Here is a 56,426-nt window from a genome sequence, read left to right as displayed (position 1 = left end):
AACATGTTCTCCAACTGGCTCAACACCCTGTTGACCCTGTTTGCCTTCTACCTGATCTATCTGGTGGTACCGCCGATCCTGCAGTGGGCGATCCTCGACGCCAACTGGGTCGGCACCACCCGTGCCGACTGCACCAAGGACGGTGCCTGTTGGGTGTTCATCCAGCAGCGTTTCGGCCAGTTCATGTATGGCTACTACCCAGTGGAACTGCGCTGGCGGGTGGACCTGACCGTATGGCTGGCGGTGATCGGCGTGGCTCCCTTGTTCATCTCGCGCTTTGCTCGCAAAGCGATCTACGGCCTGTGTTTCCTGGTGTGGTACCCGGTGCTGGCCTACACCCTGCTGCACGGCGGCTACCTGGGCCTGAGCACAGTCGCCACCAGCCAGTGGGGCGGCCTGATGCTGACTTTGGTGATTGCCACGGTGGGCATTGCCGGGGCGTTGCCCCTGGGTATCCTGCTGGCATTGGGACGACGTTCCAACCTGCCGGCGATCCGCGTGGTCTGCGTGACCTTCATCGAGTTCTGGCGTGGCGTGCCGCTGATCACGGTGCTGTTCATGTCGTCGGTGATGTTGCCGCTGTTCCTGCCCGAGGGCATGAACTTCGACAAGCTGCTGCGGGCGTTGATCGGGGTGATCCTGTTCCAGTCGGCCTATGTGGCCGAGGTGGTGCGTGGCGGTTTGCAGGCCATTCCCAAGGGCCAGTACGAAGCGGCTGCCGCCATGGGCCTGGGTTACTGGCGCGCGATGGGCCTGGTGATTCTGCCGCAAGCCCTGAAGCTGGTGATTCCCGGGATCGTCAACACCTTCATCGCCCTGTTCAAGGACACCAGCCTGGTGATCATCATCGGCCTGTTCGACCTGCTCAACAGCGTCAAGCAAGCCGCCGCCGATCCCAAATGGCTGGGCATGGCCACCGAAGGCTATGTCTTCGCGGCCCTGGTGTTCTGGATTTTCTGTTTCGGTATGTCCCGCTACTCCATGCATCTGGAGCGTAAGTTGGACACAGGCCACAAGCGTTAGGAGTACCTCCATGAGTGAAGCGAACAAAAAGCCTGTGGGCCCTGAAGGCATTATTCAGATGCAGGGTGTGAACAAGTGGTACGGCCAGTTCCACGTGTTGAAGGACATCAACCTCAACGTCAGGCAGGGTGAGCGCATCGTGCTGTGCGGGCCTTCGGGATCGGGCAAATCCACCACCATCCGCTGCCTCAACCGTCTGGAAGAGCACCAGCAGGGACGCATCGTGGTGGATGGGGTGGAGCTGACCAACGACCTCAAGCAGATCGAGGCCATTCGCCGGGAAGTGGGCATGGTGTTCCAGCACTTCAACCTGTTCCCGCACCTGACCATCCTGCAAAACTGCACCCTGGCGCCGATGTGGGTGCGCAAGATGCCCAAGCGCAAGGCCGAGGAAATTGCCATGCATTACTTGGAGCGGGTGCGGATTCCGGAGCAGGCCAACAAGTACCCGGGCCAGCTGTCCGGTGGCCAGCAGCAACGGGTGGCGATTGCCCGGGCGCTGTGCATGAAGCCCAAGATCATGCTGTTCGACGAACCCACCTCGGCCCTGGACCCGGAAATGGTCAAGGAGGTGCTCGATACCATGATCGGCCTCGCCGAAGACGGCATGACCATGCTCTGCGTGACCCATGAAATGGGTTTTGCCCGCACCGTGGCCAACCGGGTGATCTTCATGGACAAGGGCGAGATCGTCGAGCAGGCGGCCCCCAACGACTTCTTCGACAACCCGCAAAATGATCGCACCAAGCTGTTCCTGAGCCAGATCCTGCATTGATCCTGATGCACGGCTGGTGCTGACGATAAACCCGGACTGGCTCCGGGTTTATTTTTGCCCTGCATTCAGCTGCCGGCTGCGCCGAGCTGTGGTTCGGGGTGGTCGCCCAAGGCTGAGGGCGCCAGCCGTGGTTCGCCAAGCTCCAGTACGTCCTTCATCAACTGTGGGTGGCGATCCAGCAGGCGCATCAGCACGTACAGCGGTTGGGGCACGCCGACTTCGCCGCGCTCGTAACGGGAAAAGGCGTTGTGCCCGCCGCCGGACAGCAGTTTGACCGCTTCTTTCTGCGAGAGGTGCAGCTTGCGGCGGATGCGCTTCAGGTCGGCGGCGACGCTCTGCCGGTACTCCTCCAGCAAGTGGTCGCCCGCGGCGGCATAGCGCTCTGCACTCTGGGCATCGAATTCGATTTCACCGCACTCCTGGCATTCCCAGCCCGCCAGGCCATGGAGCTGACGCTGCAGGTGCCGGTAGTCGATGAGCTCGCTGCGCTGCTCGAAGGCCAGCATGCCGGTGGGAGTGCCGCAGCTGTAGCATTGTTGTCGTTTCATGTCTCTGCCTCCTTGAAGGAGATCACCGGAGGCCCTGCACCGGGGCGGTAGGTGACCTTGATGTAGAGCGTCCGGTTATCGATGCGGGTGTAATACACGTCCTGCCACAGCCGGTGATCGCCATAGGTGGTCATCGATTTGTAGAACAGGCTGCCCTGCAGTCCGGCTACTACTCGTTGCATGGCGGCCAGGGACAATCCGAGTTCCTTGCCGCAGCGCAATGCGCTTCGAGTGAAGGCTTGTGCTCCTTGCCGAACGACCTGTGCCTTGATCAGCGACAGGTCGTAATGAGGTGTTTTCTTTTCCATGAGACACCCTTGAGGCTCGACCGAAATTACCCTTATAGGGTTTTTTGTCAAGACCTGTTTGCAATGGCGAAAGTGCCTCCTCCAGCCTAAATCGTTGAACTCTCGGAAAAGCCTGAATACCATGTCGGACAATTCATCCGATGATTGGATGATTGAGCGAGTCCCATGAGCGAAACATCCCCCCTGATCAAAAAATCCCTGGTCGACCAGGCCCTGGAACAACTGCGCAAACGCATCAACAGCGGTGTCTGGCGGGTCGGCCAGCGCTTGCCCACCGAACCGGAACTGGCCCAAGAACTGGGCATCAGCCGCAATACCGTGCGTGAAGCCATGCGAGTGCTGGCGTTCTCCGGACTGATTGAGATCCGCCAGGGCGACGGCAGCTACCTGCGAGCCGTGGCCGATCCACTGGACATGCTCCAGGCCCTGTCCCAGTGCTCCCTGGAACAGGCCCGGGAAACCCGGCAAATCCTCGAAGTGGAGGCGGTCGGCCTGGCGGCCCTGCGCCGCACCGACGAGGACCTGCTGGCCCTGAACCAAGCCTTGCAGGCCAGCGGCGGGCATTTTCATGGCGATCTGGAAAGCTACATCGCCTGCGACCTGGTGTTTCATCAGGGCCTGGTGGATGCCGCGCACAATCCGACCCTGAGCCAGCTGTACCGCTATTTCTCCAGTGTGGTGGGCGCTCAGTTGCGCCAGGCCTTGACGGTTACTCCGCGCCGCCAGGACGTCTTCGATCTCCACCAGCATCTGCTGGACGCCATCGAGCAGGGCGACCCCGAGCGGGCCAAGCAGCTGTCCCGCCAGTTGATCAACGAATCCTGAATCCGAGACCTTTATGTCCAACCAGCAGTCCCCTCCGAACACCCCGTCGCCTCCCGAGTTGTTGATCGATGCCGAGGCCGATGACGAAGAAGTCCAGCAGTCCCCGCCACCTTTGCGGCGGCCCTGGCTGTTGCTGCTGGGGCTGATTCTGGTGGCGTTGAACCTGCGTCCGGCGCTGTCGAGCATGGCGCCGTTGCTCAGTGATGTATCCCAGAGCCTGGGTCTGTCGGCGGCCAAGGCGGGGTTGCTGACCACCTTGCCGGTGTTGTGCCTGGGGCTGTTCGCGCCGTTGGCGCCGCTGCTGGCCCGGCGTTTCGGCGCCGAACGGGTGGTGCTGGGGATTCTCCTGACCCTGGCCCTGGGCATTGTGCTGCGCAGTTCCCTGGGGGAGTTCGGCGTCTTTGCCGGGAGCATCCTGGCCGGCGCCAGCATCGGTGTGATCGGGGTGCTGCTGCCGGGCATCGTCAAGCGCGATTTTGCCCGCCATGCAGGCACCATGACCGGGGTCTACACCATGGCCCTGTGCCTGGGGGCGGCGATGGCGGCAGGCGCGACGGTGCCCCTGAGCCAGCACTTCGGTAGCAGCTGGGCCATGGGCCTGGGGTTCTGGGTCGTGCCGGCGCTGGCGGCGGCGCTGTTCTGGTTGCCGCAAGTGGGGCACAAACACGGCGCCCACCATGTCGCCTTCCGTGTGCGCGGGTTGCTGCGTGATCGCCTGGCCTGGCAGGTGACCTTGTACATGGGCCTGCAGTCCTCCCTGGCCTACATCGTGTTTGGCTGGTTGCCATCGATCCTGATCGGTCGTGGGCTGACTCCGACCCAGGCCGGACTGGTGCTGTCGGGTTCGGTCATCGTGCAACTGGCCAGCTCCCTGGCGGCGCCCTGGCTGGCGACTCGCGGCAAGGACCAGCGTCTGGCCATCGTGATCGTCATGCTGATGACCTTGGGCGGTCTGTTCGGCTGCCTGTATGCACCGCTTGATGGCTTGTGGGGCTGGGCCATTCTGCTGGGCCTGGGGCAAGGAGGCACTTTCAGCCTGGCCCTGACCCTGATCGTCCTGCGCTCACGGGATACCCATGTGGCCGCCAACCTGTCGAGCATGGCCCAGGGCATTGGCTACACCCTGGCGTCCATGGGGCCGTTTGCCGTGGGGCTGGTGCATGACTGGACCGGCGGCTGGAACGCCGTGGGCTGGATCTTCGCGGTGTTGGGCAGCGGGGCGATCATTGCCGGGCTGGGCGCCGGCCGCTCGCTGTATGTGCAGGCGCAAAGCGAGAGGATCTGAGGAGCGTCACTGTCGGTATTTGCACGGCAAATGCCGATAGTCTTCTCTGGGCGTGCGGATTATTGTGCTGGCATCCCTTTGTCCTTCCGGAGTCCGCCCATGAGTGATGCCCACCGCGTCCTGATCACTGAGTTCTACCAGGCCTTCCAGCGGCTCGATGCCGAGGCCATGAGCGCCTGCTATACCGAGGACGTTGTATTCAGTGATCCGGCCTTCGGCGAATTGCGCGGACGTGACGCCGGCGACATGTGGCGCATGCTCACTTCCCGGGCCAAGGACTTTTCCCTGACCTTCGATCAGGTGCATGCCGACGAGCGTTCGGGTGGTGCGCACTGGGTCGCCACCTACCTGTTCAGTCAGACCGGCAACACGGTGGTCAACGATATCCAGGCGCGCTTCGTGTTTCGCGATGGCAAGATCTGTGAGCACCACGACCATTTCGACCTGTGGCGTTGGGCGCGCCAGGCCCTGGGGGCCAAGGGGCTTTTGCTGGGCTGGACGCCGCTGCTGAAAAATGCCGTTCGCGCCCAGGCCCGTAAAGGCCTCAAGGCCTTCCAGAGCGGTCGCTGAAAGCCATCCTCTGCTAAGATCGCGGCTTGTTATCCACAGGCCCCGATGGTTTTTGTGAGCAGCCCCGATCCAAACCCCGTGATTGCCGTCGAACTGCCCGCGCCTGCCAGCAAACCCTGGTTTGTGTATCTGGTGCGTGCGGCCAATGGCGCCCTTTATTGCGGCATCAGCGACGACCCGGTGAAGCGCTTCGCCAAGCACCAGAGTGGCAAGGGCGCGCGTTTCTTTCTCTCCAGCCCGGCGGTGGCCCTGGTCTATACCGAAGCTTGTCGGGACAAGAGCGAGGCTCTGCGTCAGGAGCGGTTGATCAAGAAGCTCAGGAAAAGCGCCAAGGAGTGTCTGGTGGCGTCTGCTGGGGCAGCAGCATCAATCTGACTGATAGGTGCTCATCTAGTCGGATCGGTAGGCCGTCCATGGATTGCGCGCTAAGCTCAGCGCTTTCCCTCTTCCGGCGGACCCCAGCATGTCAGAGTTGATCCTGCACCATTACCCGACCTCTCCCTTCGCGGAAAAAGCCCGTTTGCTCCTGGGCTTCAAGGGCCTGTCCTGGCGCTCCGTGAAGATTTCCCCGGTGATGCCCAAGCCTGATCTGACGGCCCTGACCGGTGGCTATCGCAAGACGCCGGTACTGCAGGTCGGTGCTGATATCTACTGCGACACGGCTTTGATCGCCCGGCGCCTGGAGCGGGAAAAGGCCTCGCCGGCGCTGTTTCCCGAAGGCCAGGAAATGATCAGCGCGACCTTCGCCGCCTGGGTCGACTCGGTGGTGTTCCAGCATGCGGTGACCCTGGTGTTCCAGCCCGAGTCTGCCGCAGCACGTTTCGGCAAGATGCCGCCGGAGGTGGTCAAGGCCTTCATGGCCGACCGCGCCGGGTTGTTCAGTGGTGGCAGCGCCAGTCGTCTGCCCCTGGAAGTGGCCAAGCATCAGTGGCCGACCATCATGGCGCGTCTGGAGCAGCAACTGCAGCGCGAGCCGGGGGACTTCCTGTTTGGTGAGCCCTCGATTGCCGATATCGCCCTGGCGCACCCGCTGTGGTTCCTCAAGGGTACGCCGGTGACGGCGCCGCTGGTGGACGAGTATCCGGCGGTATCAGCCTGGTTGGCGCGAGTGCTGGGCTTTGGTCACGGTTCCTTCACCGAGATGAGCGCTGAAGAGGCCCTTGAGGTGTCGCGCGGTGCGACCCCGGCGCCGCTGCCGGATGAGCGGTTTGTCGATCCCAATGGCTTTGTGGCAGGGCAGCAGGTGGTGATTGCTGCGACCGACTATGGAGTCGATCCGGTGGCGGGCGAGTTGCTGTTTGCCGGTACTGAAGAGTTGATCCTGCGCCGTGAAGATCCACGTGCCGGTTTGGTCCACGTGCACTTCCCGCGGTTGGGTTTCCGTATCCAGGCACATTGATTCACACCTGTAGGAGCTGGCTTGCCAGCGAAGGCGTGCTCAAGATCGATGCTCGATCTACTGGCCCTTTCGCCGGCAAGCGGAGCGCCGCCCGGCCGGCTCCGACTAAGGTTTCAGCGCAGCCATGATCGCCTCGGGATCATAGGTGCGGATCAGGCTGCCATTCACGTCCAGGATCGGAATCCCGGCACCGCCCAGAGCGGTATAGGCCTTACGCGCCTCCGCGTCTTTCTCGATGTCGAACTCCCGATAGGGAATGCCCTTCTGATCGAGAAAGCGCCGGGTAGCCTTGCAGTAGCCGCACCAGTCGGTGGCGTACAGCACCACCCGGGCCTGGTTGCGGATTTCTTCGCTGACCACCGCTGAAGGGTTGAACAGCCGCTCGATCTTGCCCCAGTTCTGATAGACCACCACCACCAGCAGGATCAGCAGGAACTTCTTCAGTACTCCCTGGAGCATCAGTTGCGGCGCTTGAGCTGGTCGGTCAGTTGGGTCGGCAGGCCCTTGATGATCAAGGTCCCGGCTTCTTCGTCGTACTCGATCTTCGAGCCCAGCAGGTGGGCTTCGAAGCTGATGGACAGGCCCTCGGCGCGACCGGTGAAGCGGCGGAACTGGTTGAGGGTGCGTTTATCCGCAGGTATTTCCGGCGATAGCCCGTAATCCTTGTTGCGGATGTGGTCGTAGAACGCCTTGGGGCGGTCTTCGTCGATCAGTTCCGAGAGTTCTTCCAGGCCCATGGGTTCGCCAAGCTTGGCTTGGCTGCTGGCGTAGTCCACCAGGGTCTTGGTCTTTTCCCGGGCCGACTCTTCCGGCAGATCTTCGCTTTCGACGAAGTCGCTGAAGGCCTTGAGCAGGGTGCGGGTCTCGCCCGGACCGTCGACGCCTTCCTGGCAGCCGATGAAGTCGCGGAAGTACTCCGAGACCTTCTTGCCGTTCTTGCCCTTGATAAAGGAGATGTACTGCTTGGACTGCTTGTTGTTCTGCCACTCGGAGATGTTGATCCGAGCGGCGAGGTGCAACTGGCCCAGGTCCAGGTGGCGCGACGGGGTCACGTCCAGTTGGTCGGTCACCGCCACGCCTTCGCTGTGGTGCAGCAGGGCGATCGCCAGATAGTCGGTCATGCCCTGTTGGTAATGAGCAAACAGCACGTGGCCGCCCACCGACAGGTTGGATTCTTCCATCAGCTTCTGCAGATGCTCCACCGCCACCCGGCTGAATGCGGTGAAGTCCTGGCCGCCGTCCAGATACTCCTTCAGCCAGCCGCTGAAGGGGAAAGCGCCGGACTCGGGATGGAACAGGCCCCAGGCTTTGCCCTGTTTGGCGTTATAGCTTTCATTGAGGTCGGCGAGCATGTTCTCGATGGCCGCGGACTCTGCCAGTTCGGAGTCTCGGGCATGCAGAACTGCGGGGCTGCCGTCGGGTTTTTTGTCGATCAGGTGGACGATGCAATGACGGATCGGCATGGGCTTCTCGGCTGATTGAAGGGGGAGGGCGGACTCCCCGAAAAAGTGCCCAGTGTACCGCACCCGCTGGTTTTGGCGCGGTTTGCCAGGCGATGAACGGCCTGTCGGTAACGCTTATGCATTTTTTTACCGATTTAGAGCAATAAAGCTGACCAAATGGCTAGGTAGAGGCGGATATTTCCCCGTCTGTGTGCTAGTTTTGCCCCGTCTTACGCGATGTCTCAGCGTTAAGCGTGCATTCAGCATTTGTCGGGTCGAACCAAACCCTGATTTCGGTATCTATAACCCCGATCTGTCGTGGTTGTAACCGGGGTGCCAGATTCACAAGATCTGGCTCGATGGCTGACACTGCACTCTGCAATCCAAATGAATTTGATAGGGAAGGAACACCACAATGGCTATTACTAAAGACCAACTGATCGCTGATATCGCTGAAGCTATCGACGCGCCGAAAACCACCGCGCGTAACGCTCTGGACCAACTGGCCCAGATCGTTGCTGATCAATTGGAAAATGGCGGCGAAATCACTCTGCCAGGTATCGGCAAGCTGAAAGTGACCGAGCGTCCTGCCCGTACTGGCCGTAACCCATCGACTGGCGCTGCCATCGAAATCGCTGCCAAGAAAGTTATCAAGCTGGTTGTGGCTAAAGGCCTGACCGACGCTGTTAACAAGTAAGACTTGCAGTGAAACCGTGCTCAGAAGTTCTCCGGGCACGGTTTGTGTGACACCGATTCACGCAAAGTGAATCGTCTTTGAATCTCCCGCCTCTCTAGCTCTTCCTAACCCAGCGTTCCTGACTCCAGGCCTGTTGCTGTGCCTTGTCCTTGAAGGTCCAGGCGACGAAGCGGCTCTGTTTCTGTCCCTGGGACATCTCCACCACCTGGCTTTCCAGGGCGCCGGCCTTTTTCAGCGCGCTTTCAATCGCCGGCAGGTTCGAGGCCTTTGACACCAGGGTGCTGAACCACAGCACTTGCTGGCCGACGCCGGCGCTCTCGCTGATCAACTGGCTGACGAAACGGATCTCGCCGCCTTCGCACCACAGCTCCCGGGCCTGGCCGCCGAAATTCAGCACTGGCAGCTTGCGCTTGGGATCGGCCTTGCCCAGGGCTCGCCATTTGCGCTGGCTACCGCGGGTGGCTTCATCCAGGGAGGCGTGGAACGGCGGGTTGCACATGGTCAGGTCGAAACGCTCGGTGCTTTCCAGCAGGCCGTTGAGGATCTGCCTGGGATTGCCCTGCTGGCGCAGGCTGATGGCCTTGTTCAAGCCGTTGGCCTGGACGATGGCCTTGGCGGCGGCCAGGGCGGTGCTGTCGATGTCCGAACCGAGGAATTGCCAGCGGTAGTCGCTGTAGCCGATCAGCGGGTAGATGCAGTTGGCGCCGACTCCGACGTCCAGCACCCGTACCGCCGCGCCACGCGGGATTTCACCCTGGTTGTGGCTGGCCAGCAGGTCGGCGAGGAAATGCACGTAGTCGGCGCGACCGGGCACGGGTGGGCAGAGAAAGTCCGCCGGAATGTCCCAGTGGGCAATGCCGTAGAAGGCCTTGAGCAGGGCGCGGTTGAACACCCGCACGGCCGCCGGGTCGGCGAAGTCGATACTTTCCTTGCCGTAGGGATTGAGGATCACGAACTGCCCCAGTTCCGGGGTGCTCTTGATCAGTTGCGGGAAGTCGTAACGCCCCTGGTGACGATTGCGCGGATGCAGGCTGGCCTTTTCCCGGGGGGCGGCGTTTTTGGCCGGGGAGGCGGGTTTGGGCTTCTTGCGCGCAGGCTTTGGGGTGTTGGGGGCGGTCATGGGGGATCGATTCGGGGCTGGTTCAAAGTGGCGGGCATTGTCACACAGGAGCAACGGTAAGTTTCAAGCGGCGAGCGACAAGTGATGCAAGCGTGCCTTCTGGCTAGCTAGGACTGCGCGCATAAAAAAGGGAGGCCTGTATGGGCCTCCCTCTTTCACATCGCGCGAATCGCCGTTACAGGCTGGAGATCCGTGCGTGCTGCTCTGCCAGCTTGCCCAGAGCCTGTTCGGCTTCGGCCAGTTTGGCGCGTTCCTTCTCGATCACTTCGGCCGGAGCCTTGTCGACGAAGGAGGCGTTGGACAGCTTGCCACCCACTCGCTGCACTTCGCCTTGCAGGCGTTGGATTTCCTTGTCCAGACGGGCCAGTTCCGCACCTTTGTCGATCAGGCCGGCCATGGGCACCAGCACTTCCATCTCGCCCACCAGGGCGGTGGCGGACAGCGGCGCTTCGTCGCCGGCACCCAGCACAGTGATGGATTCGAGTCGGGCCAGCTTCTTCAGCAAGGCTTCGTTCTCGGTCAGGCGACGCTGGTCTTCGGTGCTGACGTTCTTCAGGAACAGGGCCAGGGGCTTGCCCGGACCAATGTTCATTTCCGCGCGAATGTTGCGAGTGCCGAGCATCAGGCCCTTGAGCCATTCGATGTCGTCTTCGGCGGCCTGGTCGATGCGGGCTTCGTTAGCCACCGGCCAAGGTTGCAGCATGATGGTCTTGCCGGTGCTACCGGCCAGCGGCGCCAGGCGCTGCCAGATTTCTTCGGTGATGAACGGCATGAACGGATGGGCCAGGCGCAGGGCCACTTCCAGTACCCGCACCAGGGTGCGACGGGTGCCGCGCTGGCGTTCAACCGGCGCGTTCTCGTCCCACAGCACCGGCTTGGACAGCTCCAGGTACCAGTCGCAGTACTGGTTCCAGATGAACTCGTACAAGGCCTGGGCGGCCAGGTCGAAACGGAACTGGTCGAGCTGACGGGTGACTTCGGCTTCGGTGCGCTGCAGTTGCGAGATGATCCAGCGGTCCGCCAGGGACAGCTCATAGGCCTCGCCGTTCTGACCGCAGTCCTCGCCCTTATCCAGCACGTAGCGCGCGGCGTTCCAGATCTTGTTGCAGAAGTTGCGGTAACCCTCGACGCGACCCATGTCGAACTTGATGTCGCGGCCGGTGGTGGCCAGGGAGCAGAAGGTGAAGCGCAGGGCATCGGTGCCGTAGCTGGCGATGCCGTCGGCGAATTCGGCGCGGGTCTGCTTCTCGATGGCTTTCTGCAGTTTCGGCTGCATCAGGCCGGTGGTGCGCTTCTGCACCAGGGTTTCGAGGTCGATACCGTCGATGATGTCCAGCGGGTCGAGGACGTTGCCCTTGGACTTGGACATCTTCTGGCCCTGGCCGTCGCGGACCAGGCCGTGCACGTACACGGTCTTGAACGGAACCTGCGGCGTGCCGTCTTCGTTCTTCACCAGGTGCATGGTGAGCATGATCATCCGGGCGACCCAGAAGAAAATGATGTCGAAGCCGGTGACCAGCACGTCGGTCGGGTGGAAGGTCTTGAGGAAGTCGGTCTGTTCCGGCCAGCCCAGGGTGGAGAAGGTCCACAGGCCCGAGCTGAACCAGGTGTCGAGCACGTCGTTGTCCTGCTGCAGGGCAACGTCCGGACCGAGGTTGTGCTTGGCTCGCACTTCGGCTTCATCGCGGCCGACATAGACCTTGCCCGATTCGTCGTACCAGGCCGGAATCCGGTGGCCCCACCACAGCTGGCGGCTGATGCACCAGTCCTGGATGTCGCGCATCCAGGAGAAGTACATGTTCTCGTACTGCTTGGGCACGAAGGCGATGCGGCCGTCTTCCACAGCAGCGATGGCAGGTTCCGCCAGCGGCTTGGTGGAGACGTACCACTGGTCGGTGAGCCACGGCTCGATGACGGTGCCGGAGCGGTCGCCCTTCGGTACTTTCAGGGCGTGGTCGTCGACGCTGACCAGCAGGCCGGCGGCGTCGAAGGCGGCCACGATCTGTTTGCGCGCTTCGAAACGATCCAGGCCCACGTACTCGGCCGGGATCTTGCCGTCGACGGTTTCGTTGAGGCTGCCGTCCAGGTTGAACACCTGGCAGGCCGGCAGCACGGCGGCGTTCTTGTCGAAGATGTTGAGCAGCGGCAGGTTGTGGCGCTTGCCGACTTCGTAATCGTTGAAATCGTGGGCCGGGGTGATTTTCACGCAGCCGGTGCCGAATTCAGGGTCGCAGTAGTCATCGGCAATGATCGGGATGCGCCGGCCGACCAGGGGCAGTTCGACGAACTTGCCGATCAGCGCCTTGTAACGCTCGTCTTCAGGGTTCACCGCAACGGCGGAGTCGCCGAGCATGGTTTCCGGACGAGTGGTGGCGACGATCAGGTAGTCGTTGCCTTCAGCGGTCTTGGCGCCGTCGGCCAGTGGATATTTCAGGTTCCACAGGAAGCCTTTCTCGTCGTGATTTTCCACTTCCAGATCGGAAATCGCCGTGTGCAGCTTGGTGTCCCAGTTCACCAGGCGCTTGCCGCGGTAGATCAGACCATCTTCGTGCAGGCGCACGAAGGCTTCCTTCACCGCTTCCGACAGGCCGTCGTCCATGGTGAAGCGCTCGCGGCTCCAGTCCACGGAGGAGCCCAGGCGGCGGATCTGGCGGCTGATGTTGCCCCCGGACTGATCCTTCCACTCCCAGACTTTCTCGAGGAATTTTTCCCGGCCCAGATCGTGGCGATTCTGGCCCTGGGCTTCGATCTGACGCTCCACCAGCATCTGCGTGGCGATACCGGCGTGGTCGGTACCCGGCTGCCACAGGGTGTTGCGACCCTGCATGCGGCGGAAGCGGATCAGGGCGTCCATGATCGCGTTGTTGAAGCCGTGGCCCATGTGCAGGCTGCCGGTGACGTTCGGCGGCGGGATCATGATGGTGTAGGAGTCGCCCGCGCCTTGCGGGGCGAAGTAGTTCTCGGACTCCCAGGTCTGGTACCAGGAAGTTTCAATGGCGTGCGGCTGGTAGGTCTTATCCATGCGCGGCGGGACCCTATTGGCATTTATTCAGGAAAAGCCGGGAAGTATAGCGGAGGGCGGCAGCAGCAAGCCACAAGCGGCAAGCGACAAGATGGCCATGCCCGGCTTTTGCGTGTGGCTTATGGTTTGCCGCTGGTGGCTGCTGCGAGCAGGCGTTCCAGGCGGGCGTCGAGGCGACGCTTGATCTCGGTTTCGATGTGCGGGGCGAAATCGTCGATCACGTCTTGCATGATCAGCTGGGCAGCGGCACGCAGTTCGGTATCCAGGTGCAGCAGGGCATCGGCGCTGTTGCTGGCAGGGGCAGGTTTGGCTGCGGGAGCGGTCGCTGGAGCTGGAGCTGGAGCTGGAGCTGGAGCTGGAGCAGGGGCTGGAGCAGGGGCTGGTGCCGTCACTTGAATTGGTGCCGGTGCCGGTGCAGCTTGCGGTTTGGCTTGCGCTGCGGGTGCAGCTTCGGTTTCGTCAGGTTGCTGGCTGCCGACCATGTCGAACAGCAGGGGGATTTGCACTTCGCCGCTCACGGTTTCGGTCAGCAGTGGCGGTTGCAGATTGTCATCGCCGAGCAGTTGACGGATCGACTCGAGGTCGTCCAGCAGATGCGCGGGTTTTTGCAGCGGGTTGGGAGTGTCCATCGGGTGCTCAGAGTCGCTGTAAACGGTGATCTTGCAGAGGATAGCCCTGTTCGCGATAGAAACGGAAACTCTCGCGGGCCGCCTGACGAATAGTCGGGTCTTCCACCACTACTTCGGCAATTCGGGCAAAGCGCGGTGCAAAGGCCGGTACTTTCAGGTCCAGGTTCACCAGCAGGTCGTTGTGTTCGCCAGGGTCCTGGCCCAAGCCCAGCACGATCAGGCCGTCGGCTTCGCTTTCTGCCGGGCCGTGGGGAACGAAGGCTTCGCCCTTGAAGCGCCACAGGCGGGCATCGAGTTCGTCCCGTTGTTGTGCGTCGCTGCAATGCAGGTAGATGCGATGGCCCATGCGCCAGGCCTTGTCGGTGAGCTTGCAGGCAAAATCCAGGCGCGCCGCAGGGTCCGCGCTGGGAAGAATGTAGAAGTCGACTTTGGTCATTGGGATTCCTGAGCCGGAAAGGGCGCCGCCTTCGAGCGACACCCTCCGCGGTCATGGTTTTCAGGCTTTGGCGCGGTCCAGCAGGTATTGGGTCAGCAGGGGGACGGGGCGGCCGGTGGCGCCCTTGTCCTTGCCGCCGCTGGTCCAGGCGGTGCCGGCGATATCCAGGTGCGCCCAGTTCAGGTTCTTGGTGAAGCGCGAGAGGAAGCACGCGGCAGTGATGGTCCCGGCCTTCGGCCCGCCAATGTTGGCGATATCGGCGAACGGGCTGTCCAGTTGTTCCTGGTACTCATCGAACAGCGGCAGTTGCCAGGCGCGGTCGTCGGCTTGCTGGCCGGCGCTGAGCAGTTGGCCGATCAACTCGTCGTTGTTGCCCAGCAGGCCGGACGTGTGGGCGCCCAGGGCGACCACGCAAGCACCGGTCAGGGTGGCGATGTCGATCACGGCCTGGGGCTTGAAGCGTTCGGCGTAGGTCAGGGCGTCGCACAGCACCAGACGGCCTTCGGCGTCGGTATTGAGGATTTCCACGGTCTGGCCGCTCATGGTGGTGACGATATCGCCAGGCCGTGCAGCGCCGCCGCTGGGCATGTTCTCGGCGCAGGCCAGGATGCATACCAGGTTGATCGGCAGTTGCAGTTCGAGCACGGCGCGCAGGGTGCCGAACACGCTGGCGGCGCCGCCCATGTCGTATTTCATTTCGTCCATGCCGGCGCCCGGCTTGAGGCTGATGCCGCCGGTGTCGAAGGTGATGCCCTTGCCCACCAGGGCAAACGGTTTCTCGGATTTTTTGCCGCCGTTGTATTGCATGACGATCAGGCGCGGCGGCTGGTCGCTGCCCTGGCCTACGGCATAGAACGAGCCCATGCCCAGCTCCTTGATCTTCTTCTCATCAAGGACTTCGACTTTCAGGCCCTTGAACTCCTTGCCCAGGGCCTTGGCCTGTTCACCCAGAAACGTCGGGTGGCAAACGTTCGGCGGCAGGTTGCCCAGGTCGCGGGTAAAAGCCATGCCTTTGGCGATGGCTTGGGCGTGGGTCACGCCGCGCTCGACTTCAGCCTGGGCGGCCTTGATGGTCAGCAGGGTGATTTTCTTCAGGGCGCGGGGTTCGGCTTTCTGGCTCTTGTAGCGATCGAATACGTAACCGCCGTCCACCAGGGTTTCGGCCAGCAGACGGGTCTTGCCATAGCTGTCGCGGCCTTTGACCACGACTTCGTCCAGAGCCAGCACGGCATCGCTGCCGCCCAGGCCCTTGAGGGTGGTAAGTACACCGCTGATGATCTTACGGAACGGGCGGTCGCCCAGTTCCTCATCCTTGCCGACGCCCACCAGCAGCAGGCGTTCCGCCTTCAGCTTGGCCACGCCGTGCAGCAGCAGGCTCTGGCCGACCTTGCCGGCCAGATCGCCGCGCTTGAGTACGGCGCTGATGGCGCCGCCGCTGAGTTCGTCGAGTTGCTTGGCCACGTTGCCGAGTTTGCGGCCTTCGCCGACGGCGACCACCAGGGTGGCGGTCTTCAACGTTTCCGGGCTAGCGCTTTTTACAACCAGTTCCATGTCTGGGTCCCTGAATGAATGGTCAAAGAGCGCAGGAAAGACTCCGGCGCGGGGCTTGTCTATATAGAAGAAGGCGTCGCGTGCTGCCGACGACAAAGCCGCCAGTTTGAACCTCGCCCGTTGCGGCTGACAACCCTCGTCTTGGCCAAGTTCGCTGCTTTAGAGCGTCGGGTGAGCATCCTCCGTGACAGGCGCGCGCAATCACAGGATAATGCGCCATCTTTTTTTCGGCGGCCCTGTCTCTGGGGCCGGCTCGATACGTTTGCTTGTTCGGCCGCCTTAGCCTGACAACCCTGGAGTGTCTGGTTTGATCGTCTTTCGTTATCTATCCCGCGAAGTCCTGTTGACCCTGAGTGCCGTGAGTGCGGTGCTGCTGGTCATCATCATGAGCGGACGCTTCGTCAAGTTCCTCGCACAAGCCGCCTCGGGCGCCCTGGACCCGGGCTCGCTGTTCCTGATCATGGGCTTTCGTCTGCCGGGCTTTTTGCAACTGATCCTGCCATTGGGACTGTTCCTGGGCATTCTCCTGGCTTACGGCCGGCTCTATCTCGAAAGTGAGATGACCGTGTTGTCGGCTACCGGCATGAGTCAGCAGCGTTTGCTGGGCATGACCATGATCCCGGCGGCCCTTGTGGCCCTGCTGGTGGCCTGGTTGAGCCTGAGTCTGGCGCCGCAGGGGGCCAATCAGTTCCAGTTGCTGTTGAACAAACAGGATGCACTGACCGAGTTCGACACCCTGGTGGCCGGGCGCTTCCAGGCGCTCAATGATGGTACTCGGGTGACCTATACCGAGCAGCTATCCGAGGATCGCACCAATCTTTCCGGAGTGTTCATCTCCGAAAAACGCCTGAGCCGGGAGAAAAAGGACCAGGGCATTTCGGTGCTGGTGGCCGAGAAGGGGCACCAGGACATTCGTCCCGATGGCAATCGCTACCTGATCCTGGAAAACGGCTATCGCTATGACGGCAATCCAGGTGAGGCCAACTACCGGGTGATCAAGTACGACACCTACGGCGTGCTGCTGGAGCGGCCGGATGTCAGCGACGAAGTCACCGATCGCGATGCCATGCCCACTGCTGATCTGATCGGCAAGGATGACCTGCGGGCCCGTGCCGAGCTGCAATGGCGCCTGTCTCTGCCATTGCTGGTGTTTATCGTGACCTTGATGGCTGTGCCGTTGTCTCGGGTCAACCCGCGCCAGGGCCGCTTCCTCAAGCTGATCCCGGCCATCCTGCTGTATATGGCGTACCTGACTATCCTGATCGCGGTACGTGGCGCCATGGAGAAAGGCAAGATCTCGCCAGCCCTGGGGCTGTGGTGGGTTCACCTGATGTTCCTGGCGATTGGTCTGGGTTTGATGTACTGGGAACCGTTGCGTTTGAAGATGGCGAGTCGTCGCGGCATGAAGGAGATGGCTCGTGGTTAAGCTCGATCGCTACATCGGTAGCAGTGTGTTCATGGCTATTCTCGCGGTCCTGGGGATCATCCTCGGGCTGGCTTCGCTGTTTGCCTTCATCGATGAGATGGGCAGTGTCAGCGATACCTACACCGTGATGGATGTGATGAGCTACGTGGCGCTCACTGCTCCGCGCCGGGTCTATGAAATGTTGCCGATGGCCGGCCTGATCGGCTGCCTGATCGGTCTTGGCTCCCTGGCCAGCAACAGCGAGCTGACCATCATGCGTGCTGCCGGCGTTTCTGTCGGTCGTATCGTCTGGGCGGTGATGAAGCCGATGCTGGTGCTGATGCTGGTGGGCGTGCTGGTGGGCGAGTACGTCGCGCCGGCCACCGAGACCCAGGCCCAGGCCAGTCGCGCCCTGGCCCAGGGTTCCGGTGATGCCCAGAGCTCCAAGCGCGGTCTGTGGCACCGCCAGGGCGAGGAGTTCATCCATATCAACGCAGTGCAGCCCAATGGCCTGCTGTATGGCGTGACTCGCTATCACTTCGATGACAGTCACCACATGTTGTCGTCGAGTTTTGCCCGTCAGGCACGGTTCCATGAGAACTACTGGCAGTTGACTGATGTCACCACCACCTATTTCCGTGACGGTCACACCGAGGTCATCAGCGTGCCTGATGAACGTTGGGATGTGGCCCTGAGTCCGCAACTGCTGAGCACCGTGGTCATGGCGCCGGAGTCCCTGTCCATCAGCGGTCTGTGGGGCTATATCCATTATCTGGCCGACCAGGGTCTGAACAATGGCCGCTACTGGCTGGCGTTCTGGGTCAAGGTGCTGCAGCCGTTGGTGACGGCAGCCCTGGTGCTGATGGCGATTTCCTTCATTTTCGGACCGCTGCGTTCGGTGACCCTGGGGCAGCGGGTATTCACCGGCGTATTGGTGGGCTTCACCTTCCGTATCGCCCAGGACCTGCTGGGCCCTTCGAGCCTGGTGTTCGGCTTCTCGCCGCTGTTCGCGGTGCTGGTGCCGGCGGGTATCTGTGCCATTGCCGGTTTCTGGCTATTGCGCCGAGCCGGCTGATTCATTGGCTCTACCAGGCGATTAGCGCAACGCCCCGGTCCTTGATCGGGGCGTTTTTGCATTTGACAAACGCTGATAGGCGAGCGTGACGCTCGTGCCGAGTATCAGGTACAATTCCCGGCTATTTTTCGGCGGGCCCTGCCTGCAGCCTTTTTGAGTGTTCATCCGTGAGTGATTTGAGTCATATCCGCAATTTCTCCATCATCGCCCACATTGACCATGGCAAGTCGACTCTGGCCGATCGTTTTATCCAGATGTGCGGCGGCCTGGCCGATCGCGAAATGGAAGCCCAGGTTCTGGACTCCATGGACCTTGAACGTGAGCGCGGGATCACCATCAAGGCCCACAGTGTCACCCTCTATTACAAAGCCAAAGATGGCATCACCTACCAGCTGAACTTCATCGATACCCCGGGCCACGTGGACTTCACTTATGAAGTCAGTCGCTCCCTGGCGGCCTGTGAAGGTGCTCTGCTGGTGGTGGACGCCGGTCAGGGTGTTGAGGCCCAGTCGGTAGCCAACTGCTACACCGCCATTGAGCAAGGCCTGGAAGTCATGCCGGTGCTGAACAAGATCGACCTGCCACAGGCCGATCCGGAGCGGGTCAAGGAAGAGATCGAGAAGATCATCGGTATCGATGCCACCGATGCCGTGACTTGCAGCGCCAAGACCGGCCTGGGCGTGGACGAGGTGCTTGAGCGCCTGGTCGCCACTATCCCGGCTCCTACCGGCAATATCGAAGACCCACTGCAAGCACTGATCATTGACTCCTGGTTCGACAACTACCTGGGCGTTGTGTCCCTGGTGCGTGTGCGTCACGGCCGGGTGAAGAAGGGCGACAAGATCCTGGTGAAATCCACCGGCAAGATCCACCTGGTGGACAGCGTCGGCGTCTTCAACCCGAAACACACCGCCACCACTGACCTCAAGGCCGGTGAAGTGGGCTTCATCATCGCCGGCATCAAGGACATTCACGGGGCACCGGTGGGTGACACCCTGACCTTGAGTTCGACCCCAGACGTGGAAGTACTGCCAGGCTTCAAGCGCATTCAGCCGCAGGTCTATGCCGGCCTGTTCCCGGTCAGCTCCGACGACTTCGAGGATTTCCGCGAAGCCTTGCAGAAACTCACCCTCAACGACTCGTCGCTGCAGTACACCCCGGAAAGCTCCGACGCCCTGGGCTTCGGCTTCCGTTGCGGGTTCCTCGGCATGCTGCACATGGAGATCATCCAGGAGCGCCTGGAGCGCGAATACGACCTGGACCTGATCACCACGGCGCCGACGGTGATCTTCGAGCTGCAGTTGAAGAACGGTGAAACGATCTATGTCGACAACCCGTCCAAACTTCCGGATCTGTCGGCGATTGAAGACATGCGCGAGCCGATCGTGCGGGCCAATATTCTTGTGCCGCAAGAGCACCTGGGCAACGTCATAACCCTGTGCATCGAGAAGCGTGGCGTGCAGCACGACATGCTGTTCCTTGGTAGCCAGGTCCAGGTGACCTACGATCTGCCGATGAACGAAGTGGTACTGGACTTCTTTGACCGCCTGAAATCCACCAGCCGCGGCTATGCTTCGCTGGATTACCATTTCGATCGCTACCAGTCGGCTAATCTGGTCAAGCTGGATGTATTGATCAACGGTGAGAAAGTCGACGCCCTGGCGTTGATCGTCCACCGTGACAACGCCCACTACAAAGGGCGTGCGTTGACCGAGAAGATGAAGGAACTGATTCCTCGGCAGATGTTTGACGTGGCAATCCAGGCCGCCATTGGCGGGCAGATTGTGGCGCGGACAACCGTCAAGGCGCTCAGAAAGAACGTACTGGCCAAATGCTACGGTGGCGACGTCAGCCGTAAGCGCAAGCTGTTGGAAAAGCAGAAGGCCGGTAAGAAACGCATGAAGCAAGTGGGCAACGTGGAAATTCCACAAGAAGCCTTCCTTGCCGTGCTCAGGTTGGATAGTTAGGTCCTATGTCACTAAATTTCCCGCTGTTGCTGGTCATCGCTGTCTTTGTCTGCGGTCTCTTGGCGTTGCTCGACCTGGTGTTTCTGGCACCGCGTCGGCGCTCGGCCATCGCCAACTATCAGGGCAGCGTCAGCCAGCCGGATGGGCTGGTGGTCGAAAAGCTGAGCAAGGAACCGCTGCTGGTTGAGTACGGCAAGTCGTTCTTTCCGGTGCTGTTCATCGTCCTGGTGCTGCGTTCGTTCCTGGTGGAACCGTTCCAGATTCCCTCGGGCTCGATGAAGCCGACCCTGGATGTGGGCGACTTCATCCTGGTGAACAAGTTTTCTTACGGGATTCGCTTGCCGGTGATCGACAAGAAAGTCATCGAAGTCGGTGATCCGCAGCGCGGCGATGTGATGGTGTTCCGCTACCCAAGCGACCCGAACGTCAACTACATCAAGCGTGTGGTCGGCCTGCCGGGCGATGAAGTGCGCTACACCAGCGACAAACGCTTGTTCGTCAATGGTCAGCCGGTGGCGGAGCAGTTGGTCGGGGCTGAACCCGGCACCCTGGGCAGCGCTGAGCTGTACAAGGAAAAACTCGGTGCCGCCGAGCACTTGATCCGCAAGGAAATGAGTCGCTATCGGCCCGCTCCGGACGGGCGCTGGGTGGTTCCCGCCGGGCACTACTTCATGATGGGCGACAACCGCGACAACTCCAACGACAGTCGCTACTGGGACGATCCAAGTATTCCCAAGGATCTGCTGGGCATGGTTCCCGACAAGAATATCGTCGGCAAGGCCTTCGCAGTCTGGATGAGCTGGCCCGAACCGAAACTCAGCCACCTGCCGAACTTCTCGCGGGTTGGCCTGATCAAGTAATCACACACGGCGCTGTTGAACACAGCGCCGAATGCTTTTCTGGCTCTTGTATAAAACGCCCTTGCCCTCGGGCATCGCGTAACAGCTTTGTGACCAGAAGCATGCAGTCAACGATATTCAGGATGTGGATTTGAACACAGCGTTAATTGCCACCCGCACCTCGTGCGCGGCCCCTAGGATGGTGAGTTTCGGCAACGAAATCAGCGTGGGTAAACCGTGAGCGTTTCTTTGAGCCGTCTCGAGCGTCAGCTCGGTTATACCTTCAAGGACCAGGAACTGATGCTTCTGGCCCTCACCCATCGCAGCTTTGCCGGGCGCAACAATGAACGCCTGGAATTCCTCGGTGATGCCATCCTCAACTTCGTGGCCGGCGAGGCGTTGTTCGAACGCTTCCCCCAGGCCCGCGAAGGCCAGCTGTCGCGTTTGCGCGCACGCTTGGTGAAAGGTGAAACACTGGCAGTACTGGCCCGTGGTTTCGACCTGGGCGAATACCTGCGCCTGGGCTCCGGCGAATTGAAGAGCGGCGGTTTCCGTCGTGAGTCGATCCTGGCCGATGCCCTGGAAGCCCTGATTGGTGCGATCTACCTGGACGCCGGCATGGAAACCGCCCGTGACCGCGTGTTGTCCTGGCTGGCCTCGGAGTTCGAGAGCCTGACCCTGGTGGACACCAACAAGGACCCCAAGACCCGGCTGCAGGAGTTCCTCCAGTCTCGCGCCTGTGAACTGCCACGCTACGAAGTGGTGGATATCCAGGGCGAACCGCACTGCCGGACATTCTTCGTTGAATGTGAAGTCACCTTATTGAATGAAAAAAGCCGAGGTCAGGGTGTGAGCCGTCGTATTGCCGAACAGGTAGCGGCCGCCGCAGCACTGATTGCCCTGGGCGTGGAGAATGGCCATGACTGATTCAACCGCAACACGCTGTGGCTATGTCGCCATCGTCGGCCGCCCCAATGTGGGCAAGTCGACGCTGCTCAACCACATCCTCGGCCAGAAGCTGGCGATCACCTCGCGCAAGCCCCAGACCACTCGTCACAACATGCTCGGCATCAAGACCGAAGGCGCCATCCAGGCGATCTACGTCGACACCCCCGGCATGCACAAGAGCAACGAGAAGGCGCTGAACCGCTACATGAACAAGACCGCTTCGGCGGCCTTGAAAGACGTGGACGTGGTGATCTTCGTGGTGGACCGCACCAAGTGGACCGACGAGGACCAATTGGTCCTTGAGCGCGTGCAGTACGTGCAGGGGCCGGTGATCCTGGCGATCAACAAGACCGACCGCATCGAGGACAAGGCCGAGCTGATGCCGCACCTGGCCTGGCTGCAGGAGCAACTGCCGAACGCCGAGATCGTGCCGGTTTCCGCGCAGCAGGGGCATAACCTCGAAGCCCTGGAAGGCCTGATTGCCAAGCATCTGCCGGAGAACGACCACTTCTTCCCGGAAGACCAGATCACCGACCGCAGTTCCCGCTTCCTGGCGGCCGAGCTGGTGCGCGAGAAGATCATGCGCCAGCTGGGTGCCGAGCTGCCGTACCAGATCACCGTGGAAATCGAAGAGTTCAAGCAGCAGGGCAAGACCCTGCATATTCATGCCTTGATTCTCGTCGAGCGCGACGGACAGAAGAAAATCATCATTGGCGACAAGGGTGAACGGATCAAACGCATCGGCATGGAAGCGCGCAAGGACATGGAGCTGCTGTTCGACTCCAAGGTCATGCTCAACCTCTGGGTCAAGGTCAAGGGCGGCTGGTCCGACGACGAGCGCGCCTTGCGCTCCCTGGGCTACGGCGACCTCTGACGCCCTTCGCCGGCCAGCCGGCTCCTGCAGCGCCCTGTAGGAGCCGGCTGGCCGGCGAACAGTTCCAACACTTCTTTCGGACCCGGTTCCCTCTCTGCCCCTGAGATCCCTCGCAACCATGTCCAGCACCGCTCCAGTCGGCCAACTTGCCTACGTCCTGCACAGCCGCGCCTACCGCGAAAGCAGTGCATTGGTGGATTTCCTTACCCCCCAAGGTCGCCTGCGCGCTGTCCTGCGCAACGCACGGGGCAAGGCCGGTACCCTGGCGCGACCCTTCGTTCCTCTGGAAGTCGAGTTTCGCGGCCGTGGCGAGCTGAAGAACGTCGGGCGCATGGAAAGTGCCGGCATCGCATCCTGGCTCAATGGCGAAGCGCTGTTCAGTGGTCTGTATCTGAATGAACTGCTGATCCGCCTGCTACCGGCGGAAGATCCCCATCCGGCGGTATTCGACCACTACGCCGCCACCTTGCTGGCCCTGGCCGAAGGCCGGCCCCTGGAGCCCCTGCTGCGGGCCTTTGAGTGGCGCCTGCTGGACGATCTGGGCTACGGCTTCGCCCTGGACAGCGACATCCACGGCGCGCCCATCGCTGCCGATGGGCTGTATCGCCTGCAGGTGGATGCCGGACTGGAGCAGGTGTTCCTGCTGCAACCGGGCCTGTTCAATGGCACCGAGCTGCTGGCCATGGCCGAGGCCGACTGGAGCGCTCCTGGCGCGTTGTCGGCAGCCAAGCGCCTGATGCGCCAGGCCCTGGCCGTGCACCTGGGCGGCCGGCCCCTGGTCAGTCGCGAGCTGTTTCGCAAGCCTTGAGCCTGGCTGTTGTCTGACCGTCGGCATCGGTAGTCCATCTGGCGCCGCCATTGTGCGTTCGCGCAAATGGCAACAGACCCTGTTCTCCCCGTATGCTGTGCGCCGAATCTTCATTTACTCAGGAGCGCTTTCGTGACCACCAGCAATCGCATTCTTCTCGGCGTGAACATCGATCACGTTGCCACCCTGCGTCAGGCCCGCGGCACTCGTTACCCGGACCCGGTCAAGGCCGCGCTGGACGCTGAAGAAGCGGGCGCCGACGGCATCACCGTGCACCTGCGCGAAGACCGTCGGCATATCCAGGAGCGCGATGTGCTGCTGCTCAAGGACGTACTGCAGACCCGCATGAATTTCGAGATGGGCGTCACCGAAGAAATGATGGCTTTTGCCGAGCGCATCCGCCCGGCGCATATCTGCCTGGTGCCGGAAACCCGCCAGGAGCTGACCACTGAAGGAGGACTTGACGTGGCCGGGCAGGAAGCGCGGATCAAGGCGGCGGTGGAGCGCTTGTCGAAAATCGGTGCCGAAGTGTCCCTGTTTATCGACGCTGACGAGCGTCAGATCGAGGCCTCCAAGCGCGTCGGCGCACCGGCCATCGAGTTGCACACGGGTCGCTATGCCGATGCCCAGACGCCGAGTGAAGTGGCCGATGAGCTGCAGCGTATCGTCGACGGGGTTGCCGTGGGCTTGGCCCAGGGGCTGATCGTCAATGCTGGCCATGGCCTGCACTACCACAACGTTGAAGCGGTGGCGGCGATCAAGGGCATCAATGAGTTGAACATCGGCCATGCCCTGGTGGCTCATGCCCTGTTCGTCGGTTTCAAGGGAGCGGTAGCCGAGATGAAAGCGCTGATCCTGGCGGCTGCAGCCAAGGCCTGATTGCTCTTCGCCGGCAAGCTGATTCCTGCAACCTCTGTAGGAGCCGGCTTGCCAGCGAAGGTTTTCAGAGCGGCGGATTGTCTTCCGTCGGCTTGGTCTTGTTGACCCCGGGGACGTGCAGGTTGCCCTCGGCGACCTGATCGCCTTCCAACTGCGGCTGGGTCACCCAGGTCAGGATGTCGTAGTAGCGCCGGATGTTGGCCACGAAATGCACCGGCTCGCCGCCTCGGGCATAGCCGTAGCGGGTCTTGCTATACCACTGCTTCTGCGACAGCCGCGGCAGCATCTTCTTCACATCCAGCCACTTGTTCGGGTTCAGGCCTTCCCGTTCTGCCAGCTTGCGGGCGTCGTCCAGGTGGCCGGTGCCGACGTTGTAGGCGGCGAGAGCGAACCAGGTACGGTCCGGCTCCTCGATCTTGTCGTCCAGTTGTTCCTTGATGTAGGCCAGGTACTTGGCGCCGCCGCTGATGCTCTGCTTGGGGTCCAGGCGGTTGGACACGCCCATGGCCTGGGCAGTGTTCTGGGTCAGCATCATCAGTCCGCGCACGCCAGTCTTGGAGGTGACCTCGGCCTGCCACATGGATTCCTGGTAACCCACGGCCGCCAGGAGTCGCCAGTCCACCTTTTCCTGTTTGGCCGAGGCCTTGAAGTGCTTCTCGTACTTGGGCAGGCGCTGCTGCAGGTGCTGGGCGAAGGTGTAGGCGCCGACATAACCGAGCACGTCCACGTGACCGTAATAGCGGTCCTTGAGGCGTTGCAGGGTGCCGTTCTTCTCGACCTTGTCGAGGAAGCTGTTGATTTCGTTGAGCAGGCTGTTGTCGTCACCGGCGGCCACGGCCCAACTCTGGCTGCGGGCGTCCCCGAGGTCGAAGGCCACCCGCACCTTGGGGAAGTACACCTGGTTCATCGCCAGTTCGTTGGAGTCCACCAGGGTCAGGTCGATCTGTCCCTCGTCCACCATGCGCAGCAGGTCCACGACTTCCACGGCGTCGGACTCTTCGTATTCGATCCCGGGGTACTTGAGCTTGAGCTCCGCCAGTTGCTCTGCGTGACTGCTGCCCTTGAGCACCATGATGCGCTTGCCCACCAGGTTCTGTGCGCTGGTGGGCCGGGACTGGCCATTGCGATAGATGACTTGCGGGGTGACTTCCAGATACGGATGGGAAAACCGGACTTGCTGCTTGCGCTTTTCGCTGCCGACCAGGCCGGCGGCGGCCAGCACCGGGCCCTTGGGTTGACCCAGTTGGTTGAACAGATCGTCGAGGTTGTCGGCGGTCTCGATCTTCAGCTCCACCCCTAGATCATCGGCGAAGCGCTTCACCAGCTCGTACTCGAAGCCGGTTTCGCCGTTGCGGTCCTGAAAGTAGGTGGCGGGGCTGTTACGGGTGATCACCCGCAGCACGCCATCCTCCTTTACGCGCTCAAGGGTGCTGGGTTTCTCAACACAGGCGCCGAGCATCAGGAAGAGTCCGGTTACGATGAGCCACTTGGCGCAGCGCGGACGTAAAGCCATAGGGGAAAACATTGGCGCAGTATACGCAAAGGATAACGGCCGCCATATCTCGACAGCGAAGGGCTTGTCTGCTAGCGCCGGGTGGCCTGGGCTGGAGGCCTCAAGAATGGGGCTTCGGGCGTCTATGTGACGATTAAAATAACCTACGGCAATGACCTTGATGAGCCTTTGTTATAGGCCGTCGGGTCTGGGCCGACGTCCGGGGGCACCCCGGTTTGCGTTTCGAGTGCCGATGCCAACGGTTTACGTTAGAATGCACGGCCTCAAAGCACACCCCCCTTCCCGAGGCTGTCCCGAAGATGTTGATCCTGCGCGGCGCTCCTGCCCTTTCTGCCTTTCGCCACAGCAAACTCCTTGAGCAACTGAGCCAGAAGGTTCCGGCTGTCAGTGGCTTGTATGCTGAATTCGCTCACTTCGCCGAAGTCACCGGCGTCCTGACCGGCGACGAACAGCAGGTGCTTGCGCGCCTTCTGAAGTACGGCCCAAGTGTTCCGGTACAAGAGCCGACCGGCCGTCTGTTCCTGGTCTTGCCGCGTTTCGGCACCATCTCGCCCTGGTCGAGCAAGGCCAGCGACATCGCCCGTAACTGTGGCCTGGCGAAGATCCAGCGCCTGGAGCGTGGTATCGCTTTCTACGTCGCCGGTGAGTTCAGCGACGCTGACGCGCAGTTGATCGCCGAAGCGCTGCACGATCGCATGACTCAGATCGTCGTGGGTAACCTGGAGCAGGCTGCCGGCTTGTTCAGCCACGCCGAACCCAAGCCGCTGACGGCCATCGACATTCTCGGCGGTGGTCGCGCCGCGTTGGAAAAAGCCAACAGCGAACTGGGCCTGGCCCTGGCCGAAGACGAAATCGATTACCTGATGAACGCCTTCCAGGGCCTCAAGCGTAATCCCCACGACATCGAACTGATGATGTTCGCCCAGGCCAACTCCGAGCACTGTCGCCACAAGATTTTCAACGCCAGTTGGGACATCGACGGCCAGAGCCAGGAAAAAAGCCTGTTCGGCATGATCAAGAACACCTACCAGATGCACAGCGAAGGTGTGCTTTCTGCTTATAAGGACAACGCGGCGGTCATCGTCGGTTCCGTTGCCGGGCGTTTCTACCCGAACCCTGATACCCGCCAATACGGTGCGGTGCAGGAGCCGGTGCACATCCTGATGAAGGTCGAGACCCACAACCACCCGACTGCCATTGCTCCATTCCCTGGCGCCTCCACCGGTTCCGGCGGCGAAATCCGTGACGAAGGCGCTACCGGTCGCGGCGCCAAGCCGAAAGCCGGCCTCACCGGTTTTACCGTGTCCAACCTGCAGATCCCGGGCTTCGAGCAGCCGTGGGAAGTGCCGTATGGCAAGCCAGAGCGCATCGTCACCGCCCTCGACATCATGATCGAAGGCCCGCTGGGCGGCGCTGCGTTCAACAACGAATTCGGCCGTCCGGCCCTGACCGGTTATTTCCGTACCTTCGAGCAATCCATTACCACGCCTCGTGGCGATGAAGTTCGTGGTTACCACAAGCCGATCATGCTGGCAGGCGGCATGGGCAATATCCGTGACGAACACGTGCAGAAAGGCGAGATCATCGTCGGCTCCAAGCTGATCGTCCTCGGCGGTCCGGCCATGCTCATCGGTCTGGGCGGCGGCGCGGCATCCTCCATGGCCACCGGCACCAGCTCGGCGGACCTGGATTTTGCTTCGGTACAACGTGAAAACCCGGAAATGGAACGCCGTTGCCAGGAAGTCATCGACCGTTGCTGGCAACTGGGGGACAACAACCCCATCAGCTTCATCCACGACGTGGGTGCCGGCGGCCTGTCCAACGCCTTCCCGGAACTGGTCAACGACGGCGGCCGTGGCGGTCGCTTCGAACTGCGCAACATCCCCAACGACGAGCCGGGCATGGCCCCGCACGAAATCTGGTCCAACGAATCCCAGGAGCGTTATGTCCTGGCGGTGGGCGCAGCAGACTTCGAGCGCTTCAAGGCCATCTGCGAGCGCGAGCGTTGCCCATTCGCGGTGGTCGGCGAAGCCACTGCCGAGCCACAGCTGACCGTGACCGACAGCCACTTCGGCAACAGCCCGGTGGACATGCCGCTGGAAGTGCTGCTGGGCAAGGCCCCGCGCATGCACCGTTCGGCGGTTCGGGAAACCGAGTTGGGTGATGATTTCGATCCAAGCAGCCTGGATATCGCCGAGAGCATCGAGCGCGTTCTGCACCACCCGGCCGTGGCCAGCAAGAGCTTCCTGATCACCATCGGCGACCGCACCATCACCGGCCTCGTGGCCCGTGACCAGATGGTCGGCCCGTGGCAGGTGCCGGTGGCCGACGTGGCCGTGACCGCCACCAGTTTCGACGTCTACACCGGTGAAGCCATGGCCATGGGCGAGCGCACGCCGCTGGCCCTGCTGGATGCCCCGGCGTCCGGCCGCATGGCGATCGGCGAAACCCTGACCAACATCGCGGCGTCGCGGATCAACAAGATCAGCGACATCAAGCTCTCCGCCAACTGGATGTCGGCTGCCGGCCACCCGGGCGAAGACGCGCGTCTGTACGACACCGTCAAGGCCGTGGGCATGGAGCTGTGCCCAGAGCTGGGCATCACCATCCCGGTGGGCAAGGACTCGATGTCCATGGCCACCCGCTGGAACGAAGAAGGCGTGGACAAGAGCGTCACCTCGCCGCTGTCGCTGATCGTCACCGGCTTCGCGCCTGTGGCGGACATTCGTCAGACCCTGACCCCGCAACTGCGCATGGACAAGGGCACCACCGACCTGATCCTGATCGACCTCGGTCGCGGTCAGAACCGCATGGGCGCCTCGATCCTGGCCCAGACCCACGGCAAGCTCGGCAAGCAAGCGCCGGACGTCGATGACGCCGAAGACCTGAAAGCCTTCTTTGCGGTGATCCAGGGCCTCAACGCCGACGGTCACCTGCTGGCCTACCACGACCGTTCCGATGGCGGTCTGCTGGTCACTGCCGTGGAAATGGCCTTCGCCGGTCACTGCGGCCTGAACCTGAGCCTCGACGCTGTCGCGGAAAACGCTGCGGAAATCGCCGCCATCCTGTTCAACGAAGAGCTGGGTGCGGTGATCCAGGTGCGTCAGGACGCCACTCCTGACGTGCTGGCCCAGTTCAGCGCCGCCGGCCTGGGCGACTGCGTGGCCGTGATCGGCCAGCCGATCAACAACGGTGAAGTGAGCATCTCCTACAACGGCGAAAGCGTATTCACCGGCCAGCGTCGTCTGCTGCAGCGTCAGTGGGCAGAAACCAGCTACCAGATCCAGCGCCTGCGGGACAACGCCGAGTGCGCCGAGCAGGAATTCGATGTCCTGCTGGAAGAAGACAACCCGGGCCTGAGTGTCAAGCTGGGCTTCGACGTCAACCAGGACATCGCCGCGCCGTACATCAAGAAAGGCGTGCGTCCCCAGGTGGCGGTGCTGCGTGAGCAGGGCGTCAACGGCCAGGTGGAAATGGCTGCGGCTTTCGACCGCGCCGGCTTCAATGCCATCGACGTGCACATGAGCGACATCCTCGCCGGTCGTGTCGACCTCAACGACTTCAAGGGCATGGTTGCCTGCGGCGGCTTCTCCTACGGCGACGTACTGGGTGCCGGTGAAGGCTGGGCCAAGTCGGCGCTGTTCAACAGCCGCGCGCGGGATGCCTTCCAAGGCTTCTTCGAACGTACCGACAGCTTCACCCTGGGTGTGTGCAACGGTTGCCAGATGATGTCCAACCTGCACGAGCTGATCCCGGGCAGCGAGTTCTGGCCGCACTTCGTGCGCAACCGCTCCGAGCAGTTCGAAGCCCGGGTAGCCATGGTCCAGGTCCAGGAGTCGAACTCGATCTTCCTGCAGGGCATGGCCGGTTCGCGGATGCCGATTGCCATCGCCCACGGTGAAGGTCATGCGGAGTTCGAAAGCGAAGAGGCGCTGCTGGAAGCCGATCTGTCCGGCTGCGTGGCCCTGCGCTTCGTCGACAACCACGGCAAGGTCACCGAGCGTTACCCGGCCAACCCGAACGGCTCGCCGCGCGGGATCACCGGCCTCACCAGCCGCGACGGTCGCGTCACCATCATGATGCCGCACCCTGAGCGGGTGTTCCGTGCCGTGCAGAACTCCTGGCGTCCGGATGACTGGAACGAAGACGCGGCGTGGATGCGCATGTTCCGCAACGCTCGCGCCTGGGTGAACTGAGACTGATGTACAAGCTCAGCTTCTTCGTGCCTCCCAGCCATGTGGAGCAGGTCAAGAGCGCCGTATTTGCCGCCGGTGGCGGACGTATCGGCGCCTATGACCAGTGCGCCTGGCAGGTGCTCGGCCAGGGCCAGTTTCGCCCGCTGGACGGCAGCCAGCCGTTTCTCGGGCAGACCGGTCAGGTGGAGCGAGTGGAGGAATGGAAAGTCGAGCTGGTGGTGGCCGATGAACTGATTGCTGATGCAGTGGCGGCCCTCAAGCAGAGCCATCCCTACGAGACGCCGGCCTATGAAGTCTGGCGTCTGGAAGCGTTCTGAGGTTATCCACCGATAAAAAGCCCGCTGCACCGGAGACGGTCAGCGGGCTTTTTTGTGGGCCTTTTCAGGCAAGCCGGCACCTATAGGAACGGTGTAGGTGCCGGCTTGCCGGCGAAGGCGGCTTCAGACGCTCGCCTCCACCTTCTTGTGCAGCAGCGTTTGCAGAGCGGTCTGCAATCCCCCAGCCTTCTCGCCAATCAGCACGTGCCAGACATCCCCCTCCAGGCGCCGCGTACCCTGGCAGCCCAGGGCATTGAGCGCCGACTCCGACAGACTGCGGCTGTCACTGAGTTGCACCCGCAAACGGGTCAGGGCCACGCAATCCATCTGCAACAGATTTTCCCGACCACCCAAGGCGTTGAGCCACTGCTGGGCTTCCTGGTTGGATACTTCGATCGATTGGGACGCCTCGACTGGTGCCGCTGGCGCCGCGACCGGGGTTGCCACCGGCAGCGCTAGACGAATCTGGTCGGCGATACTGTCGGCCATCGGTCCCACCACCACCTGCAAGCTGCCGCCCTTGCCGGGGCGTACCACAGCCATGGCGCCCAAGGTTTTCAGTTCGGCGTCCACAGCCAGGCTGCGATCCGCCAGTTCCAGGCGCAGGCGCGTGGTGCAAGCGCCGACAGTGATCAGGTTGCTCGCGCCGCCCAGGGCCTTGATGTAGGCCGCGGCACGCTGATCGGCGTTGAGTTCGGATTTCTCGCCGGATGGGCTGTCTTCGCGTCCCGGTGTCTTCAGGTTGAAGCGGCGGATGCAGAAGTCGAACACCAGGTAGTACACCACCGCATACAGCAGCCCCACCGGAAACACCTTCCAGCCATTGGTGGAACGGCCCCAGCCCAGGGCCATGTCGATGGCACCACCGGAGAAGGTGAAGCCCAGGTGGATGTTCAGCAGATTGGTCAGGGCCATGGCCAGGCCCGTCAGCAGTGCATGCACCAGGTACAACAGGGGCGCGAGGAACATGAAGGCGAATTCGATGGGCTCGGTGACCCCGGTCAGAAAGGAGGTCAGGGCCATGGACAGGAAGATCCCGCCCATCACCTTGCGCCGCTCCGGCCGGGTGTTGCGGTACATCGCCAGGCAGGCGGCGGGCAGGCCGAACAGCATCACCGGGAACATCCCGGTCATGAACTGGCCGCCTTTGGGGTCGCCGGCGAAATAGCGGGTCAGGTCGCCAGTGACCACCGCGCCGGTGCTCGGGTCGGTGAAACTGCCAAAGATGAACCAGGCCATGTTGTTGAGGATGTGGTGCAGGCCGGTGATGATCAGCAGGCGATTGAACACACCGAAGACGAAGGCGCCGAAGCTGCCGCTTTCCAGCAGCAACTGGCCAAAGCTGTTGATGCCGTGCTGGATTGGCGGCCAGATCAGACCGAACGCCACCCCCAGGCCCACGGCGGTAAAGCCGGTGGCGATGGGCACGAAGCGCCGACCGCCGAAAAACGCCAGGTACTCCGGCAGTTTGATGTCCTTGAAGCGGTTGTACAGCGCGCCGGCCATCAGCCCGCTGATGATCCCGGCGAGCATGCCCATGTTGATGCTGGCGTCCAGCACCTTGAGGGTCGAGATCATCACCAGGTAGCCAATGGCCCCGGCGAGTCCGGCGGTGCCGTTGTTGTCCTTGGCAAAGCCCACGGCGATGCCGATGGCGAAGATCAGCGCCAGGTTGCCGAAGATCGACTGTCCGGCATCGTGGATGATGGGAATGTTCAGCAGATCGGTGTCACCCAGGCGCAGCAGCAGGCCGGCAATCGGCAGGATGGCAATGGGTAGCATCAGCGCCCGGCCGAGGCGTTGCAGGCCCTCGATGAAATACTGGTACATGGCGTCTCTCCTGGAATTCTTGTTATGAGTGCAGAGGCCAAAGCCGTTCGCAGGCCTGACGGACTGCGGTGGCGCCGGGCAGGTTGAGCAGCGGTTGGCTGAGGTTGCGGCATTGGCCGGCGTCCAGTTGGCGAACCCGGTCCTTGATCTCGCCGATCTGAGGCGGGCTGACCGACAGCTCGCTGACCCCCAGGCCAATCAGGACGGGGGTGGCCAGCGGATCGGAAGCCAGTGCACCGCAAACCCCGACCCAGCGTCCGTGGCGCTCGGCGCCGGCACAGGTCTGAGCGATCAGCCGCAGCAGGGCGGGGTGCAGGGCATCGACCCGGGCTGCCAGGCCAGCGTGGTCGCGGTCCATGGCCAGGGTGTACTGGGACAGGTCGTTGGTGCCGATGGACAGGAAGTCGGCGTGTTCCGCCAGTTGCTCGGCCATCAGCGCGGCAGCCGGTACTTCGATCATCACCCCCAGCTCCGGGCGCTGGCTCAGTCCCAGTTCCACCGCAAGCCGATCCAGGCGCTGACGGATATGCAGCAGTTCGGCCACTTCGGTGACCATGGGCAGCATGATCCGGCAGCGCTGCACCGGGCTGACCTGGAGCAGCGCCCGCAGTTGCTGGTCCAGCAGTTCCGGGCGGGCCTGGGCCAGGCGGATGCCCCGCAGGCCCAGCACTGGGTTGGCTTCCACTGGCAGAGGCAGGTAGTCCAGTTGCTTGTCGCCGCCGACATCGATGGTGCGGATGATCACCGGCTTGTCGCCCATGGCATCCAGCACCGCTTGATAGGCCTGTAGCTGCTCGGCTTCATCCGGAGCGGTCAGGCGATCGACGAACAGGAACTCGGTGCGCAGCAGGCCGACGCCATCAGCGCCACCCTGGTGGGCGTCCCGGGCTTCATTGCTGGAAGCCACGTTGGCTACCACCTCGATCTGCTGGCCGTCCTGGGTCAGGGCGGACTCATGGGCTTTTTGCTGTTGCAGTGCACGGCGCTGGCGTAGGGTTTCACCAGCCTGTTGCACCTGTGCGATGCGCTGCGGGTCGGGTGCCAGTTCCAGGCGCCCGCCGTCGGCATCCAGCACCACCTGGCGGTCGCCGTCCAGGCCCAGCACTTCCGGACCCATGGCCACCAGACAGGGCAGGCCTTTGCCGCGGGCGAGGATCGCCACATGGGAGGTGGCGCCACCGGCGGCCATGCACAGCCCGGCCACGCCCTGGGCGCTGAGTTGCAACAGGTCGGAAGGGGTCAACTCCTCAGCGGCGACGATCGCTCCGGGTGGCAGGTCGTAGTGCCAGGCTTCGCCCAGCAAGGCCCGCAGAACGCGTTGCTGCAGGTCTCGCAGGTCGTTGGCGCGTTCGGCCAGCAGCGGATTGTCCAGTTGTTGCAGGACCTGGCACTGCTCGGCAATCGCCGCGCTCCAGGCGTGGGTGGCGGCGCGTCCCTGGGCGATGGCCGCGTCGGCCGCGTCCAGCAGGGTCGGGTCTTCGAGCAGGGCCAGGTGGGCGCTGAAAATGTCCTGTTCCTGCTGGTCGCGGCGTTGCCGGGCCTGCTCCAGGGTGTGGCGGATTTCTCCGCGCACCTGCTCCAGGGCAGCACTCAATGCCTGTCGTTGGGGCTCGGGCGGATGCTGGCCATGATCCTCTGCCAGGACCATGGCGTTGAGCCGCACCAATGGCCCGGACACCAGGCCCGGTGCGGCGCAGACGCCCGGCAGCACGCCATCTTCCACGGGGCGTTGGGCGACCGGTGCCGGTGCCGGGGTTTCGCCATGGGCATCTGCGGCCATGGCGGTACCGAGGGTCAGCAGCATCGCCTGCAAGGCGTCCTGGCAATCGGCGCCCTGGCAATTGACCAGCACTTCATCCTGTTCACCGATACCCAGGCTCATCAGGGCGATCAGGCTGGTGCAGGGGGCGCTCTTGTCCTTGAAGGTCAGTTGCGAATGGCTGTTGAAACCCAGGGCGGTCTGGCGCACCAGGGCGGCTGGGCGGGCATGCAGTCCGCCGCGATGGGCCACCTTGATCCGGGCGCTGGCCTGCTGCTCGGATGGCTCTTGCGCCAGCGGTTGCGGGTCAGCGTTGGCACGGCGGCTGATGTGCAGCAACGGCTCGCCCACCTTGACCGCGGACAGGGGCAGGGGGCGCAGGTCGAAGCTCTCGCCGTTGGTCAGGATCAACAGGCTGATCAGGCTTCGGCAATGCTGCGCCACATGGTCCAGGTCAACCCGCAGCAGGGGCTGGCCGGCGCTGACCTGCTGGCCTTGCTCCACCAGCAGGGCAAACCCTTCACCTTGCAGTTCGACGGTGTCCAGCCCCAGGTGCAACAGCAGTTCGGCGCCGTTGGCCGCCCGCAGGGTCACGGCGTGCCCGGTGCGAGCCACTTGGATCACTTCACCGGCGCAAGGGGCGTGCAGGGTGTCGTTGAGCGGGTCGATGGCAATCCCGTCACCCATGGCGCCACTGGCGAATACCGGGTCGGGGACGCTGTGTAGCGGCAGGACAGGCCCGCTGAGGGGGGCACTGAGCGTCAGGTCGTTATTGTTGTTGTGCATGGCGCAGTACTCATCGATCAAAAGGGCTTAGTGCGTGCGGGTCACTTTGCTCAGGTGACGCGGCTGGTCGGGGTCCATGCTGCGGGCTTCGGCCAGGCCGGCGGCCATCACATAGAAACTCTGGATCGCCAGGATCGGGTCCAGCGCCGGGTGTTCCGCGCGGCTCAGGGTCAGGTCCCGTTCGCCGATGTCATCCGGTGCCGCCAGCAGCACCTTGGCGCCGCGCTGGCGCATGTCGGCGGCCAGGCTCAGCAGGCCGCCCTGTTCGGCGCCCCGGGGGGCGAACACCAGCAACGGGTAGTCGTGGTCGATCAGGGCCATCGGGCCATGGCGCACTTCGGCGCTGCTGAAGGCTTCGGCCTGGATCGCCGAGGTCTCCTTGAGCTTGAGCGCGGCCTCCTGGGCGATGGCGAAGCCGGCACCGCGGCCGATGACCATCAGCCGCTGGCAATCGCGCAGGGCGTTGACCGCCAGGTCCCAGTCCAGGGTCGCGGCCTGTTGCAGGCCTTCGGGCAGCGCCAGGCCGGCTTCCAGCAGGTGGCTGTCCTCGTTCCAGTGACCGATCAGCCGGGCGCTGGCGCTGAGGGTGGCAATGAAACTCTTGGTCGCGGCCACGCTCTGCTCGGTGCCGGCGTACAGCGGCAGGGAGAATTCGCTGGCGGCTTCCAGTGGGCTGTTTTGTGCGTTGACCATGGCCACGCTCAGGGCTCCGCGCTTGCGCAGCAGGCGCACGCTGTTCACCAGGTCCGGGCTCTGGCCCGATTGCGAGAAGGCGAACACCGCCTGGCCGCTGACCCGCAGGGGGGCCTGTTGCATGGTCACCACCGACATCGGCAGTGAGGCCACCGGGATGCCCACCTGTTGCATGGTCAGGTAGGCGAAGTAGCTGGCGGCATGGTCGGAACTGCCCCGGGCCACAGTCATGGCCACTTGTGGCGGCTGGCGACGCAGGCGGCCGGCGACTTCGAGCAGCGACGCATCCAGGTGCTGCAGTTGACTGCTTACGGCAGCGTGCGAGGACAGGGCCTCTTCAAGCATTTTTGAAGTCAATGTCTTCTCCTTCGACCATGACGGCGGTCAGTGTGAGTGCGCGGTCCAGGCGCACGCTGTCGGCCCAGCTGCCAGGTTGCAGACGGCCGCGTTCAGGGATGCCGAGGTAGTCGGCGGGAAATTGCGACAGGCGTTGGGAAGCGTCCGCCAGGGGCAGGCCGATCTTCACCAGATTGCGCAGGGCCTGGTCCATGGTCAGGGTGCTGCCGGCCAGGGTGCCGTCCGGCAGGCGCACGCCGCCCAGGCACTTGGTCACGGTGTGGCTGCCCAGTTGGTACTCGCCGTCGGGCATGCCGGCGGCCGCGGTGGAGTCGGTGACGCAATACAGGCAGGGGATCGAGCGCAGGGCCACGCGCATGGCGCCGGGGTGCACGTGCAGCAGGTCTGGGATCAGTTCGGCGTACTGGGCATGAGCCAGGGCCGCACCGACGATGCCCGGCTCGCGGTGATGCAGCGGGCTCATGGCGTTGTACAGGTGAGTGAAACTGGTGGCGCCGGCGGCGAGGGCGGCCACGCCTTCTTCGTAGCTGCCCAGGGTGTGGCCGATCTGCATGCGCACGCCACGGGCGCTGAGAGCACGGATCAGGGCGTCGTGGCCGGCGATTTCCGGGGCGATGGTGATCACCCGGATGGGCGCCAATTGCAGGTACTTCTCCACTTCCGCCATGAGCGCGGTGTGGGCGAAGTTGGGTTGTGCACCGAGCTTGCCGGGATTGATGTACGGGCCTTCCAGGTGCACGCCGAGGACCCTGGCGCAGCCCTGGGGGCGCTGTTCGGCGTAGGTTCCAAGCTCAGCCAGAACCTGACTGATTTCCGCGCTGGGTGCGGTCATGGTGGTGGCCAGCAGCGAGGTGGTGCCGAAACGCACATGGGTACGGGTGATGGTCTCGAAGGCTGTGCGGCCTTGCATGACGTCCTTGCCGCCACCGCCGTGGACGTGCAGGTCGATGAAGCCCGGCAGCAGGTAGGGCAGGTCGTTGTCCGCCGGGTCGCAGGGGCTGCCTTCGATGGCGACGACCTTGCCGTCCTGGTGGATCAGGCGGCCGCGGACCCAGCCTTGGGGCGTGAGGATATTGTCTTCGGACATGGGCGTTTCTCTGGCTCCAGGGGGCGGATTCAGCGTCGCAGTTCGGCGACGAAGTCGTAGTAGTCGTTGCGGCAATAGGTGTCGGTGACTTCGATCGGTGTGTTGTCTTCCAGGTAGCCAACCCGGGTCATCAGCAGCATGGCGGTGCCGGGGGCGATGCCCACCAGGGCGGCGAATTCGTCCGACGCGTTGATCGCCTGGATGTGCTGCAGGGCCCGGACCACGGGACGGCCGATGCTGTCGAGGTACTCGTAGAGCGAATCGCCGACGGCCTCGGGCTGGGCAATGATGCTGGCCGGCAAGGTACTCATCTCGATCGCCATGACCGCATCGTCGGCTTTGCGCAGGCGCTTGAGGCGCGCCACCTTGTCGTTGGGCGACAGCCCGAGGCGGATCAGCTCTTCGTGGGTCGGCGGGGTCAGTGTGCGTTCCAGCCATTGCGAGCCGGGGACGAAACCTTTGAGGCGCAGCATTTCGCTGAAGCCGGAAAGGCGCGACAGCGGTTGCTCAAGGCGCGGGGTAATGAAAGTGCCCGAGCCCTGGCTGCGCCGGATCAGGCCCCGTTCGAAGAGGACTTCCAGGGCCTTGCGCGCAGTCACCCGGGAGATGCCCAGCAGTTCGCTGAGGTTGCGTTCCGAAGGCAGCGCCTGTTCGGCTTTCCATTGGCCGGAGTGAATCGCCGCTTCCAGGTTGCGAGCCAGTTGCAGGTACAGCGGGGTCGGCTGAGTGTCGTCGGGACGCAGGGTCAGGAGGTGATTCATCTGTAGGTTTTCCGATGCGGTTATGAGGTTGTTGTCGCCCGGTAATGCCGAAAAACTAATACCACTTAAATACCATGTCAACGCCACCTATCAGGTGGAGGTGCAGTAAATCCGGCGCTTTCGGGGTGCTTAGGAGGATAAAGGATTGAAGTGGTATTAGGCAGGTCTGGCCGCGAAGGCTATAGCTCGAGGTGGCGACCCGCGGTGGGTCGCCAAGTGGTATGCGCGCTGGAGGAGGGCGGCGGGGAGGAAAATATTTTTTGTGCTGGAGGGATTAAGGGCGAATTTCGATCAGGGTGCCGTCTTTGACCAGGCTCCAGACTTCGCGCATGTCGACATTGCGCATGGCGATGCAGCCGTCGGTCCAGTCCAGGGTGTGGAAGTACTGCTCGGGAAACTCTTCGGTGTCTGGAGTGCCATGGATCATGATCATGCCGCCGGGATCGACCCCTTCGCGACGCGAGCGGGCAGCATCGGTGATGTTCGGGTAGGAGATGTGCATGGCCAGGTTGTAGCGGTCGCTGGTCTTGCGCCAGTCGAGCCAGTAGAGGCCTTCGGGGGTGCGTTTATCGCCTTCCATGAGCTTGGGCCCCTTGGGCTTCTTGCCCAGGGAGATCCGATAGGTTTTCAGGGGCTTGCCGCCATTGATCAACTGCAGTTGATGGGCGGACTTGAGCACCAGGACCTTTTCGATGACCTTGCCGTCCAGGGTTTCCACCGTGGAGGCCTGAGACAGAGTGACGACGGAACAGCACAGCAGGGCAAGCAACCAGCGCATTGACACGATATCCCCAGGCGCGCACAGAGTCCGTGCACGTTTTTATTGTTTAACTGATGGCAGGCTGAGAGAGCGGCGGAATGGATTCGGAGCGTACGGCATAAGCCTGTGCCCGCCGGTCAGCGAAGAAGCATTCTAAGGTACGACCGACGGTGCGGAAAGCCAGCTCGGACCAAGGGATATCGGCTTCGTCGAACAGCTGCACCTCCAGGCTCTCTGGACCGGCGGCAAAGTCCAGGTCCGCCAGCTCGGCGCGAAAGAATACATGCACCTGGCTGATGTGCGGCACGTCGATCAGGGTGTAGATATTCAGGTTGCGCACCCGGGCGCAGGCTTCCTCGAAGGTTTCGCGGATGGCCGCCTGTTCCACCGTTTCGCCGTTTTCCATGAAACCCGCCGGCAGGGTCCAGTAGCCCAGGCGCGGTTCGATGGCGCGACGGCAGAGCAATACCTTGCCCTCCCAGGTGGCCAGGCAGCCGGCAACGATGTTGGGGTTCTGGTAATGGATGGTCTGGCAGTGATCGCAGACAAAGCGCAGGCGCGAATCGCCTTCGGGAATGCGCTGGGTTACCGGGTTGCCGCACTGGCTGCAAAATTTCATGAGGGGTATCCGAAAAGGCTGGGGCTATCTTGGCGCGCCGCCCGATTGTCGGCAAGTTGTCGTTAAGCGACATGCCCGAGAGCAGGGGTTGGGCCACCGATTGGATTGGTGCATGATGCACGGTAGCCAACAGATCGAGATGCCTCATGCTGGACGAGCTACTTCATCGGGTAAGCCATTACACGCCAAGAACGCTGGAGACCGACCGACGTTTTCCCGAGGCTGCGGTGCTGGTGCCCATCACCCGCAGCGATGAACCGGAGCTGGTGCTGACCCTGCGCGCCAGCGGGCTTTCGACCCATGGTGGTGAAGTGGCCTTCCCCGGTGGTCGGCGCGATCCGGAAGACCCGGATCTGATCTTCACCGCGCTACGGGAGGCCGAAGAAGAAATCGGCCTGCCGCCGGGACTGGTGGAAGTCATCGGCCCCTTGAGCCCACTGATTTCCCTGCACGGGATCAAGGTCACACCCTACGTCGGGGTGATTCCCGACTATGTCGAATACCAGGCCAATGATGCCGAGATCGCTGCCGTTTTCAGCGTCCCTCTGGCGTTCTTTCGCCAGGACCCCCGTGAACACACCCACCGCATCGACTATCAGGGCCGCAGTTGGTACGTCCCCAGCTACCGCTTCGGCGAGTACAAGATCTGGGGTCTGACCGCGATCATGGTGGTCGAACTGGTCAACCTGCTGTACGACGCCGATATCAGCCTGCATCACCCGCCGAAATCCTTTATCGACACCTGAAGCCATGGCTTGGCATGGCATAAACCGCGGCTGCCTGACCCATAAGGACAACAAGATGAAATACCGCCTGGGCGATGCCCGAGTCGACACCCATCCACAGAGTTGGGTGGCCCCGAACGCCACCTTGGTGGGTAAGGTCAAGCTGGAAGAGGGGGCCAGTGTATGGTTCAACGCCGTGTTGCGTGGCGACAACGAGCTGATCCTGATCGGCAAGCACAGCAACGTCCAGGACGGGGCCGTGATGCACACCGACATGGGCTTTCCGCTGACCCTGGGCACCGGCGTGACCATCGGCCATAACGCCATGCTGCATGGCTGCACCGTGGGCGATTACAGCCTGATTGGTATCAACGCGGTCATTCTCAATGGCGCGAAGATCGGCAAGAACTGCATCATCGGCGCCAATTCGCTGATCGGCGAAGGCAAGGAAATACCTGACGGTTCGCTGGTCATGGGCTCGCCGGGCAAAGTGGTTCGCGAACTGACCGATGCTCAGAAGAAAATGCTCGAAGCCAGCGCCGCCCACTACGTTCATAATGCTCAACGTTATGCCCGAGACCTGGTTGAGCAAGAACAATGACTGCCCCTGAAAGACCCGTCGCCTCGCCTTGCGTGAGCATCTGTGCCCTGGATGAGCAGGACATCTGCACCGGCTGTCAGCGCACGGTGGATGAAATCACCCGCTGGAGTCGCATGGACAACAGTGAGCGCCGCGCAGTCCTGGCCCTGTGCCATGAGCGAGCCAAATCCAGTGGCTTGCTGTGGATGATCGGCTCCAGCTCGGCAAGCTGATCCGCCCGTTCGCCGGCAAGCCAGCTCCCGCAGGCGATGCGTAGGAGCCCGCTTGCCGGCGCAAGGGTTTCTTGGCCCAACCCCGGGCCTGCAGTAACCTGTGCTCCTTCCCGATAGGTACCCTTGGCCCCCATGCTTTTCCTGATCACCTATATCAGCAGCGTCGTGCTGATCAATTACGCCTTTTCCGTCGCGCCGCAACTGGATATCGTCTGGTCGGCCTGGGGCGGGCTGGTGTTTGTCCTGCGGGACATGGTGCAGACTCGCTTCGGCCATGGCGCCATCGTCGCCATGTTGGCGGCCCTGGTGTTGTCCTATGTCACCTCCGACCCGACCATTGCTCTGGCCAGTGCCACGGCATTCGCCGTCTCGGAATGCATCGACTGGCTGGTGTTCAGCATCACCAAGCGGCCCCTGCATGATCGCCTGTGGATCAGTTCGGCCCTGAGCATTCCCCTGGATACCTTCATCTTCTACGGCATGATCGATGCGCTGACCCCCGGGGTCGTGCTGACCGCCCTGGGGTCGAAGTTCGCCGGGGTCACCGTGGTCTGGCTGGCGATGGCCTGGCGTTTGCGCAAAGCGGCGTGCGCCGGCTGAGTCAAACCCCGCGGTTCATGTAAAATGCCGCGCTCTTTCCCCATGGGTCGCCCGCCTGGCGCTCGGCCCTCGATGATCCGCTCCTTTGAGGACCTTCAGATGACTCGTATCGGAACTCCATTGTCGCCAACCGCGACCCGCGTCTTGCTTTGTGGCTGTGGTGAGTTGGGCAAGGAAGTGGTGATCGAGCTGCAACGCCTGGGTGTCGAGGTGATTGCCGTGGACCGCTACGCCAATGCGCCGGCGATGCAGGTGGCCCATCGCAGCCACGTGATCAACATGCTCGACGGTGCGGCCCTGCGGGCGGTGATCGAGGCTGAGAAGCCGCACTTCATCGTTCCGGAAATCGAAGCCATCGCTACCGCGACCCTGGTGGAACTGGAAGCTGAAGGCTTCACCGTAATCCCCACCGCCCGGGCCACTTCGCTGACTATGAACCGTGAAGGCATTCGTCGTCTGGCGGCTGAGGAGCTGGACCTGCCGACCTCGCCTTACCATTTCGCCGATACCTTCGAAGACTATTCCAAGGCGGTGCAAGACCTGGGTTTCCCTTGCGTGGTCAAGCCGGTGATGAGCTCCTCGGGCAAGGGCCAGAGCCTGCTGCGCAGTGACGATGACGTACAGAAAGCCTGGGACTACGCCCAGGAAGGCGGGCGTGCCGGCAAGGGCCGGGTGATCATCGAGGGCTTCATCGATTTTGACTACGAGATCACCCTGCTGACCGTGCGCCACGTAGGCGGCACCACTTTCTGTGCGCCGGTCGGTCATCGTCAGGAAAAGGGCGACTACCAGGAATCCTGGCAGCCTCAGGCCATGAGCCCCAAAGCCCTGGCCGAATCCGAGCGGGTGGCCAAGGCAGTGACCGAAGCCCTGGGCGGCCGCGGCCTGTTCGGCGTGGAGCTGTTCATCAAGGGCGATCAGGTGTGGTTCAGCGAAGTGTCGCCGCGTCCCCATGACACCGGCCTGGTGACCCTGATTTCCCAGGATCTGTCGCAGTTCGCCCTGCATGCGCGGGCGATCCTCGGCTTGCCGATTCCGCTGATCCGTCAGTTCGGTCCATCGGCTTCGGCAGTGATTCTGGTAGAAGGCAAATCCACCCAGACCGCGTTCGCCAACCTCGGCGTCGCCCTGAGCGAGCCGGACACTGCGCTGCGCCTGTTCGGCAAGCCTGAGGTCAACGGCCAGCGCCGCATGGGCGTGGCTCTGGCTCGTGATGAGTCGATCGAGGCCGCCCGGGCCAAGGCGACCCGGGCTGCGCAAGCGGTAGTGGTCGAACTCTGAGAAACATCGCGAGCAAGCTGGCTTCCACAAGGTTTGCATTGAACCTGTAGGAGCGAGCTTGCTCGCGAAGCGGTCGCTCAGACGACCCGATTCAGATCGTTATTGCGCGTTTCCTTCAAGCACAGCACCGCGATCAAGCTCAGGATCGCCGCCCCCGACACATACCCGCCTACCCAGCTCAACCCGCCCATCGCCACCAGTTTCTGGGCGAAGAAGGGGGCGGCCGATGCACCGACAATGCCCCCCAGGTTGTAAGCCGCTGAAGCGCCGGTATAGCGCACGTGGGTCGGAAACAGTTCCGGCAGCAGTGCGCCCATCGGGGCGAAGGTCACCCCCATCAGGAACAGCTCAATGCACAGAAACAGTGCTACACCGGCGGTGGAGCCCTGAGTCAGCAAGGGTTCCATGGTGAAGCCGGAGAGAATAGCCAGCACGGCACCGACAACCAGCACGGGCTTGCGCCCGAAACGGTCGCTGGCCCAGGCCGACAGGGGCGTGGCCGCGGCCATGAACAGCACTGCGAAACACAGCAGGCCGAGGAAGGTTTCCCGGCTGTAGCCCAGGGTCGCGACGCCGTAGCTCAGGGAAAATACTGTGGAAATGTAGAACAGCGCGTAGCACACCACCATCGACGCGGCGCCCAGCAGCACTGGCAGCCAGTACTGGCTGAAGAGCTCCACCAGTGGCATTTTCACCCGTTCCTGGCGTGCCACGGCGTTGGCGAACACCGGGGTTTCGTGCAGCTTCAGGCGCACATACAGGCCCACCATCACCAGCGCCGCGCTGAGCAGAAACGGAATGCGCCAGCCCCAGGAGCGGAACTGTTCGTCATCCAGGCCCATGGCCAGGGCCAGGAACAGGCCGTTGGCGGCGAGAAAGCCGATGGAGGGGCCCAGTTGCGGGAACATGCCGAACCAGGCGCGTTTGCCTGCCGGGGCGTTTTCCGTGGCCAGCAGAGCGGCGCCGCCCCATTCACCGCCCAGTCCGAGGCCCTGGCCGAAGCGCAGCACGCAAAGCAGGATCGGTGCCCAGGCGCCAATGCTGTCGTAGCCCGGCAGCACGCCGATCAGGGTGGTGCACACCCCCATCAGCAGCAGGGAGGCGACCAGGGTCGATTTGCGTCCGATACGGTCGCCAAAGTGGCCGAACAGCGCCGAGCCCAGGGGGCGGGCGAGGAAGGCAATGCCAAAGGTCAGAAAGGCCGAGAGCATCTGGGCGGTGCCGGACGTCTGGGGGAAGAATACCGGTCCGATCACCAGCGCAGCGGCGGTGGCATAGACGTAGAAATCATAGAACTCGATGGCGGTGCCGATAAAACTGGCGGTGGCCACCCGGGTGGTGGAATTGCTCGGTTGAGCGGGCGCGCAGGCGCTGTAGGCGGTGTTGGTCGTCATGCGGATATCCCTGACAGTCTGTGCTCCAGTGGAGCGAATTATTATGGTCGAGCACCCAGGGATGTGGGTTTGGCGCGGTCGTCACTCGGGATGGGAGTGGCGTCGAACAGTGGCGGGTGATGCCTGCAGGATCGTTCTCGGTGCGGGTAGCACGCGGATCTGCGGGGCTTGGGTAAGCAGCGCGATTATAGAAAGGCTGCTAACGATCCAACAAGGGCTGTGGTCGTTGGTGGTCTTGCGTGACTGCGCCAGGCCTCGAAACTCCTTTGCAGAGGTTCAAGGCGCAGGCATCAGCATAGAGTCAGGCTCGGGCGGGAACGCTGCTGGTGTGCCAGAGCAGCACGCGGCTGACGCGGTTTTCCTCGGTTTCGAGGATCTCCAGGCGGTAGCGGCCGATCTTCAGGCACACGGCGCTGTCGGGAATGGTTTCCAGGGCTTCGGTGACCAGGCCGTTGAGGGTCTTGGGGCCGTCGCTGGGCAGGTGCCAGCCCAGGCTCTTGTTCAGTTCACGGATCGATGCCGCGCCCTCCACCACATAACGGCCATCGGCCTGTGGCTGGATGTGAGGGTTGTCCAGGCTGTGCTCGTTTTCGAACTCGCCGACGATTTCTTCGAGGATGTCTTCCAGAGTGACGATACCCAGCACTTCGCCGTATTCGTCCACCACCATGCCCAGGCGCCGTTGCTGCTTGTGGAAATTGAGCAGTTGTAACTGCAACGGGGTGCTTTCGGGGACGAAGTAGGGTTCGTGGCAGGCGGCCAGCAGGGTTTCCTTGGTCAGGCTGGCGTCCGGCAGCAGGTGGCGGATCTGGCGGGTGTTGAGCACCGCTTCGACCTGGTTGATATCACTGTGGAATACCGGTAGCCGGGTGCGCTTGTTCAGGCGCAGTTGGGCAATGATCTCTTCGATCGGGTCGTCGAGGTTGATGCCCTGCACTTCGCTGCGGGGCACCAGGATGTCGTTGACGGTGATGTTGTCCAGGGCGTGGATGCCGGACAAGGCGTGGTGTTCCTGAGGCGCGGGCTCATCGTCCAGCAGCGCCGGATCGTCGTCGCTGTGCCTGACCGCGCTGGCCTTGGCAGCGAACGGGCGCAACAGCAACTGGCCGATGGCCTGCAGCAGCCAGGCCAGGGGATAGACAAGCTTCATGGGGATGGCCAGCAGGCTGTTGCCAAAGCTCAGAGTGCTTTCCGGGTAGCGCAAAGCCAGGGTGCGGGGCAAGTACTCGGCCAGTACCAGCAAGCCGCTGGTGCTGATCAGGCAGGCCAGCCAGGGGCCGTTTTCCGCCCAGTAGAACAGCGCCAGCAAGGTGCTGATGATCACCGCCAGGACTCGGCACAGGGTGTTGCACAGGATCAGGCTTTCCTTGGGGAAGGCCAGCTGTGCCGTCGGTTTGTCGCCTGAGCGTGAGCCGTTGCGTTGGGTCAGCAGGTGCTGCTGGGCGGCATCGATGGCAGTGAACAGCCCCGACCAGACGATCAGCAGGGCGATTACCGCGAGCATGGGCCCGGAGGGCAAGGAGTCGGTCATGGCCGGTCGTCAGATGTGCAGGATGTATTCACGAACCAGCTTGCTGCCGAAGTACGCCAGCATCAGCAGGCAAAAACCCGCGAGGGTCCAGCGAATCGCCTTGTGCCCGCGCCAGCCCAGGCGGTTGCGGCCCCACAGCAGCACGCTGAACACCACCCAGGCCAGGCAGGCCAGCAGAGTCTTGTGCACCAGGTGCTGGGCGAACAGGTTCTCGACGAACAGCCAGCCGGAGATCAGCGACAGCGACAGCAGGGTCCAACCGGCCCAGAGAAAACCGAATAGCAGGCTTTCCATGGTTTGCAGGGGCGGGAAGTTCCTGATCAGCCCGGAGGGGTGCTTGTTCTTCAGTTGATGGTCCTGCACCAGTAGTAAGAGGGACTGGAACACCGCAATGGTGAACATGCCGTAGGCCAGGATCGACAGCAGGATGTGGGCGAGAATTCCCGGTTCCTCATCGATCACCGGCACGGTTCCGGTAGGCACGAACTGCGCCAGGAGCGCAGTCAGGGCGCCGAGGGGGAACAGCAGCACCAGCAGGTTTTCCACGGGAATCCGCCAGCAGGCCAGCAAGGTCAGGGCGATGACCGCGGCAGCGATCAGGCTGGCAGCGCTGAAGAAGTCCAGGCCCAGGCCCGTCGGGGTCAGCAAATGGGTCAGCAGGCTGATGCCGTGGGCGAGCAGGGCCAGGATGCCCAGCATAACCAGCAGGCGCTTGTTTGCCTTGGCGCCGGTGGCCAGGCGAGAGCCTTGATAGAAGGTCGCAGCGGCATAAAGGACGGCGGCGGCGAGGGTGGGTAGCAAACTGGGTGACAAGGGGAGCATAAATCCTGTTAGGCAAGCCCGAAAGTCGCTGAGTTTGGCATAGAACCCACAGCCCTGAAAGACCACGCAAGCAGACGGCGAGGTGTCCGCCACGCACAGTCTTCGCTATAATCCGCGACCTGCCCACGCCGCAGGCTCATCGAGCACTTGTTTATTCCGCTCTGGGCCGCCATTACCCCGGTCTACCTTGGGCCTGAAAGGATCGAGCATGTTTGAAAACCTAACCGACCGTCTCTCGCAGACGCTGCGCCATGTCACCGGCAAGGCCAAGCTGACCGAGGACAACATCAAAGACACCCTGCGCGAAGTGCGCATGGCGCTGCTCGAAGCCGACGTTGCGTTGCCGGTGGTCAAGGACTTCGTCAACTCGGTGAAGGAGCGTGCGGTCGGCACCGAAGTGTCCCGCAGCCTGACCCCGGGCCAGGCCTTTGTGAAAATCGTCCAGGCCGAGCTGGAAAGCCTGATGGGCGCGGCCAACGAAGACCTCAACCTCAGCGCCGTGCCGCCAGCCGTGGTGCTGATGGCCGGTCTGCAAGGTGCGGGCAAGACCACCACCGCCGGCAAACTTGCGCGCTTCCTTAAAGAGCGCAAGAAAAAGAGCGTGATGGTGGTGTCCGCCGACGTCTACCGCCCGGCGGCGATCAAGCAGCTGGAGACCCTGGCCAACGACATCGGCGTGACCTTCTTCCCGTCGGACCTGAGCCAGAAGCCGGTGGCCATCGCCGAAGCAGCCATAAAGGAAGCGAAGCTCAAGTTCATCGACGTGGTGATCGTCGACACCGCCGGTCGCCTGCACGTCGACAGCGAGATGATGGACGAGATCCAGGCGCTGCATGCGGCGATCAAGCCGGTGGAAACCCTGTTCGTGGTCGACGCCATGACCGGTCAGGACGCCGCCAACACCGCCAAGGCCTTTGGTGACGCGCTGCCGCTGACCGGGGTGATCCTGACCAAGGTCGATGGTGACGCCCGTGGCGGTGCCGCACTGTCGGTGCGGGCCATCACTGGCAAGCCGATCAAGTTCATCGGTATGGGCGAGAAGACCGAGGCGCTGGAGCCATTCCACCCTGAACGTATCGCTTCGCGGATTCTTGGCATGGGCGACGTGCTCAGCCTGATCGAGCAGGCCGAGCAGACCCTCGACAAGGAAAAGGCCGACAAACTGGCCAAGAAGCTGAAGAAGGGCAAAGGCTTCGACCTCGAAGACTTCCGCGATCAGCTGCAACAAATGAAGAACATGGGCGGTCTGGGCGGCCTGATGGACAAGCTGCCGAACATCGGCGGCGTCAATCTGGCGCAGATGGGCAACGCACAGAATGCCGCTGAAAAGCAGTTCAAGCAGATGGAAGCCATCATCAACTCCATGACCCCGGCCGAGCGCCGCGACCCTGAGCTGATCAGCGGTTCGCGCAAGCGCCGGATCGCCATGGGTTCCGGTACCCAGGTGCAGGATATCGGCCGCTTGATCAAGCAGCACAAGCAGATGCAGAAGATGATGAAGAAGTTCTCCGCCAAGGGCGGGATGGCCAAGATGATGCGCGGCATGGGCGGCATGTTGCCCGGCGGCGGCATGCCGAAAATGTGAAGAATCCGCGCCGGCAGTCATGTCGGCGCTATTCCACGGGGACGTGGAATCTCGAGCAAACCCTCGATTGGGGCGTGCTCACTCGCTGCCGCTTGCGGCGGCTCCATAGCAAATCTGAGTGGCAGCCGATAGGCGCCGGAAAAAGTCATTTGCAAAAGTCCGGATATTCCTTAGAATATGCGGCCTTTCGGGCACCCATGCCCGCTGTGCATTTAGATTTGCAGCACCGACTACAGGAACGATGTTCACATGCTAACAATCCGTCTTGCCCTTGGCGGCTCCAAAAAGCGCCCGTTTTACCACTTGACCGTGACCGACAGCCGTAACCCACGCGACGGTTCGCACAAAGAACAAGTTGGCTTCTTCAACCCGATCGCTCGTGGTCAAGAAGTCCGCTTGTCCGTGAACCAAGAGCGCGTAGCCTACTGGCTGAGCGTTGGTGCACAGCCTTCTGAGCGTGTTGCTCAGTTGCTGAAGGAATCGGCTAAGGCTGCAGCCTGAACCCTATGAACGCGACGCCAGCTCCTGCTGATGATTTGATCGTTATCGGCAAAATCTACTCTGTTCATGGCGTTCGCGGCGAAGTGAAGGTCTTTTCCTTTACTGATCCGATTAAAAACCTGTTGGACTACAAAACCTGGACGCTCAAGCGCGAAGGTAGTGTGAAACAGGTTGAGCTGGTCAGCGGACGCGGGAACGACAAGTTCCTGGTCGCAAAGCTCAAGGGTCTTGATGATCGCGAAGAAGCTCGTCTTCTGGCCGGTTACGAGATCTGCGTGCCGCGCAACCTGTTCCCTGAACTGACCGACGGCGAGTACTACTGGTACCAGCTGCAAGGTCTCAAGGTCATCGACACCCTCGGGCAACTGCTCGGGCAGATCGATCACCTGCTGGAGACCGGCTCGAACGATGTAATGGTGGTCAAGCCTTGCGCTGGCAGCCTGGATGATCGCGAACGCTTGTTGCCCTATACCGAGCAATGCGTGTTGGCCGTCGATCTGGCAGCGGGCGAGATGAAGGTGGAATGGGATGCGGACTTCTAAGCGTGGCTAACTTGCGCGTAGAAGTGATCAGTTTGTTTCCCGAGATGTTTTCCGCCATCAGCGAATACGGCATAACCAGCCGCGCGGTGAAACAGGGGCTCTTGCAGCTCACTTGTTGGAATCCGCGAGACTACACCACGGATCGACATCACACTGTGGACGATCGCCCGTTTGGCGGTGGCCCTGGCATGGTGATGAAGATCAAGCCCCTGGAGGATGCACTGGTTCAGGCCAGAAACGCAGCCGGGGAGGGTGCGAAGGTGATCTACCTGTCGCCCCAAGGCCGTCAACTGAATCAGTCGGCGGTACGCGAGTTGGCGAATGAGGATGCATTGATCCTGATTGCTGGTCGTTATGAAGGCATTGACGAGCGGTTTATTGAAGCTCATGTCGATGAAGAGTGGTCGATTGGCGACTATGTACTCTCCGGTGGCGAGCTGCCGGCGATGGTCCTGATTGATGCGGTTACGCGACTGCTGCCCGGAGCTTTAGGGCATGTGGATTCCGCGGAGGAAGATTCCTTCACGGACGGTCTGCTGGATTGCCCGCACTACACCCGACCGGAGGTGTATGCGGATCAGCGTGTTCCCGACGTGTTGCTAAGTGGCAACCACGCACACATCCGGCGTTGGCGTTTACAGCAGTCCCTTGGTCGGACCTATGAACGACGCGCCGATCTTCTGGAAAGCCGCTCGCTTTCTGGAGAAGAGAAGAAGCTGCTCGAGGAATATCTCCGCGAGCGGGACGATAGTTAACAACGTATCGATGGTAGATCCGACGATTTACCTTAGGAGCACAGCATGACCAACAAAATCATCCTTGCACTCGAAGCAGAGCAGATGACCAAAGAGATCCCAGCCTTTGCCCCGGGCGACACCATTGTCGTTCAGGTGAAAGTGAAGGAAGGCGATCGTTCCCGTCTGCAGGCGTTCGAAGGCGTAGTTATCGCCAAGCGCAACCGCGGTGTGAACAGCGCGTTCACCGTACGTAAAATCTCCAACGGTGTTGGCGTAGAGCGTACTTTCCAGACCTACAGCCCGCAGATCGACAGCATGGCTGTCAAGCGTCGCGGTGATGTGCGTAAAGCCAAGCTGTACTACCTGCGCGACCTGTCGGGTAAAGCAGCTCGCATCAAGGAAAAACTGGTTTAAGTCCAGCTTCCGATGCAGAAAAAAGCAGCCTACGGGCTGCTTTTTTGTTGCCTGTCATTTAATGCCCGGAGCGGTTCAGCAGGGCGCAGACCGTGTTGGCGATCCGTTCCAGCAGTACCTCGTCATAAGGCAGCCAGGGCAGGGCGGCCAATTTGCCACTTTGTGCCGCCAGTGGCAGGTCCACCGCGGCTCCATCGCGTGACACGCGCCCGGTCACCAGGTGCACGGCGTAGTCACCGACCCGCACATGGCGCTCATCCATACTCAGCTTTCCTGCCTTGATGTGCGTCGCAAAGGCTGTATTCAGCACCTGTTGGCGCATCAATGTCATTTGCGTGAGATTGTGCCCGGCCAGTCGATTCAGGCGCTCTTCGCGCTTGCCTGGCGAGGCCTGGGGAAGAGGAATGCCAGCGGCGGTCTGCGTCAGTTCTTCAACGGCGAAAGCGCTGATGCTGACCAACAGATCGATGGCTCGGCAAGCCTCTGAAAAGACCTGCACCGGCACATTTTTCAGCAGCACAGGCTGCCAGTGTTTCTCGGTGCGACGAGCGAAGCACGTGGCGCCGGACAAGCAGTGTCCCTGTAAGCCGGGATAGAGTGGCACGTCGACATTCAGAGTCACTCGGATGTCGCTCAGGTTCCGGCTCAGGCTACCGTCTCTGTCGATCTTCCAGCCCTCGCGGCGTGCCAGGCCGATCAATGGGCGAATGGATAGGCTGTACCCGGCGAATGCTTGGTAGGAGGGGCTTTCCAGCTCATGCTCAGGCGCCTGGTAGTGCTCGCGAAATACCTGGCGCAGTGGTTGCCTGATCTGGCGCTCGGTGATCACGGCTTGCCAGGCTTGGCGCTCTGCTTCGTCGCTCGACAGGGGGTGCCACAGCGAAATCCGGCATCCGGCGCCCAGGGACAGCGGCTGACCCCGCACGTCAAGAGCTTGCGCGTTTTGGATCAATAGGAAACTGCAGCGTTGGCCACAGTCGTTGTGAGCCACCCATATCAACGAGTGGGCAAAGGGCGCGCCCACGGCAGAATCCACCAGCTGCCTTCGCCAGTCGCTCAAAGACAGCTCGAAGTGTTGCCACAGTCCTGACTCCAGGCAACTGGCCAGAAGCGCGTGCTGGGCTTTTCCGGGAGCACTGACTGGGGCAAGGCGCAGGGCAATCTCGGGGCGTTGGGCCAGCCCGCGCTCGGCGGGTTTGAGATTGCGCGTGAGTTTTTTCTGCAGGCCGGCATGTCGCACCAGGCTCAGGGCGCTGCGCAGCGTTTGCACGCTTTCCGGCGTTGGTATCTGTTCGATGCAATGACCCAGGGCAATGGCCAGGGATTGCGACGGCGCGGTTTTGGCCTGGGTTGGGGCGACGCAAGCCTTGGTCAGCAAAGTGTCCATCAGTGGCGGTAGCCAGGGCGCATCGCGCCGCAGGGCGATCCGGGCGGCACGGGCGATTACTGGCGTGTCATGGGTGCTGAAGGCGCCATCGGCCACATAGGGGGTGGCGCCGCTGTGAATATCTTCCAGGCGCTGGGCGGCGGTGTTGAGGATCTGCTGGGAGAACTCGACGTAGGCAGCATCGTCGGCCAGCGCCGTTGCGGGGTCGCTGCTCAGTGAGTGATGACCGGTCCAGTACTCGCTGCTGGCAAGGGCCAGTCGGGATTGCGGTTCCAGTTGTTCAAGCAGTTCGAACTCCTGCCGGACGTAGGGCGCATCGGCGTAGTGTTGTTCCACGCAACGGTGCAGGGCTGCCTGGGCTTGTGCATCCAGCCATTGTGCCAATACGTACGTCTGGTGGTAGTCCGCAGCCCAGCGTATCGAGGGTTCGCCGAGGATTCTATGTAACTCGCGGCTCACTGCACTGCTCGGTCTGCCGCTGTGATAGGCAAGTTGCTCCACCGCCTCCTGGCCGCTCAGACAAGTGCGCAGCACCTCCAGCAGGGTGGTCTGATCGAGTTGTGGGCACAGTTCCAGCTGTGCGGCCTGCTGCACAATTGAGTTCGCCATCTGCTGCGCAGCCGGGTTTTCAGGGGTGCGCAGTGCTCGGCGGATAGCCGGCCACAAGCTGCCCAATTGAGCGGGTGTCAGTGGGCTGATATCGATGGGCGCGCCAATGAAACTCGGATGATCCGTTGTCGCGGCGCTCAGGCGTTGCTGCAGGTGCTCGACGAGCGAAGGCGCGGAAAGGGCATCCATGACGGCGGTTCTCCTTGTTGGGGGCGCGGATGATCGCATTTTTTATCGCCGATCGTGACCTCTGACCCCTGCCGGGTTCTTTCGGCCCCTGCCGGGCGACGATATACTCGCCGACCCAATAAAGTGTGATCGCCCGCGCCGTGCAGCCTGCACGGAACGCCCAGGGTGCGTCACACCCTCCCGGCGTTCCTGGCCTGTTGTTATCCACAGGCAGGCAGCCCCCGATTATTCCCATCAAGCCTTTGGTCGCTGCCTTGCAGCGCTCATCGGCGTTCCATGCCCGCAGCGTGCCCCTGCGCGGATCTATCCATTCAGGCAGTAGTCCGATGACCCTTCGTGAGCAAGAAATCCAGCGTCGTACCGAACTCTCGGTGACCCGTGTGACCAAGGCGGTATTCCCGTCCACCACCAATCATCACAACACCCTGTTCGGCGGCACCGCCCTGGCCTGGATGGACGAAGTGTCGTTTATCGCCGCCACGCGCTTTTGCCGGTTGCCACTGGTGACAGTGTCCACCGACCGTATCGACTTCAATCATCCGATTGCCGCTGGTTCTATTGTCGAGCTGGTAGGGCGGGTGGTGAAGGTGGGCAACACCAGCCTCAAGGTTGAGGTAGAGGTGTTTGTCGAGAGCATGAGTTGCGACGGACGGGAAAAGGCCATTCATGGTCTGTTCAGTTTCGTCGCCATTGATGACGACAAACGTCCGGTGCCGGTGCTTCCGGGATTCGCAGCGTAGGAGCCGGCTTGCCGGCGAAGGCGTTCCTGCGGGCCCCTTCGCCGACAAACCCGCTTCTTAGAGAGACTCGGGTTGGATCAGTGCCAGCAGGGTCCAGCCAGCCGTCGGCTTGAGGCCGCTTTCCGGGGTGATTACATGCACCCAGCCGTTGCTGTCGCGGGCGAACAGCAGGGTTGCGCGTTCGCCGTGCAAAGTCTGGTAGTCGTTCCAGCCAAAGGCTTCGGTCAGGTGCGTGCTGTACAGCTCTGCGCCTTGGCCCAGCAGGCTGGCCAGCTTGGTGTAGGTCAGGGCCTCACTGCCCAGTAGCTGGCCGCGATGTTCGTGGCTGGCGCGGTGCTTGTCGGTGCGTCGGCTCTCCTGACTGTTGGCCAGGGCAAAAAGGCGCTGATGGCCAAAGTCGTGTCGAAAGCGCATGGCTGCCAGGGTATTGAGTTCGCCTGAAGGTGAGAGCGCCAGCAAATGCCCCAATCCCACCAGATCCAGATGCGCGTCGGCGTGCTGCGAGGCCGGGTTGCCGAAATAGGTGGGTAGGCCTTCCATGCGTGCTGCACGGATATTCTCCCAACTGGAGTCGGTCAGCAGCACTCGGCTGCCCAGCTGCTGCAAGGCCTTGCCAATGGTGCGTGCCGGGCCATTGGCGCCGACAATCAGGAAGCCGCTGGGAGCGGGCTCCGCGACTTTGAGCAGGCGCGCCAAGGGCCGGGCAGTAGCGCTTTGCAGGACCACGGTGCCGATGATCACGGCAAAGGTCAGTGGCACCAGCAGCAAAGCCCCCTCGTGACCGGCTTCATCCAGGCGGATGGCGAAGATGGCCGACACCGCTGCCGCAACAATCCCCCGTGGCGCAATCCAGGCCAGCAAGGCGCGTTCACGCCAGTTGAGGCTGGAGCCGGCAGTGGACAGCAGCACATTCAGTGGGCGAGCGATGAACTGGATCACCAGCAGCAGGATCAGCACCAGCGGCCCCAGGGCGATCAGTGCCTTGAGGTCCAGGCGCGCTGCCAGCAGGATGAACAGTCCGGAGATCAGCAACACGCTGAGGTTTTCCTTGAAGTGCAGGATGTGTCTTACGTCCACGCCCTTCATGTTGGCCATCCACATGCCCATCAGCGTCACCGCCAGCAGCCCGGATTCGTGCATCACCTGGTTGGACGCGATGAAGATTCCCAGGACTGCGGCCAGGGTCGCCAGGTTGTGCAGGTACTCCGGTAGCCACTGGCGACGCATGATGGTGCCTAGGACCCAGCCGCCGGCGATGCCGAACAGGCTGCCGCACAGAATCACTCCGCCAAAGGTCAGCAGGCTGTGGCTCAGGCCCTCGCCGGCGGCGCTGGCGATGATGAAGCTGTAGACCACCACCGCCAGCAGGGCGCCGATAGGGTCGATGACGATGCCCTCCCAGCGCAGGATATTGGCGATCGAGGCCTTGGGTCGTACCACTCGCAACATGGGCACGATCACCGTCGGCCCAGTGACCAGCGTCAAGGTGCCGAACAGCAGGGCCAGCATCCAGTCGAAGCCCAGCAGCCAATGGGTGGCCAGGGTGATCACTGCCCAGGTGGACAGCGCGCCGATGGTCACCATGCGGCGCACCACGCTGCCGATTTCACGCCATTCCGAGAGATGCAGGGTCAGGCTGCCCTCGAACAGGATCAGCGCCACCGCCAGGGACACCAGGGGCATCAGCAGCGGGCCGAACATCTCCTGGGGATCGAGCCAGCCCAGCACTGGACCGGCAAGAATGCCGCTCAGCAGCAGGAACAAAATGGCTGGCAGTTTCAGCCTCCAGGCCAGCCATTGGCAGCCCAGTGCTGCCGCGCCGATGCCGCCGAAGGCCAGCAGAATCTGTTGTTCGCTCATCAATGCACCCTGTTCCTTGAAATGGCTGGCTATGAAAGACTAGCGACCCTCTGCGCAGTTCACTATTTTTTTACGCGTGGCCCCTGGGCCGTGCCTTTCGAGTCTTTATGCCCGCCATCGACCACCCCCTGATCGACCGTTTTCTCGATGCCCTGTGGCTGGAGAAAGGCCTGTCCGACAACACCCGCCATGCCTATCGCAGTGACCTGGCGCTGTTCAACGGATGGTTGCAGGAGCAGGGGGTGGAGTTGCCGCAGGCCGGACGCGAGCTGATCCTCGATCATTTGGCCTGGCGCGTGGAGCAAGCCTACAAGCCCCGTTCCACGGCCAGATTCCTCTCGGGGGTGCGGGGCTTCTATCGCTATTTGCTGAGAGAAAAACTGATCGAGATCGATCCGACTTTGCAGATCGATATGCCGCAACTGGGGCGCCCGCTGCCCAAGTCCCTGTCGGAGGCCGATGTCGAGGCGTTGCTGGCGGCACCGGATTTGAGCGAGGCCATCGGCCAGCGCGATCGCGCCATGCTGGAGGTGCTCTACGCCTGCGGCCTGCGGGTGACTGAGCTGATCAGCCTGACCCTGGAACAGGTCAACCTGCGCCAGGGCGTGTTGCGGGTCATGGGCAAGGGCAGCAAGGAGCGCCTGGTGCCTATGGGCGAGGAATCGATTGTCTGGGTCGAGCGCTACATGCGTGATGCCCGGGCCGAGCTGCTGGGCGGGCGGCCCAGCGATGTACTGTTTCCCAGCTTGCGTGGCGAGCAGATGACGCGGCAGACCTTCTGGCACCGGATCAAGCACCAGGCCAAGGTCGCCGGGATCGGCAAGGCGCTGTCGCCTCACACCCTGCGCCACGCCTTCGCCACGCACTTGCTCAATCACGGGGCCGATCTGCGAGTGGTGCAGATGTTGCTGGGCCACAGTGATCTGTCCACCACCCAGATTTATACCCATGTGGCGCGTGCCCGCCTCCAGGATCTGCACGCCAAGCATCACCCGCGGGGTTGATTTGGCTCCCGGGTGGCGCTTTGCGTCGCCCGTAGTCGGTGCCGGCAAACAGATGTGGTAGGCTTTGCCGGTTTGCAAAACGGGTGTTTGCGGGCCGTTGCCATTGCGACCGCTCCCAGTTGCCCATTTGCCCGCCTTCAGGAGTTCCCATGCGTTTGACCCAGATTTTTGCCGCCGCCTCCCTGGCGTTGCTCAGCACCTTCGCCGTGGCCGATGACAGTGCCGAGAAAGCCATCCGCAAGAGCCTCGAGACGCTGCAGCTCGAAGTGCCGGTGGAGAGCATCACCGCCAGTCCTCTGGCCGGGCTGTACGAGGTCAAGCTCAAGGGCAGTCGCGTGCTTTATGCCAGTGCCGATGGCCAGTTCGTGGTCCAGGGCTATCTGTTCCAGCTCAAGGACGGCAAACCGGTGAACCTGACGGAAAAAACCGAGCGCCTGGGCATTTCCAAGTTGATCAACGGCATTCCGGTCGCAGAAACTGTGGTCTATCCGGCCATCGGCGAGACCAAGACCCACATCACCGTATTTACCGACACCACCTGCCCGTACTGCCACAAGCTGCACGCGGAAATACCGGCACTGAACAAGCA

Annotated in this window: 53 protein-coding genes (2 of these 53 cut by a window edge); 31 read left to right on the top strand and 22 right to left on the bottom strand. The window is 62.3% G+C overall.

What is annotated here, in order from left to right; translation table 11 throughout:
* Both Q8O96_RS13255 and Q8O96_RS13250 read left to right on the top strand, forming a co-directional pair.
* Positions 1–1,023: the 3' portion of an amino acid ABC transporter permease gene (locus Q8O96_RS13255; protein WP_102861261.1), read on the top strand. Its footprint begins 75 nt before the window's first position; the window shows 1,023 of its 1,098 coding nt (coding positions 76–1,098); its start codon lies beyond the left edge, outside the window; it ends in the stop codon at positions 1,021–1,023.
* Positions 1,024–1,033: 10 nt separating this feature from the next.
* On the top strand, positions 1,034–1,798 hold the full coding sequence (locus Q8O96_RS13250; protein WP_016965197.1) for an amino acid ABC transporter ATP-binding protein: 765 nt from the start codon (positions 1,034–1,036) through the stop codon (positions 1,796–1,798).
* A gap of 65 nt (positions 1,799–1,863) precedes the next feature.
* Here the strand turns inward: Q8O96_RS13250 and Q8O96_RS13245 are convergent, their stop codons facing one another.
* Both Q8O96_RS13245 and Q8O96_RS13240 read right to left on the bottom strand, forming a co-directional pair.
* A complete protein-coding gene (locus Q8O96_RS13245; protein ID WP_305948928.1) occupies positions 1,864–2,346 on the bottom strand; it encodes a type II toxin-antitoxin system MqsA family antitoxin in 483 nt (160 codons plus the stop codon).
* Positions 2,343–2,654 carry a type II toxin-antitoxin system MqsR family toxin gene (locus tag Q8O96_RS13240; RefSeq protein ID WP_102861263.1) on the bottom strand — a complete coding sequence of 104 codons (312 nt, stop codon included), beginning with the start codon at positions 2,652–2,654 and terminating at the stop codon, positions 2,343–2,345. Before Q8O96_RS13240 ends, Q8O96_RS13245 begins: the two co-directional genes overlap by 4 nt.
* A 165-nt stretch (positions 2,655–2,819) precedes the next feature.
* On the opposite strand from Q8O96_RS13240, the gene Q8O96_RS13235 reads away from it, so the two are divergent.
* From Q8O96_RS13235 to Q8O96_RS13215, 5 genes are all read left to right on the top strand, one after another.
* A complete protein-coding gene (locus Q8O96_RS13235; protein WP_305948927.1) occupies positions 2,820–3,479 on the top strand; it encodes a FadR/GntR family transcriptional regulator in 660 nt (219 codons plus the stop codon).
* A 13-nt stretch (positions 3,480–3,492) separates the two neighbouring features.
* Positions 3,493–4,764, top strand: a complete 1,272-nt coding sequence (locus tag Q8O96_RS13230; RefSeq protein WP_102861265.1) for a CynX/NimT family MFS transporter — start codon at positions 3,493–3,495, stop codon at positions 4,762–4,764.
* Between the two features lie 99 nt (positions 4,765–4,863).
* Positions 4,864–5,334 carry a nuclear transport factor 2 family protein gene (locus Q8O96_RS13225; RefSeq protein ID WP_102861266.1) on the top strand — a complete coding sequence of 157 codons (471 nt, stop codon included), beginning with the start codon at positions 4,864–4,866 and terminating at the stop codon, positions 5,332–5,334.
* A 54-nt stretch (positions 5,335–5,388) separates the two neighbouring features.
* On the top strand, positions 5,389–5,709 hold the full coding sequence (locus tag Q8O96_RS13220; protein WP_305948926.1) for a GIY-YIG nuclease family protein: 321 nt from the start codon (positions 5,389–5,391) through the stop codon (positions 5,707–5,709).
* Positions 5,710–5,797: 88 nt separating this feature from the next.
* A complete protein-coding gene (locus Q8O96_RS13215) occupies positions 5,798–6,733 on the top strand; it encodes a glutathione S-transferase family protein (RefSeq protein WP_305948925.1) in 936 nt (311 codons plus the stop codon).
* Between the two features lie 105 nt (positions 6,734–6,838).
* Here Q8O96_RS13215 and Q8O96_RS13210 read toward each other — a convergent pair whose 3' ends face one another.
* Both Q8O96_RS13210 and yejK read right to left on the bottom strand, forming a co-directional pair.
* A complete protein-coding gene (locus Q8O96_RS13210; RefSeq protein WP_305948924.1) occupies positions 6,839–7,192 on the bottom strand; it encodes a glutaredoxin family protein in 354 nt (117 codons plus the stop codon).
* A complete protein-coding gene (yejK, locus tag Q8O96_RS13205; protein WP_060837659.1) occupies positions 7,192–8,196 on the bottom strand; it encodes a nucleoid-associated protein YejK in 1,005 nt (334 codons plus the stop codon). The genes Q8O96_RS13210 and yejK overlap by 1 nt, the downstream gene beginning before the upstream one ends.
* A 394-nt stretch (positions 8,197–8,590) precedes the next feature.
* Between yejK and Q8O96_RS13200 the strand changes: the two genes are divergently transcribed.
* Complete coding sequence (locus tag Q8O96_RS13200; RefSeq protein WP_003440137.1) at positions 8,591–8,872, top strand: HU family DNA-binding protein; 282 nt, start codon at positions 8,591–8,593, stop codon at positions 8,870–8,872.
* A gap of 94 nt (positions 8,873–8,966) precedes the next feature.
* On the opposite strand, the gene rlmF is transcribed toward Q8O96_RS13200, so the two are convergent.
* The 5 genes from rlmF to Q8O96_RS13175 form a co-directional block, all read right to left on the bottom strand.
* Entirely contained in the window at positions 8,967–9,992 is a 1,026-nt protein-coding gene (gene rlmF, locus Q8O96_RS13195; RefSeq protein WP_207167103.1) for a 23S rRNA (adenine(1618)-N(6))-methyltransferase RlmF, read from the bottom strand.
* 175 nt (positions 9,993–10,167) lie between these two features.
* Positions 10,168–13,014 carry a valine--tRNA ligase gene (locus Q8O96_RS13190; protein WP_102861270.1) on the bottom strand — a complete coding sequence of 949 codons (2,847 nt, stop codon included), beginning with the start codon at positions 13,012–13,014 and terminating at the stop codon, positions 10,168–10,170.
* 119 nt (positions 13,015–13,133) lie between these two features.
* Entirely contained in the window at positions 13,134–13,643 is a 510-nt protein-coding gene (locus Q8O96_RS13185) for a DNA polymerase III subunit chi (protein WP_305948923.1), read from the bottom strand.
* Positions 13,644–13,650: 7 nt separating this feature from the next.
* Complete coding sequence (locus Q8O96_RS13180) at positions 13,651–14,079, bottom strand: DNA polymerase III subunit chi (protein ID WP_102861272.1); 429 nt, start codon at positions 14,077–14,079, stop codon at positions 13,651–13,653.
* Between the two features lie 60 nt (positions 14,080–14,139).
* On the bottom strand, positions 14,140–15,630 hold the full coding sequence (locus Q8O96_RS13175) for a leucyl aminopeptidase (RefSeq protein WP_250329124.1): 1,491 nt from the start codon (positions 15,628–15,630) through the stop codon (positions 14,140–14,142).
* 307 nt (positions 15,631–15,937) lie between these two features.
* Between Q8O96_RS13175 and lptF the strand changes: the two genes are divergently transcribed.
* The 8 genes from lptF to pdxJ all read left to right on the top strand — a co-directional run bounded on the left by lptF (position 15,938) and on the right by pdxJ (position 24,425).
* Entirely contained in the window at positions 15,938–17,056 is a 1,119-nt protein-coding gene (lptF, locus tag Q8O96_RS13170) for an LPS export ABC transporter permease LptF (RefSeq protein WP_305948922.1), read from the top strand.
* Complete coding sequence (lptG, locus tag Q8O96_RS13165) at positions 17,049–18,110, top strand: LPS export ABC transporter permease LptG (RefSeq protein WP_102861275.1); 1,062 nt, start codon at positions 17,049–17,051, stop codon at positions 18,108–18,110. Before lptF ends, lptG begins: the two co-directional genes overlap by 8 nt.
* A gap of 167 nt (positions 18,111–18,277) precedes the next feature.
* Positions 18,278–20,077, top strand: a complete 1,800-nt coding sequence (lepA, locus tag Q8O96_RS13160) for a translation elongation factor 4 (protein WP_102861276.1) — start codon at positions 18,278–18,280, stop codon at positions 20,075–20,077.
* 5 nt (positions 20,078–20,082) lie between these two features.
* A complete protein-coding gene (gene lepB, locus Q8O96_RS13155; protein WP_102861277.1) occupies positions 20,083–20,937 on the top strand; it encodes a signal peptidase I in 855 nt (284 codons plus the stop codon).
* Between the two features lie 216 nt (positions 20,938–21,153).
* A complete protein-coding gene (gene rnc, locus Q8O96_RS13150) occupies positions 21,154–21,843 on the top strand; it encodes a ribonuclease III (protein WP_102861278.1) in 690 nt (229 codons plus the stop codon).
* The gene (era, locus tag Q8O96_RS13145; RefSeq protein ID WP_016967829.1) at positions 21,836–22,738 is read left to right on the top strand and encodes a GTPase Era; all 903 of its coding nucleotides are present in this window, start codon (positions 21,836–21,838) and stop codon (positions 22,736–22,738) included. Before rnc ends, era begins: the two co-directional genes overlap by 8 nt.
* A 118-nt stretch (positions 22,739–22,856) precedes the next feature.
* Complete coding sequence (gene recO, locus Q8O96_RS13140; RefSeq protein ID WP_102861279.1) at positions 22,857–23,546, top strand: DNA repair protein RecO; 690 nt, start codon at positions 22,857–22,859, stop codon at positions 23,544–23,546.
* A 132-nt stretch (positions 23,547–23,678) separates the two neighbouring features.
* On the top strand, positions 23,679–24,425 hold the full coding sequence (gene pdxJ / locus Q8O96_RS13135) for a pyridoxine 5'-phosphate synthase (RefSeq protein ID WP_047301928.1): 747 nt from the start codon (positions 23,679–23,681) through the stop codon (positions 24,423–24,425).
* A gap of 64 nt (positions 24,426–24,489) precedes the next feature.
* Here pdxJ and mltF read toward each other — a convergent pair whose 3' ends face one another.
* On the bottom strand, positions 24,490–25,950 hold the full coding sequence (gene mltF / locus Q8O96_RS13130; RefSeq protein ID WP_102861280.1) for a membrane-bound lytic murein transglycosylase MltF: 1,461 nt from the start codon (positions 25,948–25,950) through the stop codon (positions 24,490–24,492).
* 287 nt (positions 25,951–26,237) lie between these two features.
* On the opposite strand from mltF, the gene purL reads away from it, so the two are divergent.
* Together purL and Q8O96_RS13120 are read left to right on the top strand one after the other, a co-directional pair.
* Entirely contained in the window at positions 26,238–30,134 is a 3,897-nt protein-coding gene (gene purL / locus Q8O96_RS13125) for a phosphoribosylformylglycinamidine synthase (RefSeq protein WP_305948921.1), read from the top strand.
* A gap of 5 nt (positions 30,135–30,139) precedes the next feature.
* The gene (locus Q8O96_RS13120) at positions 30,140–30,451 is read left to right on the top strand and encodes a YqfO family protein (RefSeq protein ID WP_102861282.1); all 312 of its coding nucleotides are present in this window, start codon (positions 30,140–30,142) and stop codon (positions 30,449–30,451) included.
* Positions 30,452–30,574: 123 nt separating this feature from the next.
* Here Q8O96_RS13120 and nagE read toward each other — a convergent pair whose 3' ends face one another.
* The 7 genes from nagE to Q8O96_RS13085 all read right to left on the bottom strand — a co-directional run bounded on the left by nagE (position 30,575) and on the right by Q8O96_RS13085 (position 39,103).
* Positions 30,575–32,281: an N-acetylglucosamine-specific PTS transporter subunit IIBC gene (gene nagE / locus Q8O96_RS13115; protein WP_305948920.1), complete on the bottom strand. Its 1,707-nt coding sequence runs from the start codon at positions 32,279–32,281 to the stop codon at positions 30,575–30,577.
* A 22-nt stretch (positions 32,282–32,303) separates the two neighbouring features.
* Positions 32,304–34,826, bottom strand: coding sequence for a phosphoenolpyruvate--protein phosphotransferase (gene ptsP, locus Q8O96_RS13110; protein ID WP_305948919.1), 2,523 nt, complete (start codon positions 34,824–34,826; stop codon positions 32,304–32,306).
* Between the two features lie 27 nt (positions 34,827–34,853).
* The gene (locus Q8O96_RS13105; protein WP_305948918.1) at positions 34,854–35,876 is read right to left on the bottom strand and encodes an SIS domain-containing protein; all 1,023 of its coding nucleotides are present in this window, start codon (positions 35,874–35,876) and stop codon (positions 34,854–34,856) included.
* Positions 35,857–36,963: an N-acetylglucosamine-6-phosphate deacetylase gene (gene nagA, locus Q8O96_RS13100; protein WP_102861286.1), complete on the bottom strand. Its 1,107-nt coding sequence runs from the start codon at positions 36,961–36,963 to the stop codon at positions 35,857–35,859. Before nagA ends, Q8O96_RS13105 begins: the two co-directional genes overlap by 20 nt.
* A gap of 29 nt (positions 36,964–36,992) precedes the next feature.
* Positions 36,993–37,724 (bottom strand): GntR family transcriptional regulator, encoded by a 732-nt coding sequence (locus Q8O96_RS13095; RefSeq protein WP_102861287.1) that lies wholly within the window; start codon positions 37,722–37,724, stop codon positions 36,993–36,995.
* Positions 37,725–37,998: 274 nt separating this feature from the next.
* Positions 37,999–38,502: a murein L,D-transpeptidase family protein gene (locus Q8O96_RS13090; RefSeq protein ID WP_305948917.1), complete on the bottom strand. Its 504-nt coding sequence runs from the start codon at positions 38,500–38,502 to the stop codon at positions 37,999–38,001.
* Between the two features lie 49 nt (positions 38,503–38,551).
* Entirely contained in the window at positions 38,552–39,103 is a 552-nt protein-coding gene (locus tag Q8O96_RS13085; protein ID WP_102861289.1) for an NUDIX hydrolase, read from the bottom strand.
* A 146-nt stretch (positions 39,104–39,249) separates the two neighbouring features.
* On the opposite strand from Q8O96_RS13085, the gene Q8O96_RS13080 reads away from it, so the two are divergent.
* The 5 genes from Q8O96_RS13080 to purT all read left to right on the top strand — a co-directional run bounded on the left by Q8O96_RS13080 (position 39,250) and on the right by purT (position 42,522).
* Positions 39,250–39,849 (top strand): CoA pyrophosphatase, encoded by a 600-nt coding sequence (locus Q8O96_RS13080; protein ID WP_305948916.1) that lies wholly within the window; start codon positions 39,250–39,252, stop codon positions 39,847–39,849.
* Positions 39,850–39,904: 55 nt separating this feature from the next.
* Entirely contained in the window at positions 39,905–40,429 is a 525-nt protein-coding gene (locus Q8O96_RS13075) for a gamma carbonic anhydrase family protein (protein WP_102861291.1), read from the top strand.
* Positions 40,426–40,641, top strand: coding sequence for a DUF1289 domain-containing protein (locus Q8O96_RS13070; protein ID WP_102861292.1), 216 nt, complete (start codon positions 40,426–40,428; stop codon positions 40,639–40,641). Before Q8O96_RS13075 ends, Q8O96_RS13070 begins: the two co-directional genes overlap by 4 nt.
* A gap of 132 nt (positions 40,642–40,773) precedes the next feature.
* Complete coding sequence (locus Q8O96_RS13065) at positions 40,774–41,241, top strand: VUT family protein (RefSeq protein WP_047301943.1); 468 nt, start codon at positions 40,774–40,776, stop codon at positions 41,239–41,241.
* A gap of 99 nt (positions 41,242–41,340) precedes the next feature.
* Positions 41,341–42,522 (top strand): formate-dependent phosphoribosylglycinamide formyltransferase, encoded by a 1,182-nt coding sequence (gene purT / locus Q8O96_RS13060; protein WP_102861294.1) that lies wholly within the window; start codon positions 41,341–41,343, stop codon positions 42,520–42,522.
* A 77-nt stretch (positions 42,523–42,599) separates the two neighbouring features.
* On the opposite strand, the gene Q8O96_RS13055 is transcribed toward purT, so the two are convergent.
* The 3 genes from Q8O96_RS13055 to Q8O96_RS13045 all read right to left on the bottom strand — a co-directional run bounded on the left by Q8O96_RS13055 (position 42,600) and on the right by Q8O96_RS13045 (position 46,269).
* Complete coding sequence (locus Q8O96_RS13055; protein WP_115581666.1) at positions 42,600–43,916, bottom strand: MFS transporter; 1,317 nt, start codon at positions 43,914–43,916, stop codon at positions 42,600–42,602.
* Positions 43,917–44,217: 301 nt separating this feature from the next.
* Entirely contained in the window at positions 44,218–45,447 is a 1,230-nt protein-coding gene (locus Q8O96_RS13050) for an HlyC/CorC family transporter (RefSeq protein ID WP_250329130.1), read from the bottom strand.
* Between the two features lie 9 nt (positions 45,448–45,456).
* Complete coding sequence (locus tag Q8O96_RS13045) at positions 45,457–46,269, bottom strand: inner membrane protein YpjD (protein WP_102861297.1); 813 nt, start codon at positions 46,267–46,269, stop codon at positions 45,457–45,459.
* Between the two features lie 208 nt (positions 46,270–46,477).
* On the opposite strand from Q8O96_RS13045, the gene ffh reads away from it, so the two are divergent.
* From ffh to rplS, 5 genes are all read left to right on the top strand, one after another.
* Positions 46,478–47,854, top strand: coding sequence for a signal recognition particle protein (gene ffh / locus Q8O96_RS13040; RefSeq protein ID WP_102861298.1), 1,377 nt, complete (start codon positions 46,478–46,480; stop codon positions 47,852–47,854).
* 249 nt (positions 47,855–48,103) lie between these two features.
* Positions 48,104–48,355, top strand: a complete 252-nt coding sequence (gene rpsP / locus Q8O96_RS13035; protein WP_007927680.1) for a 30S ribosomal protein S16 — start codon at positions 48,104–48,106, stop codon at positions 48,353–48,355.
* Between the two features lie 5 nt (positions 48,356–48,360).
* Positions 48,361–48,897, top strand: a complete 537-nt coding sequence (rimM, locus tag Q8O96_RS13030; protein WP_102861299.1) for a ribosome maturation factor RimM — start codon at positions 48,361–48,363, stop codon at positions 48,895–48,897.
* A complete protein-coding gene (gene trmD, locus Q8O96_RS13025) occupies positions 48,879–49,652 on the top strand; it encodes a tRNA (guanosine(37)-N1)-methyltransferase TrmD (protein WP_170001093.1) in 774 nt (257 codons plus the stop codon). The genes rimM and trmD overlap by 19 nt, the downstream gene beginning before the upstream one ends.
* A 45-nt stretch (positions 49,653–49,697) precedes the next feature.
* The gene (gene rplS / locus Q8O96_RS13020) at positions 49,698–50,048 is read left to right on the top strand and encodes a 50S ribosomal protein L19 (protein ID WP_007927677.1); all 351 of its coding nucleotides are present in this window, start codon (positions 49,698–49,700) and stop codon (positions 50,046–50,048) included.
* A 58-nt stretch (positions 50,049–50,106) separates the two neighbouring features.
* Here rplS and Q8O96_RS13015 read toward each other — a convergent pair whose 3' ends face one another.
* Positions 50,107–52,233, bottom strand: coding sequence for a DUF4132 domain-containing protein (locus Q8O96_RS13015; protein ID WP_305948915.1), 2,127 nt, complete (start codon positions 52,231–52,233; stop codon positions 50,107–50,109).
* A 326-nt stretch (positions 52,234–52,559) separates the two neighbouring features.
* On the opposite strand from Q8O96_RS13015, the gene Q8O96_RS13010 reads away from it, so the two are divergent.
* On the top strand, positions 52,560–52,973 hold the full coding sequence (locus Q8O96_RS13010) for an acyl-CoA thioesterase (protein WP_102861301.1): 414 nt from the start codon (positions 52,560–52,562) through the stop codon (positions 52,971–52,973).
* A gap of 57 nt (positions 52,974–53,030) precedes the next feature.
* Here the strand turns inward: Q8O96_RS13010 and Q8O96_RS13005 are convergent, their stop codons facing one another.
* Complete coding sequence (locus tag Q8O96_RS13005) at positions 53,031–54,833, bottom strand: sodium:proton antiporter (RefSeq protein ID WP_115581670.1); 1,803 nt, start codon at positions 54,831–54,833, stop codon at positions 53,031–53,033.
* Between the two features lie 107 nt (positions 54,834–54,940).
* On the opposite strand from Q8O96_RS13005, the gene xerD reads away from it, so the two are divergent.
* Positions 54,941–55,837: a site-specific tyrosine recombinase XerD gene (xerD, locus tag Q8O96_RS13000; protein WP_102861303.1), complete on the top strand. Its 897-nt coding sequence runs from the start codon at positions 54,941–54,943 to the stop codon at positions 55,835–55,837.
* A gap of 149 nt (positions 55,838–55,986) precedes the next feature.
* Positions 55,987–56,426 carry the 5' portion of a thioredoxin fold domain-containing protein gene (locus Q8O96_RS12995; protein ID WP_102861304.1) on the top strand. 292 nt of this gene lie beyond the right edge of the window, so the window shows 440 of its 732 coding nt (coding positions 1–440); its start codon is at positions 55,987–55,989; the stop codon falls past the right edge of the window.

The organism is Pseudomonas sp. LPH60 (assembly GCF_030718165.1).
GTDB classification, from domain to species: domain Bacteria; phylum Pseudomonadota; class Gammaproteobacteria; order Pseudomonadales; family Pseudomonadaceae; genus Aquipseudomonas; species Aquipseudomonas danubii.
The sequence above is the reverse complement of the archived record's forward strand: the minus strand, read 5'-3'. Positions and strand labels throughout refer to the sequence as shown.

Excerpts from the sequence above, each read along its gene's own strand:
- Q8O96_RS13055 (WP_115581666.1), bottom strand. The coding sequence starts at position 43,916 with ATGACGACCAACACCGCCTACAGCGCCTGCGCGCCCGCTCAACCGAGC.
- Q8O96_RS13120 (WP_102861282.1), top strand. The coding sequence starts at position 30,140 with ATGTACAAGCTCAGCTTCTTCGTGCCTCCCAGCCATGTGGAGCAGGTC.
- Q8O96_RS13005 (WP_115581670.1), bottom strand. The coding sequence starts at position 54,833 with ATGAGCGAACAACAGATTCTGCTGGCCTTCGGCGGCATCGGCGCGGCA.
- Q8O96_RS13070 (WP_102861292.1), top strand. The coding sequence starts at position 40,426 with ATGACTGCCCCTGAAAGACCCGTCGCCTCGCCTTGCGTGAGCATCTGT.
- Q8O96_RS13085 (WP_102861289.1), bottom strand. The coding sequence starts at position 39,103 with ATGAAATTTTGCAGCCAGTGCGGCAACCCGGTAACCCAGCGCATTCCC.
- nagE (WP_305948920.1), bottom strand. The coding sequence starts at position 32,281 with ATGTACCAGTATTTCATCGAGGGCCTGCAACGCCTCGGCCGGGCGCTG.
- Q8O96_RS13175 (WP_250329124.1), bottom strand. The coding sequence starts at position 15,630 with ATGGAACTGGTTGTAAAAAGCGCTAGCCCGGAAACGTTGAAGACCGCC.
- Q8O96_RS13230 (WP_102861265.1), top strand. The coding sequence starts at position 3,493 with ATGTCCAACCAGCAGTCCCCTCCGAACACCCCGTCGCCTCCCGAGTTG.
- era (WP_016967829.1), top strand. The coding sequence starts at position 21,836 with ATGACTGATTCAACCGCAACACGCTGTGGCTATGTCGCCATCGTCGGC.
- yejK (WP_060837659.1), bottom strand. The coding sequence starts at position 8,196 with ATGCCGATCCGTCATTGCATCGTCCACCTGATCGACAAAAAACCCGAC.
- nagA (WP_102861286.1), bottom strand. The coding sequence starts at position 36,963 with ATGTCCGAAGACAATATCCTCACGCCCCAAGGCTGGGTCCGCGGCCGC.
- ffh (WP_102861298.1), top strand. The coding sequence starts at position 46,478 with ATGTTTGAAAACCTAACCGACCGTCTCTCGCAGACGCTGCGCCATGTC.
- ptsP (WP_305948919.1), bottom strand. The coding sequence starts at position 34,826 with ATGCACAACAACAATAACGACCTGACGCTCAGTGCCCCCCTCAGCGGG.
- xerD (WP_102861303.1), top strand. The coding sequence starts at position 54,941 with ATGCCCGCCATCGACCACCCCCTGATCGACCGTTTTCTCGATGCCCTG.
- Q8O96_RS13015 (WP_305948915.1), bottom strand. The coding sequence starts at position 52,233 with ATGGATGCCCTTTCCGCGCCTTCGCTCGTCGAGCACCTGCAGCAACGC.
- Q8O96_RS13225 (WP_102861266.1), top strand. The coding sequence starts at position 4,864 with ATGAGTGATGCCCACCGCGTCCTGATCACTGAGTTCTACCAGGCCTTC.
- Q8O96_RS13190 (WP_102861270.1), bottom strand. The coding sequence starts at position 13,014 with ATGGATAAGACCTACCAGCCGCACGCCATTGAAACTTCCTGGTACCAG.
- purT (WP_102861294.1), top strand. The coding sequence starts at position 41,341 with ATGACTCGTATCGGAACTCCATTGTCGCCAACCGCGACCCGCGTCTTG.
- rplS (WP_007927677.1), top strand. The coding sequence starts at position 49,698 with ATGACCAACAAAATCATCCTTGCACTCGAAGCAGAGCAGATGACCAAA.
- Q8O96_RS13210 (WP_305948924.1), bottom strand. The coding sequence starts at position 7,192 with ATGCTCCAGGGAGTACTGAAGAAGTTCCTGCTGATCCTGCTGGTGGTG.
- Q8O96_RS13180 (WP_102861272.1), bottom strand. The coding sequence starts at position 14,079 with ATGACCAAAGTCGACTTCTACATTCTTCCCAGCGCGGACCCTGCGGCG.
- Q8O96_RS13235 (WP_305948927.1), top strand. The coding sequence starts at position 2,820 with ATGAGCGAAACATCCCCCCTGATCAAAAAATCCCTGGTCGACCAGGCC.
- lepB (WP_102861277.1), top strand. The coding sequence starts at position 20,083 with ATGTCACTAAATTTCCCGCTGTTGCTGGTCATCGCTGTCTTTGTCTGC.
- rlmF (WP_207167103.1), bottom strand. The coding sequence starts at position 9,992 with ATGACCGCCCCCAACACCCCAAAGCCTGCGCGCAAGAAGCCCAAACCC.
- Q8O96_RS13245 (WP_305948928.1), bottom strand. The coding sequence starts at position 2,346 with ATGAAACGACAACAATGCTACAGCTGCGGCACTCCCACCGGCATGCTG.
- Q8O96_RS13065 (WP_047301943.1), top strand. The coding sequence starts at position 40,774 with ATGCTTTTCCTGATCACCTATATCAGCAGCGTCGTGCTGATCAATTAC.
- Q8O96_RS13075 (WP_102861291.1), top strand. The coding sequence starts at position 39,905 with ATGAAATACCGCCTGGGCGATGCCCGAGTCGACACCCATCCACAGAGT.
- recO (WP_102861279.1), top strand. The coding sequence starts at position 22,857 with ATGTCCAGCACCGCTCCAGTCGGCCAACTTGCCTACGTCCTGCACAGC.
- rpsP (WP_007927680.1), top strand. The coding sequence starts at position 48,104 with ATGCTAACAATCCGTCTTGCCCTTGGCGGCTCCAAAAAGCGCCCGTTT.
- Q8O96_RS13250 (WP_016965197.1), top strand. The coding sequence starts at position 1,034 with ATGAGTGAAGCGAACAAAAAGCCTGTGGGCCCTGAAGGCATTATTCAG.
- Q8O96_RS13010 (WP_102861301.1), top strand. The coding sequence starts at position 52,560 with ATGACCCTTCGTGAGCAAGAAATCCAGCGTCGTACCGAACTCTCGGTG.
- Q8O96_RS13200 (WP_003440137.1), top strand. The coding sequence starts at position 8,591 with ATGGCTATTACTAAAGACCAACTGATCGCTGATATCGCTGAAGCTATC.
- purL (WP_305948921.1), top strand. The coding sequence starts at position 26,238 with ATGTTGATCCTGCGCGGCGCTCCTGCCCTTTCTGCCTTTCGCCACAGC.
- Q8O96_RS13215 (WP_305948925.1), top strand. The coding sequence starts at position 5,798 with ATGTCAGAGTTGATCCTGCACCATTACCCGACCTCTCCCTTCGCGGAA.
- Q8O96_RS13080 (WP_305948916.1), top strand. The coding sequence starts at position 39,250 with ATGCTGGACGAGCTACTTCATCGGGTAAGCCATTACACGCCAAGAACG.
- trmD (WP_170001093.1), top strand. The coding sequence starts at position 48,879 with ATGGGATGCGGACTTCTAAGCGTGGCTAACTTGCGCGTAGAAGTGATC.
- Q8O96_RS13045 (WP_102861297.1), bottom strand. The coding sequence starts at position 46,269 with ATGCTCCCCTTGTCACCCAGTTTGCTACCCACCCTCGCCGCCGCCGTC.
- Q8O96_RS13240 (WP_102861263.1), bottom strand. The coding sequence starts at position 2,654 with ATGGAAAAGAAAACACCTCATTACGACCTGTCGCTGATCAAGGCACAG.
- Q8O96_RS13090 (WP_305948917.1), bottom strand. The coding sequence starts at position 38,502 with ATGCGCTGGTTGCTTGCCCTGCTGTGCTGTTCCGTCGTCACTCTGTCT.
- mltF (WP_102861280.1), bottom strand. The coding sequence starts at position 25,950 with ATGTTTTCCCCTATGGCTTTACGTCCGCGCTGCGCCAAGTGGCTCATC.
- Q8O96_RS13050 (WP_250329130.1), bottom strand. The coding sequence starts at position 45,447 with ATGACCGACTCCTTGCCCTCCGGGCCCATGCTCGCGGTAATCGCCCTG.
- Q8O96_RS13185 (WP_305948923.1), bottom strand. The coding sequence starts at position 13,643 with ATGGACACTCCCAACCCGCTGCAAAAACCCGCGCATCTGCTGGACGAC.
- Q8O96_RS13095 (WP_102861287.1), bottom strand. The coding sequence starts at position 37,724 with ATGAATCACCTCCTGACCCTGCGTCCCGACGACACTCAGCCGACCCCG.
- rimM (WP_102861299.1), top strand. The coding sequence starts at position 48,361 with ATGAACGCGACGCCAGCTCCTGCTGATGATTTGATCGTTATCGGCAAA.